We start from the raw sequence: 54105 nt of genomic DNA, 5'->3' as shown, positions 1-54105 counted from the left end.
CTGCATGGTCTGGCGAAGGCGGCGGTCGGCGGGGTCGAGGCCGATTTCCTTCAGCCGCGTTTCGGTCACGGCACCGGGGCCGCCCCAGCCCCAGATCTGGCTGGACATGGCGGCGAGGGTGTCCTCGCTGAGGCCCATGGCGCGGCCGACTTCGCGCACGGCGCGTTTGCCGCGGTAGTGGATCACGGTCGCGCAAAGGCCTGCGCGGTGGCGGCCGTATTTTTCGTAGATGTGCTGGATCACCTCTTCCCGGCGTTCGTGTTCGAAATCGACGTCGATGTCGGGGGGTTCGTTCCGCGCCTCACTGATGAAGCGTTCGAAGACCATGGTGCCGATTTCCGGCGAGACGGAGGTCACGCCCAGCGCATAGCAGACGACGGAATTTGCAGCCGAGCCGCGGCCCTGGCAGAGGATGCCGCGTTTGCGGGCGAAGTCCACGATGTCGTGGACGGTGAGGAAATAGGGTTCGTATTTCAGCTTGGCGATCAGGGCGAGTTCGTGGGCCATCTGGGCGCGGACCCTGTCGGGCGGGCCTTCGGGATAGCGCCAGTTCAGGCCCGCCTCGGCCAGGCGGGCGAGGCGCTGGGCGGCGGTTTCGCCGCCGGTGACTTCGGAGGGGTATTGGTATTGCAGCTCGTCCAGCGAGAAGGCGGCGCGCTGGGCGATCTCTCCGGCGCGGTGGACGGAGGCCTCGTGACCGGCGAAGAGGCGCAGCATTTCGGTGTGTGACCGCAGGCGGCCTTCGTTGTTCGGCAGCGCCCGGCGGCCGAGCCTGTCCACCGGGACGCCCAGGCGGATCGCGGTCAGGACATCGGCGAGGCGGCGGCGTTTGCCGTGGTGCAGGAAGGGCAGGCCGGTGGCCACGGTGGGGATGTTCAGCGTTTCGGCGAGGCGGGTGAGATGCCGGAAGCGGGTCGCGTCCTGGCCGTCGTAGCGCGGGGCCATGGCGAGGGAGACCTGGCCGGGGAAGCGTTGGGCGAGGCTTCGGGCATGGGCCTGCCAGAGTTTCGGGTCGGCGGTGGTGCCGGTTTCGGCCAGCGTCAGGCGCTGGTCGGGGGGGAGGAGGAGCATCTCCATCCCCTCGCCCCAGTCGAGGAGGTCTGTGAGGTGAAGCGTGCAGTCGCCCTTGGCGGCGCGGAGGCGGCCCTGGCTGAGGAGGCGGCAGAGGCGGCCCCAGGCGGCACGGTCGCGGGGAAGGGTCGTGACCTGGACGCCGTCGGTGAGCACGATGCGGGCGGCGGGGATCAGGCGCACCTTGGGACCGCCGTCGCGGGCGAGTTCGCGTGCCCTGGTGTGGGCGCGGACGATGCCTGCGACGGAGTTCACGTCGGCGATGGCGAGGGCGGGCATGTCCATCTCGGCGGCGCGCAGGATCATCTCCTCGGGGTGGGAGGCCCCGGTGAGGAAGGTGAAGTTCGACAGCGCGGAAAGTTCGACGAAGGGCACGGGCGACTCGCATGGCGTGAACAAATGGTGAACATTTTGCCATGGGCGCGCCCGGCTGGCCAGCGGCTTCGCAAGGTGGGGCGGTCTGGAAATTGAGCGCCTTGCGGCGCAAGCCTTTGTCTCGCCTCTGGCGCAGGCGCCAACCGGCTCGGATGGCCTCCGGCGGGGATATTTGGGGACAGATGAAAGCGTAATGGGGTCAGATCAGGCCTTCCTTGCGGAAGAGGGCCTTGAGGTCGGTCTCGGGGCGGGCGCCGAAGTGGCTGATGACCTCGGCGGCGGCGACGCAGCCCATGCGGCCTGCCGTGGCGAGCGACTGGCCGGTGGCGAGGCCGTAGAGGAAACCGGCGGCGAACTGGTCTCCGGCGCCGGTGGCATCCACGGGGACGACGCGGTGGACGGGGACCACGGCCTGTTCCTCGCCGCGCACGACGATCACGTCATGGCCGGAGCGGGTGCAGACCACGAGGCCCGCGTCGGCGGCGGCCTGTTCGAGGGCGGTGGAAAGGTCGGTCTGGTAGAGCGAGCACCATTCGTGTTCGTTGCCGATGACGTAGTCGAGCGACTTGACCAGGCGGCGGAAGTCGCCCCTGTGGCGGTCGACGCAGAAGGGGTCGGAGAGCGCGATGCCGGCCTTGCCTCCGGCCTTGTGGCAAAGCTCCACCGCGCGTTCGAAGGCCTGTTTGCCCTTGGGCTTGTCGTAGAGGTAGCCTTCAAGGAACAGGATCTCGGCATTGCCCGCGACGGAATCGGACACGTCGTCGGGGCCGAGTTCGGAGGAGATGCCGAGGTAGGTGTTCATCGACCGCTCACCGTCCGGCGAGACGAAGATCATCGAGCGCGAGGTGGGGAGTTCGCCGCCGGGGACGGGGGGGTTGACGAAATCGGTGCCTTCCTCGGTCATGCTGCGGGCGTAGAAGCGGCCGAGCGCGTCATCGTGGACGCGGCCGATGAAGGCGGTGGTGAGGCCGAGGTTGCCAAGGCCTGCGAGGGTGTTCGCCACCGACCCGCCGGGGGCCTGCTGGCGGTTCTGCATCGCGCCGTAGAGGAGTTCCCCGCGTTCGCGTTCGACGAGCTGCATGATGCCCTTCTGGATGCCCATCAGGTCCAGGAACGAGTCATCGGCGGTGGAGAAGACATCGACGATGGCATTGCCGATGCCGACGACCTGATAGGATTTCATGCGGTTTTTTCCTCATATAGGCACCAGTCCCGGATCGGGCAGATGCCGCATCTGGGTTTGCGCGCGGTGCAGATATACCGGCCATGCAGGATAAGCCAGTGGTGGGCGTGGGCCTGGTATTCCACCGGCACGTTGTCCTCGATGGCGCGTTCGACGGCGGTCTCGTCGCGGCCGGGGCAGATGCCGGTGCGGTTGCCGACGCGGAAGATGTGGGTGTCGACGGCCTGGGCGGGGTGGTGGAACCACATGTTCAGGACGACATTGGCGGTCTTGCGCCCCACCCCCGGCAGGGTCATCAGCGCCGCGCGGGAGGAGGGGACCTCGCCGCCGAAGGTCTCGATCAGGAGGCGGGAGAGCTTGATGACGTTCCTGGCCTTGTTGCGGTAAAGGCCGATGGTCCTGATGTGTTCGATGAGGCCGTCCTCGCCCAGGGCAAGCATCTTTTCCGGCGTGTCGGCGATCTGGAACAGCCTGCGCGTGGCCTTGTTCACGCCGACATCGGTCGCCTGGGCCGAAAGCGCCACGGCGACGAGAAGGGTGAAGGCGTTGACATGTTCAAGCTCGCTCTTCGGTTCGGGCTCGATCCCGGCGAAGCGGGCGAAGATCTGGCGGAGCGTGGCGTAGGGAAGCTGCGGGGTCATGGGCCCTATGCAGCACGAAAGGCGGGCCACGACAAGCCGCAGGAAACGGGTCGCGGGGCCGGCGGGGTGCGACTAGATTGCCAGGCCAAGGAGAACGCCATGACCGATCAATCCCCGTCCTACCACTATCAGGTGATCGGCCGCGCCTTGCAGGTGATCGACGCGGAAGGCCCCGCGCTGACGCTGGAGGCGCTGGCCCGGCGGATGAACATGAGCCCCGCGCATTTTCAGCGCGTCTTCAGCCAGTGGGTCGGGGTGAGCCCGAAACGGTATCAGCAGTACCTGACTCTGGGCCATGCGCGGCGGCTGCTGGCCGAACGCCACACGCTGCTTGGCACGGCGCTGGAGACGGGGCTGTCGGGCACGGGGCGTTTGCATGACCTGTTCCTGACCTGGGAGGCGATGAGCCCCGGCGACTATGCCAGGGGCGGCGCGGGGCTGACGATCCGCTGGGGCTGGTATGAAAGCCCCTTCGGCCCGGCCCTGGTCATGGCCACCGAGAAGGGCATCTGCGGGATGGGCTTTGCCGATGAGGTGGGAGCCGAGGCGGCGTGGCAGGATCTGGCCCGGCGCTGGCCGAGGGCGGACTACCTGGAGGACCGCGCGGCGATCCTTCCCCTGGTCGAGGCAGCCTTCGGCGGGCGGGCGACGCCCCTGCACCTGATCGGCGCGCCGTTCCAGATCAAGGTGTGGGAGGCGCTGCTGGCGATCCCCACGGGCCATGTCACCACCTATGCCGACATTGCCAGCGCGATCGGCCATCCGCGGGCGCACCGGGCGGTGGGGACGGCGGTGGGGCGGAACCCGATCTCGTTTCTGATCCCGTGCCACAGGGCCTTGCGCCGGGACGGGGGGCTGGGCGGCTATCACTGGGGCCTGCCGCGCAAGCGCGCGATGTTGGCCTGGGAGGCGGCGCGCACAGAGTTGTGAATGCGCGGAACCCTGCCGACGGCGCAGGGAACCGGCAGCCTATCGACGGCGTTGATGTATTGTGGCAGGGGTCTGAGCACAGGCCCACCAATGGGCGCACTTTCGAGGCGAGAGCAAACATGATGATGAAGACCCCCCTGATCCTGGCCGTGGCCGGCGCGTTGACCCTGACCGCCTGCGTCGATCCCAACGCCTATCCCGATGACCCGAACGCCCGCCAGCGCAGCGGCGCGATCATCGGCGGCCTGACCGGCGCCGTGGCGGGTGCGGCGGTGTCCTCGGACAAGGACCGTCTGAAAGGCGCGATCATCGGTGGCGCGCTGGGTGCGGGCACCGGCGCGATCATCGGCGCCGACCTTGACCGGCAGGCGGCCGAACTGCGCGGTTCGCTGAACTCGAACATCTCGGTGACGAACACGGGCGAATACCTGATCGTCAACATGCCGCAGGACCTGCTGTTCGCCGTGGACAGCGCCGCGGTGCGCCCCGACCTGCGCCGCGACCTGAATGCCGTGGCGTCAAGCCTCTTGAAATATCCCAACAGCCGGATCGAGGTGATCGGCCACACCGACAACACCGGCTCGGCCGCCTACAACCAGGACCTGTCGCAGCGTCGCGCGGTCGCCGTGGCCTCGATCCTGCGCGAAAGCGGGGTGCCGGGGAACCGCATCGTGGCCTTCGGCCGGGGCGAGGACCAGCCGATCGCGTCGAACCTGACGCCGCAGGGCCGCGCTCAGAACCGCCGGGTGGAAATCATCATCCGCCCGACGCGCTGATCCGGCGACACCAGTTGCAGCGGGGGCCGGTCAACTCCGGCCCCTTTTTCGTTGTAACGGCGAGAAATCGGTCATATTTCTGGACCAATCATCGGCGTCCGTGATTGGGGCCCCGCCATGCCGTTCCTGAAAGTCGCGCCGGAAAAGCTTTCCAGCGCCGTCGTTCGCCAGATCGAGCAGCTGATCCTGCGCGGGATCCTCCGCCCGGGAGAGCGTCTGCCCTCGGAGCGCGACCTGGCCGAGCGGCTGGGCGTTTCGCGCCCCTCCCTGCGCGATGCCATCGCCGAACTGGCCGAGGCCGGGCTGCTGGTCAGCCGCGCCGGGGCGGGCATCTTCGTCGCCGAAGTGCTGGGCTCGGCCTTTTCGCCGGCGCTGATCCGGCTGTTCTCGACGCATGAGGAGGCGGTGTTCGACTACATCAGCTTCCGGCGGGACATGGAGGGGCTGGCGGCGGAACGCGCGGCGGTCCATGGGTCGGAGACCGACCTGAAGGTCATCGACACGATCTTCGGCAAGATGGAACTGGCGCATCAGAAGCGCGACCCTTCGGACGAGGCGCAGCTGGATGCGGAATTCCACATGGCGATCATCGAGGCCAGCCACAACGTCATCATGCTGCACATGCTGCGGTCGATGTTCGAGCTGTTGCGGCAGGGGGTGTTCTACAACCGGCAGGTCATGTTCAAGAACCGCATGACGCGGGACCAGCTTCTGGACCAGCACCGGGCGATGAACGCGGGCATCCAGGCGCGCGACCCGGTCGCCGCGCGCGCCGCCGTCACGGCGCATCTGGCCTTTGTGGAACAGGCCTTCCACGACCAGATGCGCGCCGAGAAGAACGAAGCCATCGCCCGGCAGCGGCTGGAGCACGAGACCGGGCGCTGAGGTGCCGACGGCTGCCGCATCCGCCAGTGCCGAGTTGCATCGGTACCTGCCCCCGGGCATATAGGGGCCATCCCGAAAAGGAAGCGCCATGCAGTATCTCGACTTCGAAAAGCCGCTTGCCGACATCGAGGGCAAGGCCGAGGAACTTCGCGCCATGGCCCGGACCAACCCCGGCATGGATGTCACGAAAGAGGCCGAGGCGCTGGACCGCAAGGCCGACCAGGCGCTGCGCGATCTCTACAAGACGCTGACGCCCTGGCAGAAATGCCAGGTCGCCCGCCACCCCGAACGGCCGCATTGCCTGGACTATGTCGAGGGGCTGTTCACCGAGTTCACCGCGCTGGCCGGGGACCGGGCCTTTGCCGACGACCATGCCGTGATCGGCGGGCTGGCGCGGTTCAACGACCGGCCGGTCATGGTGATCGGGCACGAGAAGGGCAACGACACCAAGTCGCGCATCCAGCGCAATTTCGGCATGGCACGGCCCGAGGGCTATCGCAAGGCGATCCGGCTGATGGACCTGGCCGACCGTTTCCGCCTGCCCGTCATCACGCTGATCGACACGGCGGGGGCCTATCCCGGCAAGGGCGCCGAAGAGCGCGGTCAGGCCGAGGCCATCGCCCGGTCCACCGAGAAATGCCTGACGATCGGCGTGCCGCTGGTCAGCGTGGTGATCGGCGAAGGCGGATCGGGCGGCGCGGTGGCCTTTGCCACGGCGAACCGGGTCGCGATGCTGGAACATTCGATCTATTCCGTCATCTCGCCCGAGGGCTGCGCCAGCATCCTGTGGAAGGACGCCGAGAAGATGCGCGAGGCGGCCGAGGCGCTGCGGCTGACGGCGCAGGATCTGCAGAAGCTGGGCATCATCGACCGGATCGTGAAAGAGCCCGTCGGCGGGGCGCAGCGCGCGCCGAAAGAGGCGATCGAGGCGGTCGGCAAGGCGATCGAGGCGATGCTGGGCGAGCTGTCCGGCAAGAAGCCCGAGACGCTGGTCCGGGAGCGGCGGCAGAAGTTCCTCGACATGGGGTCGAAGGGTCTGGCGGCGTGAATCCCTGGCTGATTCTGGTCATCGCCGGTGTGCTGGAAATGGGCTGGGCGCTGGGTCTGAAGTTTTCCGACGGGTTCACCCGGCTGGTGCCTTCGGTCGTGACCATCGTGCTGGCCCTGGGGTCGTTCTACCTGCTGTCGGTCGCGATGAAGGCGCTGCCGGTGGGGACGGCCTATGCGGTCTGGGTCGGGATCGGGGCGATCGGGACCGCCGTTGCGGCGGTCTTCCTGTTTCAGGAGCCGGTGAACCTGCTGCGGGTTCTGGGGGTGCTGCTGATCCTCGCCGGCATCGTGGCGCTGAAATTCGCATGATCCGCGGGCTGATTCTCGCGGCGCTTCTGGCGGGGCAGGGCGCGGCGGGGACGCTGGAAGGGCGGCTGGTGACCTTCACGGTCGAGACCTGGGACAACCGCGATACCCCCTATCTGCAAGCGCGCGGGCGGACGGTGATGGTGGGCCAGGGCGTCGAATTCGGGCTGGAGCCCGAGGGGCTGACCGGGGGCCTGGATGTGGTGCCGGTGACGGTCGAGATCCTGCCGGGGCGCATCGAACTGTCCTATCCGCGCGGCAGCGGGCAGTTCTTCGAGGCGGCTTTCAACGGCTATGTGCTGCGCTTCGAGACGGACTGCGCCCTGTTCGAAAGCGTTGCGGTGGATCCCGCAGCAAGCACGATGCCGGTGACGGAGGTCTGGGCCGAGACCGGGGCGCTTTATATCAACGTCTCGGGTCTGGACTTCGGGCCGGACGCGACGCTGGCGCTGGATGTCGAGGTCGCTGACTGTCCGCTGAGCTGAGCCTGTCAGGGCCGGGGCAGGTCTTGCCGCGTTCCGGGCCGGGGGGCCTACGGCGGGTGTCGCGGACCCGGCCGCCTGTGGCGCCTGCCTGTGGCGCCTCCTCGTGCGCCTTCGGCTTCTCGTCGGTTGCCCGCTCTAGCCGCGAAAGCCGGCTTCGGCCATCAGGCGGTTGGACTGCGTTTCGATCTCGGCTTCCAGACGCGCCATGAACTCGGGGATCGGCAGGCCGGGGGCGATGGGGTCGAGGAACTCGACAACCGCCAGCCCGGGTTTGCGGAGGATGCCGCGCCTGGGCCAGAAGATGCCGACGTTGGTTGCCACCGGCACGCAGGGTTGGCCAAGCTGTTGGTAGAGGAGGCCGGTGCCGACCTTGTAGGGTCTGATCGCGCCGGGGGCGACGCGGGTGCCTTGCGGATAGATGATGAGCTGGCCGGGCTCGGCCGCGCCACGCGCGACATCGGCCTTCATCCTGGCGATGGCCGCGCCGCGCTTGCCGCGGTCCACCGGGACGCAGCCGATCCGCAGGGCGTACTGGCCCAGGAAGGGGGCGAACATCAGCTCGCGCTTCATGATGAACTTGGCCGCGGGGACGGCATTGAAGATCAGGATGATGTCGAGAAAGCTCTGATGCTTGGCGGCGATCAGCGCCTCGGTTGTGGGCGGGGTGCCGCGGATCTCGCAGCGCGTGCCGCAGAGGAGGCGGAGCGTGAAGATCACCCAACGGCAGAAGGTCTTGGCCGCGAAGCGCGCGCCCCGGCGCGAGGCGAGCGCGAGGGGGGTGAAGAGCACGCCCATGATCGCCATGGCCAGATACATCTGGACGATGAACACCAGCGACAGAAGCCAGCGGATCGGGGTCATGTCAGCTCTCGCAGTTTCTGGAAGGCGGCGCGGCGGGTGGCGAAGAAGGCCACGATCGCGGCAAGGGGCGGCAGGGCGAGCGGCCAGAGCCAGCCCCAGCCGGTGAAGCCGAGGCCGGTCAGGAAGCCTCCGGCGGCATCGGCGGCGGGCAGGGCCGCGACGCCGATCAGGCCGGCGGCGGCGCCGATGGCCGCCCCGGTCAGGGCGCGCAGGGTGAAGCGGCGGACGAAGGCGCGGGCGATGTAGCTGTCCTTGGCCCCGACCAGGCGGAGGACGTGGATCACCTCGGCATTGGTGGCCAGCGCGGCGCGGGCGGCCAGCGTGATCATCGCGGCCATGGCGCCGCCGATCAGCGCGATCGACAGCACCCCCAGAAGGCGGATGCGTGCCGCGGCTTCGGCCAGCGGGCGGCGCCAGCGGGTGTGGTCGTCCAGAAGCGCGCCCGGGGCCTCGGCGGCAAGGCGTTGTCGCAGGCCTTCGGAATCATAGGGCGGGTCGGCCTCGACCACCTGGATCAGGCGGGGGATCGGCAGCGCCTCGACCGGCAGGCCGGGGCCGAACCAGGGTTCCAGCAGCGCGCGCGTCTCGGCATCGTCCAGCGCGCGGAAGCTGGCGATGCCGGGCGTCGTGGCCAGGGTGGCAAGGATCGCGTCGGTCTGGATCTGGACCTGTTCGGCCGGGGCGGACAGGCGGATGGTGGCGGTCCTGGCCAGCGCCTCGGACCAGCGGTTCGCCAGGCGGCCCGAGGCCAGCGACAGGGCCAGCGCGAAGACGCAGAGGAAGGTCATCGCGCCGGCGGTGAAGGTCGTCAGCCAGGCGGTCGGGCCGGAGGGCGGGACGACCTGAAGCGCGCGGGTGGCGGGCGAGGCGGGCTTGGCGGCGGGCAGTTTCACAGGTCGGCCCCCGCAAGCTGGACCCGATGCGACCGGATGCGCAGCACGCGGGCCGGGATCTGCGCCTTGGCCTGGCGGATCAGGTTCAGGTCGTGGGTGGCGACGAGGATCGTCTTGCCCATCTTGTTCAGTTCCACCAGCAGCGTCAGGATGCGCAGCGACATCTCCCAGTCCACGTTGCCGGTGGGCTCGTCCGCGAGGATCACGTCGGGATCGACGATGACGGCGCGGGCAAGTGCCGCGCGCTGGCGTTCGCCGCCCGACAGCTGCGGGGGAAGGGCGTCGGCGAGGTGCTTCAGACCGACCCAGCCGAGCAGATCTTCCATGTCCTGGGGGCTGCTTTCGCGGTCCGAGACGGTGAAGGGCAGCGCCATGTTGGCGGCCAGCGTCATGTGGTCGAGGAACTTGCAGTCCTGATGCACGATGCCGATGCGGCGGCGGGTGCGCGCCACGTCGTCGCGCGACAGCCTGGTCACGTCATTGTCGAACAGCATGACCCGGCCCGAGGTGGGGCGCAGCTCGGCATAGGCCAGCTTGAGGAAGGTGGATTTGCCCGCGCCGGAGGGCCCGGTCAGAAAGTGGAACGACCCCGGCGCCAGCTTGAGCGAGACATCCGTCAGAAGCTCGCCCCCGCCATAGCTGTAGGCCACGTTCTCGAAGCTGATCACGGTCATCCCCTGGTTTCGGCTTCGGGCCGCCGACCCCTGCGGCGCCGAAGTGACTGCGCTTTCCATCGCACAGGGGGAAACGATTGCACAAGAGCGCGCGACAAAGCCTTGGAACGACAGGAATTAAGGATTACAACTTTTGGTGGCGACCGGAAAAACAGGCGTTGAGGGGACAGGAATGCGGTTGGTTTGCCCGAACTGCGAGGCCAAGTACGAGGTGCCCGAAGACGCGATTCCGGAAACGGGACGCGACGTGCAATGCGCCAACTGCGGGCATGCCTGGTATCAGATGCGGCCGCGCGCGGCAGTGGCCGAGCCGGCTGCGGCACCCCCTGCCGCAGCCCCGGTGCCTGCGGCGCCCGCGCCTGCCGAGCCCGTTGCCGCGCCTGAACCCGAACCCGCGGCCGAGCCGGCGCCCGCCCCGGTGGCCGCTGCATCCGCGGCAGAGGCCCTTGCGCCGGTGGTGTCGGAGCCTGAGCCGGGGCCGGCGGTCCCGGCGGGCCGCGAAGAGGCTGTCCGGCCTGCAAATACCGTCCCTGCGCCCGACTTGCCCGCGCCCGACTTGTCAGAGGCGGTGGCCCCGGCCGCTGCGCCCGTGCCCCATGCCGCGCCTGTCCCGGAGCCTTCGGTCGAGACCATCGAACCGGCGGCAGCGGTCCGGCCCCCCGAGGCCCCTGCGACCGGCGCGGGTGTGGCCGAAGCAGGGGATGACGCGGAAACCCCGGAACCCGAAGTGCCTCAGGCGGCGCCTGCGGCTTATGCGGTGGATGAATCCGTCCTGGCCATCCTGCGAGAAGAGGCCGAGCGCGAAGCCCAGGCCCGTCGCGCTGAAGCCGCCGCTCCGCTGGAAATGCAGCCCGATCTCGGCATCGACGCGGCCGTGCCGGCAGCGCGCGTGGCCGCCGCGCCCCCCGCCGCGCCCCCTGCCGCGCCTTCCGCTGCGCCCGTCCTTCCGCCCGAGACGGCCGATGAGGCCGCCGACCGCGCTGCGGGTCGCCGCACGCGGTTGCCGGATGTCGAGGAGATCAACTCGACCCTGCGGCCCAGCGAGGCGCCGGTCGATGACATCCCGGAGCCCGCCGCCCTTCCCGAAGCCGAAGGCCGCAGCAGTTTCCGCAGCGGTTTCCTGCTGGTGCTGACCGTCGCGATCCTGGCCTCGGCGCTTTACATCAGCGCCGATGCGCTGGCCCGGGCGGTGCCGTCGCTGGCCGGGGTGCTGGAGTCCTATGTCGCGTTCATCAACAGTCTGCGGTTGCAGATGGACGGGCTGATGCAAAGCGCGACGGTCGCCATCAACGGCACGGGCGGCTGAGGTCCAATTCGGCTTGCCCCCGCGCGGGCGGGCCTTTATCCCTTGCGGCCAGCCGAAAGCCCGGAGGAGCCGCCATGACCAAAGCCCGTTTCGACAAGTCGAAGCTTCCCAGCCGCCATGTGACCGAAGGCCCGGCGCGCGCTCCGCACCGCAGCTATTTCTACGCCATGGGGATCACCGAGGAGGAGATCCATCAGCCCTGGGTGGGCGTGGCGACCTGCTGGAACGAGGCGGCGCCTTGCAACATCGCGCTGAACCGTCAGGCACAGGTGGTCAAGCAGGGCGTGAAGAAGGGCGGCGGCACCCCTCGCGAATTCACCACGATCACCGTGACCGACGGCATCGCCATGGGGCATGAGGGGATGCGCTCCTCGCTGGCCAGCCGCGACGCCATCGCCGACACAGTGGAACTGACGATGCGCGGGCATTGCTATGACGCGCTTGTGGGGCTGGCGGGCTGCGACAAGAGCCTGCCGGGGATGATGATGGCGATGGTGCGGCTGAACGTGCCCTCGGTCTTCATCTATGGCGGGTCGATCCTGCCCGGCCGCTATCAGGGCCAGGACATCACCGTGCAGGACATGTTCGAGGCGGTGGGCAAGCACCAAGCCGGGAACCTGTCGGATGCGGAACTGGAGATCATGGAGCGGGTGGCCTGCCCGTCCTCGGGCGCCTGCGGGGCGCAGTATACCGCGAACACGATGGCCTGCGTGTCCGAGGCGATTGGCCTCGCGCTGCTGAATTCGTCCTCCGCCCCGGCGCCCTACGAATCCCGCGACCAGTTCTGCGAGGCCTCGGGCGTGGCGGTGATGAACCTGATCGAGAAGAACATCCGCGCGCGGGACATCGTGACGCGGAAGTCGCTTGAAAACGCCGCCCGGGTCGTCGGCTGCACCGGCGGCTCGACCAATGCCGCGCTGCACCTGCCGGCCATCGCGCATGAGGCGGGAATCGACTTCGACCTCTTCGACGTGGCGGCCTGCATGAAGGACACGCCCTATTTCGTCGATCTGCGGCCGGGCGGGAAATATGTGGCCAAGGACCTGCACGAGGTCGGCGGCGTGGCCGTGGTGATGAAGGAGTTGGCGAAGGCGGGCCTGCTGCATCTGGACTGCATCACCGCCTCGGGCAAGACGCTGGGCGAAAGCCTTGAGGAGATCCGCGGCGAGGCCGACGGGCGGGTGATCTACCACATCGAAAGCCCCATCACGAAAACCGGCGGTGTGGTCAGCCTGAAGGGCAACCTCGCGCCCGACGGGGCCATCGTGAAGGTCGCGGGCATGACCGAGGCCGAGCAGGTCTTCACCGGACCGGCGCGGGTGTTCGAATGCGAAGAGGATGCCTTCGAGGCGGTCAAGAAGCGGGAATACAAGGAAGGCGAGGTCATCGTCATCCGCAACGAGGGCCCGGCGGGCGGTCCGGGGATGCGCGAGATGCTGGCGACCACGGCGGCGCTGTCGGGTCAGGGCATGGGCAAGAAGGTGGCGCTGATCACCGACGGCCGCTTCTCGGGCGCGACGCGGGGCTTCTGCGTGGGCCATGTCGGCCCCGAGGCCGCGCATGGCGGGCCGATCGCGCTTGTGAAGAACGGCGACATCATCACGCTGAACGCGCTGACCGGGGAACTGTCGGTGGCCCTGTCCGACGAGGAACTGGCGAAGCGCCGCGCCGAATGGAAGGGGCCGCGCAAGACGGCCTATACCAGCGGAGCGGTGCACAAGTTCGCCAGGCTCTGCGGTGGCGCGCGCTGGGGGGCGGTCACGCATCCCGGCGCGAAGGGCGAAAGCCACGTCTACATGGACCAGTAGGGCGTCATGGCCGGCTGGATCGCGCGCCGTATCGAGGGCTGGCACCAGCGGCGGACCGAAGCGCGCTGGGCGCGCCTTGCCGAGGCGGCGCCCGACCTGGACAGCGTGGAGCTGCGCGCGCTGCGCAACGAGGCGCGGGCGATGCGGCGGCAGCTGGACCGGGTGATCCAGGTCTCCGAGGCGCGGCTGGCGGTTCCTCCGCTTGGCGCGGGTCTGCCGCAGATGCCGCTTGGCACCGACTGGAGCTGGCGCCCCGATGCCTGGCGCGGGCCCTTGTCTGACAGCGGGGCCGTCGCCGCGGGCGCACGCACGGCGCTGGGCGAGGGCGTCGCGCTGTATCATGACTGCCCGCTGGGCGAAGTGGCCGTCCGGCAGGTCCGCAACCAGGCGCCCGAGGACCGGGCGCCTTTCGGCCTTGTCGTGGATGTGTTCGGGTTTCGCGGCAGTTTCCTGTCGCTGGCGCTGAACCTGCCGGAGGCGGCCATCGCGGGCCTGCGGTCGCGGCATCTGGTGCGGGCCGAGCTGGTCATGGACTGCGACCGGCCGGTCAAGGCCTTCGCGCGGCTGAACGTCAAGCACGGGCCCAACCTGGCCCAGCCGGTCAGCGCCCTGCCCGAGGCAGGCCGCGACAGGCTGGCCGAATTCGATCTGGCCTATGCCGACCTGAACGACCGCCGGATCGAGCGGGCTTGGCTGGACCTGATCTTCAACGATCCGGCGATGACCCGGATCGCGATCCGCGATGTGGTGGTCAGCCGCCGCCCACGGGCGGAGCTGTAGATGGCGATGAAACTGGAACGGGGCCGGATCTCTGGCGGGGTCTGGGAAGCGGTGCTGACCGGGGTCGAGGCCGCCCCTCCGGTCGAGGTGCGGCACGGCGGACAGGTGGTCGAGGGCGTGACGGCAAGCCCCGCTCCGGGGCAGCCGGGGGCCTTCGTGATCCGGGTGCCGATCCCGACCCGGGCGCTGAACGATGGGGTGCAGACCTTCCTGGTGCTGTCGGGCGCGGCGACCCTTGGCAGTTTCACCCTGATTGCCGGTGTGGTGCCGGAAGCGGACATCCGGGCCGAGCTGGACCTGTTGCGCGCCGAACTGGACCTGCTGAAACGCGCCTTCCAGCGCCACGCGCGCGAAACCGGCTGACGCAGCGTCGTTCGGCTTCGTCTCCTCCTCGTAAGGTTGCCCTGCAAGGATCGACGAAGCCGACAACGCGCCGCCGCCTAAAGCTGCGCGAGCAGGTATTCGCCGGCCGAGATCTCGCAACCGGTGCCCGGTTCCGGATTGAACTTCGTCACCACCCCGTCCTCGACCAGGGCCGAATAGCGCCTCGACCGGGCGAAGAACCCCAGCTGCGGCACGTCGAAGGTCATGCCGATGGCGCGGGTGAAGCTGGCATCGGCATCGGCAAGCATGGTGATCCCGGCGGCGGTGGCGCCGGTCGCCTCGCCCCAGGCCTTCATCACGAAGGGATCGTTGACCGCGATGCAGATGATCTCGTCCACGCCCTTCGCGGCAAAGCCGCTGGCGGTGCGGATGAAGCTTGGGACATGCGCGGTGGAGCAGGTGCCGGTATAGGCGCCGGGCAGGCCGAAGATCACCACCTTGCGGCCCCTGAGCCGGTCGGCCAGGCTGACAGTCTCGGCCCCGTTGTCCCCCATCCGCAGCAGCGCGGCATCGGGAAGTCGCATCCCTTCGGCAATCGTCATGTCCGGCAATCCTTTCCGTTCTGGTGCGTTGCACCTGTTGCGGCTTGGGTTATAGGGTCCGGCGTGGAACATGCCAGAGGGAGGCCGGCAGATGCGGGTGGTGATCGTGGGCGCGGGGCAGGCCGGCGCGTCGCTGGCGGCGAAGCTGCGGGCGCTGGGGCATGACGGCGAGATCGTCCTTCTGGGCGATGAACCCGCGCCCCCCTACCAGCGCCCGCCCCTGTCGAAGGCCTATCTTCTGGGCGAGATGGAGGCCGACCGGCTCTGGCTGCGTGCGCCCGAGTTCTGGGCCGAGAACCGGATCGAGCTGCGCCTTGGCCAGCCGGTCACATCCATCGACCGGGCCGCCCGGACGGTGACGGTCGGCGGTGCGGCGCTGGCCTATGACCATCTGGCGCTGACCACCGGATCCAGCCCGCGGCGCCTGCCGGCAGCGATCGGCGGGGCGCTGGACGGGGTCTTCACCGTGCGCACGCTGGCTGATGTCGATGCGATGCGGGCCGAGTTCCGCCCCGGCCGCCGCGTCATCATCGTCGGCGGCGGCTATATCGGGCTGGAAGCGGCCGCGGTGGCGGCGAAGCTGGGCCTTGACGTCACCGTGCTGGAAATGGCGCCGCGCATCCTGCAACGGGTGGCCGCGCCCGAGACCTCGGGTTTCGTGCGGGACATGCATGAGGCGCATGGGGTCAAGGTGCTGGAAGCCACGGCTCTGGACCGGCTGGAGGGCGACCGTCGTGTCAAGGGCGCGGTCCTGAAGGACGGGCGGGTGCTTCCGGCGGATTTCGTGATCGTGGGGGTCGGGATCACGCCGAACAGCCAGCTGGCCGAGGCGGCAGGGCTGGCGATCGACAACGGCATCGCGACGGACGAGATGGGGCGGACCTCGGACCCGTTCATCTGGGCGGCGGGGGATTGCGCGTCCTTCCCCTGGCAGGGCGGGCGGATCCGGCTGGAATCGGTCGGCAATGCCATTGACCAGGCCGAGGCGGTGGCGGCGAACATCCTTGGCGCGGCGGCACCCTATGCGGCGAAGCCGTGGTTCTGGTCGGATCAGTATGATCTGAAGCTTCAGATTGCCGGGCTGAACACGGGCTATGACCGGATCGTCACCCGCAAGGGCGAGGGCGAGGCGGTGAGCTTCTGGTACTACCGGGGTGGCGAGTTGCTTGCGGTGGATGCGATGAACGACAGCCGGGCCTACATGGTCGGCAAGCGGCTGATCGAGACGGGCAAGTCGCCGGCGCCGGAAATCATAGCCGGGACCGGGGACCTGAAGACCTTGCTCAAGGCATGAGGATCATCGGCGGCGCGCGCCGGGGCCTGAAGCTGGCCGATGTGGGCGAGGGCGATGCGGCGGCGCATCTGCGCCCCACCTCGGACCGGGTGCGCGAGGCGATCTTCAACCTGCTCGTCAACGGCGGCCACGGCAATCCGGTGGCGGGGGCGCGGGTGCTGGACCTGTTTGCCGGGACCGGGGCTCTGGGGCTCGAGGCGCTCAGCCGGGGGGCGGTGGCGGTGACCTTTGTGGATGACGGGGCGAAGGCGCTGGCGCTGATCCGGGCCAATGTCGCGAAGATGAAGGCCGAGGGCGAGACGCGGGTGCTGCGGCAGGACGCGCGGCGGCTGGGCGCGAACCCGGGTGCGGCCCATGATCTGGTGTTCCTGGACCCGCCCTATGGCAAGGACCTGGGCGCGGCGGCGCTGGCGGCGGCGCTGGGCGGCGGCTGGCTGGCGCCCGGTGCGATGGTGGTCTGGGAGGAGGGCGCGCCTCCCGCCGTGCCGGAGGGGTTCGCGCTTGCCGACCGGCGCAAGTATGGCGACACGATCGTGACCTTGCTGAGAGCCCCGGGATGACGCGACCGCAAGCCGTGCTGTTCGACTGCGACGGGGTGGTCGTCGACAGCGAGGGGATGACCTTCGACCTGTTCCTGAAGGACCTGGCCGCGCATGGGCTGCCGCTGACGCCCGAGGCCTTCGAGGCGGATTTCGTCGGCGGCACGGTCGAGATGGTGGCCCGGCGCGCGCGGGCGGCCGGGGCCGACCTGCCCGAGGACTGGGTGGCCCGGTTCTACGACCGGATGTATGCGATGATGGCCGCCGGGGTGCCGCTGATCCCCGGCGTGGTGGCGCTGCTGGACCGGCTGGAGGCAGCCGGAGTGCCCTGTGCGGTGGGCTCGAACGGGTCGATGCGCAAGATGCGGATCACGCTGGGCCAGCACGGGCTGACGGGCCGGTTCCGCGCGGTGCTGTCGGGGCAGGAGATCGGGGCGCCGAAACCTGCGCCCGATGTCTATCTGCGCGCGGCGGCGGCCTGCGGGGCGGACCCCAAGGCCTGCGTGGTGATCGAGGACAGCGCCTCGGGCGCGCAGGCCGGGCTGGCGGCGGGGATGCGGGTGCTGGGCTATGCGGGCCATGGGCCGGACACGGTGACGGCACGGCAGCTGACGGCGCTGGGCGTGCCGCTGTTTCACCGGATGGCGGACCTGCCGGACTTGCTGGGCCTTTGAACGACGCCTCCTTGTGCGCCTTCGGCTTCTCGTCGGCAGGCAGCGACGGCAGGCAGCGACGAGGGGGGAAGTCACCGAGGAGCGGTGCGGTCAGAGCCGGCGGCGGGCGCGCAGGGCGGCGCCGATGGTGCCGTCGTCGAGATAGTCCAGTTCCCCGCCGATGGGCACGCCCTGGGCCAGGGTGGTGATCTGCGCCCCGGTCCCGGCCAGGGCGTCGGCGATGTAATGCGCGGTGGTCTGGCCATCGACGGTGGCGTTCAGCGCCAGGATCACCTCGCGGATACCCTCGTCCGCCACCCGGGCGACGAGGCGCGGGATGCCAAGGTCCTCCGGCCCCACCGCGTCCAGCGCCGAAAGCGTGCCGCCCAGAACGTGATAGCGCCCGCGAAAGACCTTGCCGCGTTCCATCGCCCAGAGATCGGCCACATCCTCGACCACGCAGATCTCGCCGGTCGCCCGCGCCGGATCGGCGCAGATCGGGCAGATCTCGGCGGTGGAGATGTTGCCGCAGATCCGGCAGTCCTTGGCCGCCAGCGCCACCTCGGCCAGCGCCTGGGCCAGGGGGGCCATCAGCTGCGCGCGCTTCTTCAGCAGGACCAGCACCGCCCGCCGCGCCGACCGGGGGCCGAGACCCGGCAACCGGGCCATCAGCGCGATCAGCGCCTCGATGCCGGTTTCGTCGGCCATGTCCTAGAAGGGCAGTTTCATGCCCGGCGGCATGCCCATGATCTCGGCCAGCTTGTTCATCTCCTGGTCGTTGCGGGCGCGGGCGCGTTCCTGCACGTCGCGGATCGCGGCGAGGATCAGGTCCTCGACCATCTCCTTCTCCGACGCCACCAGGATCGAGGGGTCGATGTCGAGCCCCGTCACCTCGCCCTTCGCGGTGGCGCGCGCCTTGACCAGCCCGGCCCCGGCCTCGCCGGTGACGATGGTGCGGGAAAGCTCTTCCTGCACCTCGGCCAGCTTCGTCTGCATTTCCTGCGCGGCCTTCATCATCTTGGCCATGTCGCCAAGCCCGCCCAATGCGCCCAGACCCTTCAGCATGTCAGTCTCCTGTTGTTTCCTTCGAGATACGGGTCCGGGTCGTCCAACGCAAGGTCAGGGTATCGCGCGGAACAGCATTCGGCGGGGTCTGAAGCCGTTCGCGCGGAAAAACGCATGCGCATCGGCGTTGGCGTCCCAGGTGTCGAGCAGGATCTCCTCGGCCCTCAGGTCGCGGGCCAGCCGGCGGGCCGCCGCCAGAAGCGCGCGGCCCTGGCCCTGACGCCGCGCCTCGGGTGCGACCGCGATCTGATCGACCATCAGGCGGCGATAGCCGGGCGAAAGGACCGAAGGCTCGCGCGTCTGAAGCGTGCAGAGCGCATAGCCGGTCGCCGGGTCGCCGGCCAGGAAAGCGGTGCAGGCCGGGTCGGTCAGCCGGTCGGCGAACCAGGCGGTAAGGGCGGCAGGATCGGGGTCGGGAAAGAAGGCTTCGGGGTAATGCGCGGCGTGCCAGGCCTGGACATGGACATTCAGCCGCGCGATCAGGGCCGCATCGTCCCGTGTCGCCTGCCGGATCATTCCTCGAACGGATCCCAGTCGTCGTCCGTTTCGGCTTCGGCCAGCGGCAGGGCGGCTTCGGCGGCGGCGGCCGTCAGCGTCTCGGGCGCGCGGACCTCGGCGATCCGCGCGCCGGGGAAGGCCGCGAAGATGGCCTGCACCAGAGGGTTGCCTTCGGCCTCGGCCCGGACCTCGGCCAGTTCCCGGTCGCGCTGTTCGGCGATCGTCGGCGCGCCGCCCGCGGCCACGACCGAGACGCCCCAGCGCGCGCCGGTCCAGGCTTGCAGGCGCTGGCTCAGCCGGGCGGCAAGGTCGGGTTTCGCGCCGGGGGCGGGTTCGAACTCGATCCGTCCGGGGGCATAGTGGACAAGGCGGAGGCCGGTCTCGACCTCGTTCAGCAGCAGGATGTCCCGTTTCTGCCGGATCAGTTCGACGACGGCCTCGAAGCTGGCGTAGACCTGCACCTGGGCTTCGGCCAGCAGCGGAGCGGCGGCGGTCATGGTCGGGCCATGGTAGGGCGCCGCCTGCGCCGGGGTCAGGCGCGGCGCATGGACCGACCCGCCCCCGTTGCCGATCCCCGTGCCGCCGCCCGCCGGTGCGCCTCCGGGCAGGGGCGAGGGACGCGGGCTGTCCTGAAGCTTGCGCACCAGGGTCTCCGGGTCGGGCAGGTCGGCGACATGGGTCAGCCGGATCACCGCCATCTCGGCGGCCATCATCGCATTCGGAGCCAGCGCCACCTCTTCGATCGCCTTCAGCAGCATCTGCCACATCCGCGTCAGCGCCCGCATCGGCAGGCGGCCGGCCATGTCCAGCCCGCGCGCCTGTTCGTCCGGCGGAGTGGTCGGATCCTCGGCCGAGGCCGGGTTGATCTTGATGACGGAAATCCAGTGCGTGATCTCGGCCAGGTCGCGCAAGACGGCCATGGGATCGGCGCCATCGGCATATTGCGCGGACAGTTCGGCCAGCGCGGCGGCCGCGTCGCCCCGCATGATCAGATCGAACAGGTCCAGCGTCCGGCCGCGGTCGGCCAGCCCCAGCATGGCGCGCACCTGTTCGCCGGTGGTTTCCCCCGCACCATGGGCGATGGCCTGATCCATCAGGCTCATCGCGTCGCGGACCGAGCCTTCGGCGGCGCGGGTGATCAGCGCCAGCGCCTCTGGCGCCAGCTTCGCACCTTCAAGTTCGGCCACCTTCGCCAGATGGGCCATCATCACCTCGGGCTCGATGCGTTTCAAGTCGAACCGCTGGCAGCGCGACAGGACGGTGACCGGGACCTTGCGGATCTCGGTGGTGGCGAAGATGAACTTCACATGGGCCGGGGGTTCCTCCAGCGTCTTCAGCAGCGCGTTGAAGGCCGCGGTGGACAGCATGTGGACTTCGTCGATGATATAGACCTTGAACCGCGCCGAAGCGGCCCGGTAATGGACCGAGTCGATGATCTCGCGGATGTCGCCGACCCCGGTGCGGGAGGCCGCGTCCATCTCCAGCACATCGACATGACGGCCCTCGGCGATGGCGCGGCAGGGTTCGCACTGGCCGCAGGGTTCCGTGGTGGGGCCGCCGGTGCCGTCGGGTCCGATGCAGTTCAGCCCCTTGGCGATGATGCGGGCGGTGGTGGTCTTGCCGACCCCCCGCACGCCGGTCATCACGAAGGCATGCGCGATCCGGTCGGCGGCGAAGGCGTTCTTCAGGGTGCGGACCATCGCCTCCTGCCCGATCAGGTCGGCAAAGGTGGCGGGTCGATACTTGCGGGCAAGGACCTGGTAGGACGGCTGATCGGACATGGACCCCTCGTGACGTCAGGGGGCAGATTAGGCGGCGGCGGGCGGAAGGTCCACCTTCAAGGCGGGTTCCCGGCGGGGCCGCAAGGTCGCGCCGACAGTCTGCGCAAAAGATCCGGTGGCGGCGGCCGAAGGACGGGATGCGGCCGATGCCGGCCAGCCCGGAACCAGCACGCCGCAACGCGGTGTTCTGGCCCGCGATGCCGGATCAGCGCATCCGCTCGGCCGGGTCCAGCGCCGCGCAAGCCTGGTGCAGCCGCGCATTGGCCAGAAGATTGGCCGGGGCCAGCTTGCGGAAGGTGCGAAGGGGATCGGTCATGCGCTGCCCGGTCGCGGGCAGGAGGTGAGAGGCTGGACAACGACCCAAGCGGGGCTCGTTACGGCTGCTTCCTTCCGGACCTGACCGGGTTGGCGAGGCGCCTGCCCGCGCCAACCTCTCGAAGGTGGATATAGGCGGGGGCGACGGGATTCGCAAGGAAGTCGCTCGTCGCGCAAGGCTTGCCTCATCGGTCACTTCGTGGCCTCCTCGGGGGGCGGTCGCGTGAAGCCACACATTGCGCGACGAGCGCGGCGCAGCGGAGGGAATGACATGACCAGACTGCAACGCCTGGACTGGCCGGACAACGGAACGCCCGACCTGCCGCCCGCCTTTGCGCCAGAGGAGGCCGAGGCGCGGCTGGCGGTCGTCCGGGAGGCGATGCGGCTGGCGGGATATGCGGCGCTGGTGATCTATGGCGACCGGGAACATGCGGCCAACCTGCACTGGCTGACCGGCTTCGATCCGCGCTTCGAAGAGGCGGTGCTGGTCGTGACGGCGGGCGATGCGCTCTTGCTCGCGGGGAACGAGTGCCTGGCCTATGCCGCCGTCTCGCCGCTGGTCGCGGCGGGGCGGGTGCGGACGGGGCTTTGCGCGTCCCTCTCGCTGCCCAGCCAGCCGCGCGGGTCAAGGCGGCTGTGGGACTGGCTGGACGAGGTCATTCCGCCCGGCGCGACCGTGGGCGCGGTGGGGTGGAAGTGGTACGGGGCCGACGAACTGCCGCCGGGTGCCGACCCTGCCCTGGCGCTGGACGTCCCGGCATTTCTGGCCGACCCGCTGCGCGACCGGGCGGGGCGGGTGGAAAACGCGACCGCACTTTTCATGCATCCCGCCCATGGCCTGCGCGCCCGGGTCGGGGCCGACGACATCGCCCGGCTGGAGTTTTCGAACCACATGGCCGCCTCGGCGCTGAAGCGGATGGTGTTTGCCCTGCAGGAGGGCATGACCGATTTCGCCGCGGTCGAGGCCGCGCGGATCGGCGGGCTGCCCCTGGGCTGCCATGTCACCTTTGCGATGGGCGACACGCCGGGGCTGTCGGGGCCGGTGGGGGACCGGATCCGGCGCGGAGTGCCCGCCAGTTTCAACATCGCGCATTGGGGGTCGAACATCTGCCGGGCGGGCTGGATGGCGCGGGGGCCGGACGACCTGCCCCCCGGCGCGGCGGGCTATCTGGAAGAGTTCGTCTTCCCCTATGCGCAGGCCATGTCGGACTGGTGCGCGATGATGCGGCCCGGCGTGGCGGGGGGCGCGGTCTGGTCGATGATCCACGACCGCCTGCCGGCCCATTTCGGCATCACGCTGAACCCCGGCCATCTGATCGGGCTGGACGAATGGATGTCCTCGCCGATCATGCCGGGGTCGGGGATCCCGCTTGCCTCGGGCATGGCGATGCAGATGGACGTGATCCCGGCGCATCCCGCCTGGGGCTCGACCCGGATGGAGGACGGCTATGTCATCGCCGACGACGCCCTGCGCGAGGATCTGGCGCGGCGGCATCCCAATCTCGTCCGCCGTTGCGCGGCGCGGGCTGCCTTCATGACCCGGGTGATCGGCATGGACGTGCCGGAAAGCCTGCTGCCGCTGGCCGACACCTGCGGGATCATCGCGCCCTGGCTGCTGGACCCGGCGCAGGTCGTGGTGCTTTAGACCAGCCCATCCGCCCCACCGGGGAGGGGGGAAGCCCCCGATGTTACGTCGCGTTCCGGGTGACGCCGCGCCCGCGCTTCGCCATTCTGCGCCCCGCAAGGGAGGCCCGCATGACCCACTATCCGCATCTGCTGTCGCCGATCACGCTGTCGGGGGTGACGCTGCGAAACCGCAGCCTGATGGGCTCGATGCACACGGGGCTGGAGGAGACGGGCGACTGGGGCCGCGTCGCGGCCTTCTATGCGGCGCGGGCGCGCGGCGGGGCGGGGCTGATCGTCACCGGCGGCATGGCGCCCAACCGCGAGGGCGGGGTGTTCCCCGGCGCGGCGGGGCTGTTTTCCGCCACCGACATCGCCAACCACCGGCGCGTGACCGATGCCGTCCATGCCGAGGGCGGGCGGATCGCCATGCAGATCCTGCATGCCGGGCGCTATGCCTACGGCAAGGACTGCGTGGCGCCCTCGGCCATCAAGTCGCCGATTTCCCCCTTCCCGCCGCGCGAACTGGACGAGGAGGGGATCGGGAAGCAGATCAGCGACATCGCCACAGCCGCCGCGCGGGCCATCGAGGCAGGCTATGACGGCGTCGAGGTGATGGGGTCCGAGGGGTATTTCCTGAACCAGTTCCTGGTCACCCACACCAACCGCCGGACCGACGGCTGGGGCGGGTCCTACGAGAACCGGATGCGCCTGCCGGTAGAGGTCGTGCGCCGGGTGCGCGCGGCGATGGGGCCGGGGGCGGTGCTGGTCTACCGCATCTCGCTGATCGACCTGGTGCCGGACGGCTCGACCTGGGACGAGGTCGTGCAACTGGCCCGGGCGGTGGAGGCGGCGGGGGCGTCCTGCCTCAACACCGGGATCGGCTGGCACGAGGCGCGGGTGCCGACGATTGCCACCTCGGTTCCCCGGGCGGCTTTTGCCGATCTGACCGCGCGGCTGCGGCCCGAGGTTGGGATTCCGGTCATCACCTCGAACCGGATCAACGCGCCCGAGGTGGCGGAAAGGCTGCTGGCCGAGGGGGCCGCGGACATGGTGTCGATGGCGCGGCCCTGGCTGGCGGATGCCGATTTCATCGCGAAGGCGGCCAACGGGCGCGCGCGCGAGATCGCGCCCTGCATCGCCTGCAACCAGGCCTGTCTTGACCATACGTTCAGCGGCAAGCTGACCTCCTGCCTCGTCAACCCGCGCGCCTGCCATGAGACCGAGCTGGTCTATGCGCCCGCCGAGACGCCGAAGCGCGTGGCGGTCGTGGGGGCGGGGCCGGCGGGCATGATGGCGGCCATCGTGACGGCGGGGCGGGGTCACGAGGTGACGCTGTTCGACAAGGCGGATCGGGTGGGCGGTCAGTTGAACCTGGCGAAACAGGTGCCGGGGAAAGAGGAATTCCACGGGCTTGTGGACTGGTTCGCGACCATGCTGACCGCGCCGCGGATCACCTTGCGGCTGGGGCACGAGGCCACGGCCGACGACGTGGCGGGCTTTGACGAGGTGGTCATCGCCACGGGCGTCACCCCGCGCGATCCGGGGATTCCGGTCGAGCCGGGGGCGAAGGTCCTGTCCTATATCGACGTGCTGACCGGCGCGCCGGTGGGGCAGCGGGTCGCGATCATCGGCGCGGGCGGGATCGGCTTCGACGTGGCCGAGACCTTGGTGTACGAAGGCGTCAGCCCGACGCTGGACCCCGGTCTCTGGCGCGCGGAATGGGGCGTGTCGGCGCCATGGCAGGATCGCGGCGGACTGGCCCCCGAGGGGCCGAAACCGCATCCACCCGCGCGCGAGGTGTATCTGTTGCAGCGCAAGGCGGAAAAGCCGGGGCGGGGCCTTGGCAAGACGACGGGCTGGATTCACCGGGCGAGCCTTGCCATGAAACGGGTCCGGATGCAGGGCGGGGTGAACTATGAACGCATCACGCCCGAAGGGCTGTGGATCAGCCACGGGCCGGACCGCACGCAGCCGGAGCTTCTTGCGGTCGATGCCGTGGTGCTGTGCGCGGGGCAAGAGCCGGAACGCCGGCTCAGCACGGAACTGGACCGGCGCGGCATCCCCCACCATCGGATCGGCGGGGCCGATGTGGCGGCGGAACTGGATGCCAAGCGCGCGATCGATCAGGCCGCGCGCCTGGCGGCCAGGCTGTAGGCGGGGCTCGTCGGTGCCTTCGCCCCTCCTCGCAGGGGGGGCGGGGCGGAGACGAAGGCGAACGACGAGGCTTCGCGTCAGCCGCCCGACGATGCCCCGGGCAGGGCGATCACGCCCGCGTCGAGCGCGGCCTGAAGCTCTGTCGCATCGACCTCGCCATCGGCGTTGGTGTCGATTCCCTTGAAGCCCTCCTCGGTGAGATCCGTCCAGACCGCCTGAAGCTCGGCCAGCGACCAGGTGCCGTTGCCGTCGGCATCCGTGCCCTCGGGAAGGGTGGTCTGGGCCAGGGCGACCGAGGCGAAAGCGACCGGCGCAAGCAGGATTGCAAGGCGTTTCATGGAAGTCTCCTTTTCTACCCATGATTGTGCGACGCAGGATTTCCTGCGCCGAGGGTTAGCTAAGGGGTTCCGGGAGCGTGTTCCATATCCGCGGGAAAATCCCGCGCCATGGCAACGCTTTGCCGCTGAAATCTCCCTCATGAGGGAACATTTTTCCGCCCATGGCCGGTGTCAGGCCCTTTCCTTGCCTGCCCGGATTCACCCTTCCGGCGAAACTTGGCCGAAGGCGAGGCGATCCCCGCCGTTTCCCTGTCCCGAACGATCCCCCACAATACCCCGGATCGGTCGCGCGATTGCCGCCTTCCTGCCCGATTTCCTTGTGAAACCTGTCTGTCACAAACGGCGTGATTGTTCCCAAGAGGACACTATGGATCGACTGACAGAGATGGAGGCCTTTGCCACGGTGGTGGATCAGGGCGGCTTCACCGATGCAGCCAAGAAGATGGGGATTTCCAAGTCTGCCGTCTCGAAACATGTCTCGGCGCTTGAGGCCCGGCTGGGCGCGCGCCTGTTGAACCGCACCACCCGCCGTGTCAGCCCGACCGAGATCGGCCTGGCCTACTACGACCGGGCCCGCCGCGTGCTGAACGACGCGGGCGAGGCCGACGCGCTGGTGACGTCGATGCAATCCGCGCCGTCGGGCCTGTTGCGGGTGTCGGTGGCCACCGATTTCGGGGTGAATCTGCTCTCGCCGATTCTCGGGGATTTCCTGCTGGAATATCCCGACATCACGGTGAACATGGTCCTGAACAACCGCTATGTCGAACTGATCTCCGAAGGCTTCGACATGGCGATTCGCGTCGGCGAGCTGGAGGATTCGTCGCTGCGCGCCCGCAAGCTGACCGAGACGACCAAGCGGATGATCGGCGCGCCGTCTTACTTCCAGCGATTCGGGCGGCCGCAGAAGATCGACGATCTGAACGATCACAAGCTGCTGCACTACTCGAATCAGGCCAACGGCAATGTCTGGAAGATCACCGCGCCCTCGGGTGAAAAGCGGCAGGTGCGCTCGGTCGGCTGGCTGACGGTGAACGACGGGCAAAGCCTGCTGAACGCCGCGATCTCGGGCCTTGGCATCGCCTACCTGCCCTCTTTCCTCTATGCCGACGCGATGCGTCAGGGCCTGGTCGAGGAAGCGATCCCGGGGCTGCCGACCGAAGTGCTGGGGATCTATGCCGTCTATCCGCCGGGCCGGTTCACCCAGCCGAAGGTCCGCGCCTTCATCGACTTCCTCGCGCGGCGCTACGCCGACAAGGGGCCCGACAACTGGTAGGCCTCGGCCGGAAAAGGCGAATCTGCCTCTGGTCCGCCCCCTCTGGACCGGGCATCAACGGGTCGAGGTGACGATCACCTCGACCCGTCTGTTCTTCTGGCGCCCCTCTTCGGTCTGGTTGGTGGCGCGCGGGGCCAGGTAGCCGACGCCCTTTGCCGTCACCCGGGTGCGGTCCGTGCCATGGGTCCGGGTCAGCGCATCGACCACCGACTGTGCCCGCCGTTCCGACAGGGCGATGTTGGCGGCCAGACTGCCCGAAGCATCGGTATGGCCGACAAGCGCGATGGTCGCGCCGGGATTGGCTTGCAGCCAGGCCGCCACTGCGGCAAGCGAGGCATAATCGCCCTCGGCCAGGGCCGCCGCGCCGCTGGCGAAGACCAGATCGTCCAGCACGGCGAAACCGGCCTGATCCAGAGCCGCCCTGATGGCGGCGGCGGCAGGGTCCAGGGGTTCGGAAACGGTTGGTGCGGTCGGGTCCGGCAAGGCCACCACGGCCGGTGCCGGCGCCGTGGTCAGGGGGGCCTCGGTCACGCGGGTGATCTGCACATAGGCGGCGCCTGCGCTGCGGCTGACCAGGATCGACACCGCCTCGTCACCCGAAACCGCCGAAAGAAAGCGGAAATCGGCAAGGTCCACATGCATGTCCGGCTCGGGCATCACGTCGGTGCCGAAGCGGAAGTCGAAACCGCCGCAGCGGCGCGCGTCGCATTCGAAGATCACCTCATAGCCCGCGGCGACGACCTGCTCGCGCAGCGGGGCCAGGATCGCCAGCGTGGTCTGCCCGGGCGCGGCAAGCCGCAGGGCGCGCTGGTCCAGCGCCCCCTCGACCACGCGTGAGGGCACGCCGGTTCCGTCGAAGGGGCCCGTGGGCAGGGCATAGCTGCCGGGACTTTCGCTGCGGACCTCCTGGTCCAGCACCTCGGCCGGAAGCTTCAGCGTCAGGGCTGCCGCCGGGCTCGCCAGCGCAAGGAGGATGAGGGGAAGGATCGCCTTCGGCACTGCCCGGGTCGCTTTCCGCGATCATTTCGTCCGGTAATGATACTGCCCCGCGACCGTCATGCCAAGGCGGGCGTACAGCGCGCAGGCGGCGGAGTTCTGCCGGGTGACCACCAGCGACAGCCGGGTCGCGCCATGGGTCTGCGCCCAGTTCGCTGCGGCCCGCATGAGCGTTGCCCCCACGCCCTGCCGGCGCAGGGCGGGGCGGACCTCCAGCGCGTGCAGCATCGCCTCGGGCCCGTGGCAGGCGACGAAGGCCACCCCGGCCGGACGGTCGCCGCTGCGGGCAAGGATCGCTGCTTTCGGGCCGGCGGCCCGTTCCATCACCGCGACGCGGGCCGGGCCGATGCCCCCCTCGGCCCAGATCGCGCAGGCGATCTCCAGCGGTGGCCAGTGCGGGAAGGCGGCCAGCGGCGGCAAGACGGCGGTCAGTCCGGCGACCGGGGCGGCATAGGCGACCACGGGATCGACCAGACGCCAGCCCCGCGCATCCAGTGCCGCGTCCAGCGTGGCATCGCCCGCGCGGACCAGCATCAGGGGTTGGGCCATCGCCGCCTCGGCCGCGGTCAGATCAGCCTCGGTGAAGGGCCCCTCGCAACTTGCGGCCGAGACGCGCTTGCCCCCGCCCGCCCCGTCGCGCAGCGTGAAGGGTCCGACCTGCCAGCGCCGAAGCGGCGGCCAAGTGGCCTCGAGGACCTCTGCCAGCCGGTCCGGCGTCATCCGAACAGCTGCGTCAGGCGGACCATGGCGGCGTCGATCCGGGCGGGATCGGTGCCCCGGACCACCAGGTTCGTGCCATGTGCTCCGTTCTGGATGAACGGGTAGGAGCCCATGGACAGGTCGGGGAACTCGGCCGCCAGCGCGCCGAAGGCTTCGGCGATCTCGCCCTCGCCCCGGTTGACGCGCAGGGATTGCGACAGAAGCGGCGGGCCGCCGGTCAGCCCGGGCAGGACCGAGGCGACCATGGCCTGAAAGATGTTCGGCACCCCCGCCATCACATGCACGTTGCCCAGCGTGAAGCCCGGCGCGGCGGAGACCGGGTTTTCGATCAGCGTGGCACCGTCCGGGATGCGCGCCATCCGCTGCCGCGCCTCGTTGAAGGGCAGCCCGGCGCGGTCGTAATGCGCCTGAAGCAGCGCCATGGCATCGGCGCGGGGGCCGATCCTGGCGCCCATCGCCTCGGCAACCGCGTCGGCGGTGATGTCGTCATGCGTCGGGCCGATGCCGCCGCTGGTGAACAGATGCGCATAGCGCGCCGACAGCTCGCGCACGGCGGCCACGATGTCGGCATGCACATCGGCAACGACGCGCACCTCGCGCAGGGCGATGCCGATCCGGGTCAGCTCTCCCGCCAGGTAATGCATGTTGGACTCGCGCGTTCGGCCGGACAGGATCTCGTCGCCGATCACCAGCATGGCTGCGGTCGGATTGGTCATCGCGCTTCCTCTCGTTCTCCGGTGCAGAAGGTATAGCCGGGCGAGGCGGGCTTTCAAACCCCGGCCTCTGGCCAATTCCGCCACGGGGCCTTATGTAGGGGCCAGGAAGACGATAGTGGACGACGCGCGCGCCAGGATCACCAAGGATGGTATCCGCATCTACGAGGATGCGGACTTCGTCGGCATGCGCGCCGCGGGTCGGGTCGCGGCCGAGATCCTGGACGCGGTGGCGCCCCTGGTGGTGCCCGGGACGACGACCGGCGCCATCGACGACTTCATCACCCAGGAAATCCGCCGCCGTGGCGTGACCTCGGCCACCATCGGCTACAAGGGCTACAAGCACGCCTCCTGCATCAGCGTGAACCATGTCGTCTGCCACGGGATTCCGGGGCCGAAGGTGCTGATGGACGGCGATATCCTGAACGTCGATGTCACGGTGATCGTGGACGGCTGGTATGGCGACACGAGCCGGATGTATGTGGCGGGTCAGCTGGCGCGCAAGGCCGAGCGGCTGATCGAGGTCACGCATGAGGGCCTTATGCGCGGGATTGCGGCGGTAAAGCCGGGCAATACCTTCGGCGACATCGGTCACGCGATCCAGTCCTATGTCGAGGCGCAGCGGATGAGCGTGGTGCGCGACTTCTGCGGCCACGGCCTCGGCCGGGTGTTCCATGCGCCGCCGAACGTGCTGCACTATGGCCGCCCCGGGTCCGGTCCTGTGCTGGAGGAAGGCATGTTCTTCACCATCGAGCCGATGGTGAACCTGGGCCGCCCCGAGACGAAGGTTCTGGCCGACGACTGGACGGCGGTCACCCGCGACAAGTCGCTTTCGGCGCAGTTCGAACATTCGGTGGGGGTCACGGCCACGGGCTGCGAGATATTCACCCTCTCTCCGGCGGGCAAGTTCCACCCGACCTGGGGGTAAGGGGCCAAAATCCTTCGAAGGATTTTGCAAATTTCTTCGAAGAAATTTGGGCCCTCATATCCCCGCGTACCACTCATACCCCCGGTCGGCCCAGTAGCTGCCCTTGCCGAAGCCCAGGCTGGCCAGACTGTCCACCAGCTCGATCGTATGGACATATTTGGCCATCTTGTAGCCCAGCTGGCGTTCCACCCGCAGCCGCAAGGGCGCGCCATTCGCCACCGGCAGGGGTGCGCCGTTCATGGCATAGGCCAGGATCGTCTGCGGATGGAAGGCGTCGATCAGGTCGATGCTTTCGTAATAGAACACCTCGCCCGACAGGCTGCGTTCGATGGCATCGAAGCACTGGAACACGGCATAACGTGCGGTGAGCTTCGGCTGTGCCAGCTTCAGCACCGTGCCCAGCGGAACGCCCTGCCATTTGGCGATGCAACTCCAGCCCTCGACGCAATCGTGCCGGGTGATCTGCGTGCGCGAGGGCAGCGCGGTCAGGTCCGCCAGCGACAGGCTTTGCGGGCTGTCGACCAGTCCGGTCACGGTCAGCCGGTAGTCCCGGAATCCCGTGCCCGCCATGCGCCGATACTCCGCCCCGTCCGGGTTCACCGACCCGTTCGGGCGCTGCCCCTGGCGGATGTCGGCCTCCGAGAACTCGGGCGCAAGCCGGTCGCCGATCACCGCGCGCTGGGCGGCGCGGGTCAGGCCCTCGTGGCTGGCGAACAGATTGCGCAAGGCGCTGTCGCGGTCGGTCGCGCTGTCGAAGACCTTGCAGCCGGACAGGGCAAGGGCGGCAGAGCCGAGGAGCAGTTTGCGACGGTCAAGCATCCTTGCCTCCATCCGTGCGATACCAGCCGGTCAGGATCGACCGCATCTCGTTCAAGGGGCCCGCCAGCAGGATCATCGCCATGTGGACGGCGAAGAAGCCCACCAGCGCGACCATGGTCAGGAAATGGATCGTCCGCGCGGTCTGGCGGCCACCGAAGACCTCCAGCAGCCAGGGCGCGGCGGCATTGAAGCCCGGGGACATGGAAAGCCCGGTCAGGATCATCAGCGGCAGCGCCACGAACAGGACCGAGGCATAGGCCAGCTTTTGCAGCACCGAATATTCTCCGGTGTGGTGAAAGCGCAGCCGGGCATGGTCGGCAATGTCCCGGGGCAGGGCGCGCAGGTCGGCCCGGCTCGGGATCAGCTGGCGCAGGTGCCCGTTCAGGGCCGAAGCCACCAGCCAGACGGCCAGGGTCCCCACCAGCACCCAGGCGAAGAAGAAGTGGATGATCCGGCCCGTCGCCAGGCTTGTCTTCGACGGGATCGTCAGCGCCGCCGGGAAGGCCCGCGCCTCGCCGTCGGACAGGCCCAGGACACCGGTCGTGTCGAACTCGGCGCCCAGGATGCGGGTGACGCCCTGCACCTCGCCCCCCACCTCGCGCGCGCCGATTTCGAGGATGGCATTGTCATAGTCGAATCCCGCCTCCTTGCCGATGTGCAGGCTTGGAAAGGCGTTGAAGATCTGCAAGCCGGTCAGCATCAGGAAGAACAGGCTGACGGCCCAGAGCCAGTGGGTGATCCGGGTGGTCAGGCGTTGGCGGTAGATCAGCGGTCCCTCGGGCATGGCGTCCTCCCTCTCGCCCGAAGCAACGGGCCGCCGACGCAGAAGTTTCACCTGCCTGTGCCAGCCTGGGCTGATTGCAATTCCGCACGTCGGGGCTTATCTCGGAAGGCCAAAGCGAAGGGGCAGCAGGCGCGGCATGAACTGGATCACCAACTACGTCCGTCCGAAGATCAACTCGCTGTTCTCGCGCCGCGAGGTGCCCGAGAACCTGTGGACCAAATGCCCGGAATGCGGGACGATGCTGTTCCACCGCGAGCTTGCGGCGAACCTGAACGTCTGCGGCACCTGCGATCACCACATGACGATCAGCCCGCGCCAGCGTTTTGCCGCGCTGTTCGACGGCGGCATCTTCACCGAGATCAAGGTGCCCGAGCCGCTGGTCGATCCGTTGCAGTTCCGCGACCAGAAGAAATACACCGACCGTCTGAAGGCCGCCCAGAAGGCCAGCGGCGAGAAGGACGCGATGCTGTTGGCCGAGGGCGAGATCGGCCGCACCCCCATTGTCGCCGCCGCGCAGGATTTCAGCTTCATGGCCGGGTCGATGGGCATGTATGTCGGCAACGCGATCATCGCCGCGGCCGAGCGGGCGGTAAAGCTGAAGCGGCCCTTGGTGCTGTTTTCCGCCAGTGGCGGGGCGCGGATGCAGGAGGGGATGCTCAGCCTGATGCAGATGCCGCGCACCACGGTCGCGGTGCAGCTGCTGAAAGAGGCGCGGCTGCCCTATATCGTCGTCCTGACCCATCCGACCACGGGCGGGGTGACGGCCAGCTATGCGATGCTGGGCGATGTGCAGATCGCCGAACCCAACGCCCAGATCGGCTTTGCCGGTGCCCGGGTGATCGAACAGACCATCCGCGAAAAGCTGCCCGAGGGCTTCCAGCGCGCGGAATATCTGCTGGATCACGGGATGCTGGACCGGGTGGTGCACCGGAAGGCGCTGAAAGAGGAACTGGTCACGCTGATCCGCATGCTGACCGGCCAGCCGCCGGCCATCAGGGGCGACCTCGCGGCTCCGGCCGAGAAGCCTGCCGACGCGCCGGCCGAAAAGGCGGAAGCCAAGGCGTGACGCTGACTTCGGATGTCATCCTCGACCGGATGATGACGCTGCATCCCAAGGTCATCGACCTGACCCTGGGCCGCGTCGAACGGCTGCTGGCCGCGCTGGGCAACCCCGAACGCCGGATCCCGCCGGTGATCCATCTGGCCGGGACGAACGGCAAGGGCTCGACCCAGGCGATGATCCGGGCGGGGCTGGAGGCGGGCGGCGACCGCGTGCATGCCTATACCTCGCCTCACCTTGCGCGGTTCCATGAACGGATCCGGCTGGCCGGAGAGCTGATCTCGGAACCCGCGCTGACCGCGCTTCTGGACGAATGCGTCCGGGCGAACGGCCCCGAGGAAATCACCTTCTTCGAGATCACCACCTGCGCGGCCTTCCTGGCCTTCGCCCGCACTCCGGCGGACTGGACGCTGCTCGAGGTCGGTCTGGGTGGGCGGCTGGACGCAACGAATGTGGTGGACCATCCGCGGCTGACGATCATCACCCCCGTCTCGATGGATCACGAGGCCTTCCTTGGCGACACGATCGCAAAGATCGCCGGCGAAAAGGCCGGGATCATCAAGCGCGGCGTGCCGGTGATCGTCGGGCCGCAGACCGAGGAGGGGCTTGCCGTGATCGAGGCCCGGGCCGCGCGGATGGGGGCGCCGGTCCTGGCGCATGGCCAGCACTGGCACGTCTCCGAGGATCGCGGCCGTCTGGTCTATCAGGACGAGACCGGGCTTCTGGACCTGCCGCTGCCGAACCTGCCCGGCCCGCACCAGGTGCAGAACGCGGGCGCGGCGCTTGCCGCCCTGCGGCTTCTGGGCCGGGACGAGGCCGCCTGCGAGGCTGCGGTCACGCGCGCCGTCTGGCCCGCCCGGATGCAGCGCCTGCGCCGGGGGCCGCTGGTGGACCTGGCGCCGAAGGTCGAGCTCTGGCTCGACGGTGGTCACAACCCGGCGGGGGGCGAGGCGGTGGCGGCGACCCTGGCGCGGATGCCCGCGCGCGAGACGCATCTGATCTGCGGCATGCTGAACACCAAGGACGTGACCGGCTACATGCGGCCGCTTGCGCCGCAGGTGACGCGATTGCATGCGGTGTCGATCCCGGGCGAAAAGAACACCCTGCCCGCCGAGGCCACCCGCGACGCGGCCCGCGCGGTCGGGATCAGCGCGGTCACGGCCGGGTCCGTTGCCGAGGCGCTGGCCGAAATCAGCGCGACCACGCCAGAGGCGCGCGTGCTGATCTGCGGCTCGCTTTACCTTGCGGGGACGGTGCTGCGCGAGAACGGTTAGGGCAAAATCCTTCGAAGGATTTTGCAAATCTTTTCGAAAAGATTTGCGCCCGGCGTCAGGCGCCAGTCCCGTAGCGCGCCAGAAACATCTCGACCGCGCCGTGCACCGTCCGGTGGACGAGATCGGGCGTGATCGTCTCGGCCAGCCCGAACATCAGCCGCTCGTGGATCGACGCCTTGCACAGCTGCGCGAACTGGTCGGCCGCCAGATCGACATCGTCGATCTCAAGCGCGCCTCCCGCGACATAGCTTTGCATGTGATGCACCAGCCGCGCATGGATCAGGCCGGGGCCGAAGTCGTGGAACTGCCGGCCAAGCCCCGGAAATCGTTCGCCTTCCCCCACCACGATGCGGTACATGCGCTGACCGAAATCCGACAGCTGGAAGGCGACGATCCGTTCGGCCGCGATGGTCAGGGCCACCCGCACCGGCACGTCGCCCTCGACCATGGCCTCGGCTTCCTCGGTCTGGCGGTGACATTCGCAGCGCGCGACTTCCAGGAACAGTAGCTGCTTGTCGGGGAAGTAGGCGTAGATCGTCGCCTTCGACACGCCCGCCTCGCGCGCGATGTCGTCAACCGAGGCGCGCTCGAACCCGTCGCGCAGAAACACCTTCCGCGCGCCGTCCAGCACCTGGTCGAACTTCCGGCCGCGCCGGACCCCGTGATCGGACACAACGTTCATCGGCCCCCCTGACAGGGACCATAGATCATCGCGGTCCGGCGCGGCAAGCGAGGCGAGGGTCACTCGGGCAGCTGGCAGGTCGTACCGGCGGCGGGCGCCTCGCAGCCCTTGGTCGAAGGCGTGACCGGTTCGGTCGGGAAGCTGAGCGAGGGCAGAAGCACGGTCAGCGACTGCGCAGCGGCAGGAAGCGCCAGCGACAGGGTGACGGCAAGGGCAAGGGCGATGCGGTTCATCTCGATCTCCATTCTGAACTCTACGGTTCAGATTTGCTTCTAAACTCATCAGTTCATTCTGGCAAGCCGATTCTGAACTTGAAAGTTCAGAATTTCGCGTTGCATGTGCTGGCCAGCGGCATAGATTAGAATCATTCCAGATCAAGGTGCCCCCGTGCTGTCCTCCCTGACCTTCCGCCGCCGATTTTCCGACCTCAGCGAACAGGAGATCCTGGCGCTGGCGATCTCGTCCGAAGAGGACGACGCCCGCATCTACCGCAGCTTTGCCGAACGGCTGCGCGCCGATTACCCGGCCACGGCGGCGGTCTTCGACGGCATGACGGCGGAAGAGGACGGCCACCGCAGGCGCCTGATCGACCTGCACCGCGCGCGTTTCGGCGAGGTGATCCCCCTGATCCGGCGCGAGCATGTCGCCGGCTTCTACGCCCGCCGCCCGGTATGGCTGTCGCAGTCGCTCTCGCTGGAAACCATGCGCGGCGAGGCGGCGGCGATGGAGAAGGTGGCGCATGACTTCTACCTGCGCGCCGCCGCCCGCACCCAGGATGCGGCCACCCGCAAGCTTCTGGGCGATCTGGCCGCCGCAGAGGCCAGCCACAAAAACCATGCCCACCGGCTGGAGGACAGCCACCTGCCCGAAGACACCCGGACCGAGGAGGACCGCACCGCCCGGCGCCAGTTCATCCTGACCTGGGTGCAGCCGGGGCTGGCCGGGCTGATGGACGGCTCGGTCTCGACGCTGGCGCCGATCTTCGCCACCGCCTTTGCCACGCAGGACACCTGGACGACCTTCCTGGTCGGTTCGGCCGCCGCGGTCGGCGCCGGGATTTCCATGGGCTTCACCGAGGCCGCGCATGACGATGGCGTCCTGTCCGGGCGCGGTTCCCCCCTGAAACGCGGCATCGCCTCGGGGGTGATGACCACCATCGGCGGCATGGGCCATGCGCTGCCCTATCTGATCCCCGACTTCTGGACCGCGACGACCATCGCGATCATCGTCGTCTTCGTCGAGCTCTGGGCCATCGCCTGGATTCAGAACAGGTTCATGGAAACCCCGTTCTTGCGCGCGGCCTTGCAGGTCGTGCTCGGCGGTGCTCTGGTCTTTGCCGCCGGGGTGCTGATCGGGGGCGGGTGATGTATCGCAAGGGCGAAGTGACCTACCGCGCGCTGCCGCTGCCCGACCGGGTGCAGCGAGAGCCCGATGACGCGCTGGCCGAGGCAGAGCGCTTCCTGGCCTACATGCGCAAGCGCCATTCGGTGCGCGACTTTTCCACCCGGCCCGTGCCCGAGGCCGTCATCGCCGCCTGCATCGCGGCGGCGGGGACGGCGCCGTCGGGGGCGAACCACCAGCCCTGGCATTTCGTGGCCATCGGCGATCCGGCGATGAAGGCGCGAATCCGCGAGGGCGCCGAGGAAGAGGAACGCGCCTTCTATTCCGGCGGGGCCGGGGACGAGTGGCTGGCGGCGCTGGAGCCGATCGGGACGGGCGTCGCCAAGCCCCATCTGACGGATGCGCCCTGGCTGATCGTGGTCTTCGCCCAGCGCTACGGGATGACCGAGGACGGGATGCGCTACAAGAACTATTACGTGCCCGAAAGCGTCGGCATCGCCACGGGCATCCTGATCACCGCGATCCATCATGCGGGCCTGGTCTGCCTGGAGCACACGCCCAACCCGATGAAGTTCCTCGGGCCGCTCTGCGGGCGACCCGAGCACGAAAAGCCGGTGATGATCCTGCCGGTCGGCTATCCCGCCGAGACCGCCACCGTCCCGGAAGTGGCCAAGCGGAAGAAACCGCTGGACCGGATCATGAGCGTCTTCCGCCCCTGACCCTTCCGCCCCTGACCCTTCCGCCCTTGACCCTTCCGTCCTTGACCCTTCCGTCCCTTGCCGGATCAGGCAAGCGCTGCGAACCGGCGCGGCACGACGACGACAGCGGGTGCTTCCGGCGCCTCGATCCCGTCATCGGCGGCATCTTCGATGCCCACGGGCTCGGCCAGGGCCGTGCCGACCAAGGCGGCGGCCTCCTTCGGCTCGAAGGTCGGAGGCGCGTCCTGCGGGGGAACCGGCAGCAGGTCGGGGTCCGTGACCGCCTTCGTCAAGCCGCGCGGTCGGGCGATGGCGACCGAGTCCTGCGATGCGCGGGCCGGCTTCGGGCGCACCGAGGCGTCGTTGACCTTGATGACGGTGAAACTGATGTTGTCCTGATCGGGATCGGCAAGGCGATGAATCTCGTCCAGAAGCCGCTCGGCAATCTCGGTCGAACGCGACTTGCGATACCGGGTCAGCACCTTCTCGATCTGCGCATTGCTCAGGAACTGCAAGCCATCCGAGGCGCAGATCACGATGTCCCCGGCGTTCAGTTCCAGCGGCTGCGACGGACAGTCCACCTTCGCGATCGCCGATCCCATCAGCACCGACATCAGGCAGTTCCGGTCGGGATGGTTTGCCGCGACCTCGGCGTCCAGAAGTCCCGCCTCGACCATGTAGTCGATCTGCGGACCCATCGAGTGGTCCTCGTTCAGCTGCCTCAGCTGCCCGCCCCGGAACAGGAACAGGGGCGAATCGCCGATCGAGATCCACCACAGCCGGTTCTCGACCAGGGCCGGTACGACCAGCGTCGCGCCCATGCCCGCGGTTTCCGGATGGTGCATGGCATGGTCGCGCAGGGTCTGGTTGGCCAGGTCGGCCACGTTGCGCAGGATTTCGGGCGCACGACGCTCGAAGGCCTGGACATCGGCATAATGGAACTTCAGCTCCGAGAAGACCTCGGTCAGCACGATCTTCGAGGCGACATCGCCCGCCGCATGGCCGCCCATGCCGTCGGCCAGCACCACGAAGCCGGCCTCGGCCCCGACCGGGAAATCGGCCGTGATGGCGTCTTCCTGATAGTCCCGCGCGCCCTGGCTGATGCCCGAGGCGACGTCGTAACGGGGTTCACGCGATCGCCATATCATGCTCGTCCCCCTCTTCCTCGCAGCGCGACCAGTTGAATTCGGGCGTGCAGAGAACCTTGAGGACCAGCGTCGTCTCGCCGATCTGGATCTCGTCCCCGTCCCGTGCCGGTTCGGTTGACAGAAGCGGGCGACCGTTCAGCCGCACCAGGTTGGACTTGCCGCCATGGCCGATGTGGAATTCGTGCGTCCTGCCGTCATAGGCAATGGCGGCGTGGTTCTGCCGCGAGATCGCCATGTCGCCATAGTCCAGCGACACGGTCTGATCGGCGCCGCGGCCGATCTGCGACACGCCTTCGGACAAGGCGAAGGAGGCCCCCTTGCCCGGGCCGTCCTTGATGACCAGCCATCCGACCGGGAACATCACATAGCCCTTGCCGGGGGCGGGCGTCGCCTCGGCGATCGGCAGGCCTCCGGCGCCTTCGAACAGCGGCACGACGGCGGCTGGCTGGGCCTCGAAGCCAAGCACGCGGGTCTTTGTCCGGGTCGGCCGCCGCGCCGGCGATGCGGATGCTGCCTCGGGGGCCTTCGCGGCTTCGTCCTCGAGGTCCCAGATGCTGCGGGCGGGGGCGGCGACGCCCTCGGGCAGCGGTGCCTTTGCCTTCACCACGCGCACCGGCCGCGCCACCGTCACCTCGCCTGCGGCTGCCGGCGCGGGCTCGGCCGCCTGCGCAGGGGCGGGCGCGGCGGCGGCCAGCGCCTCGCGCAGCCGCTTCACCTCCAGCTCTGCCAGGGCAGCCAGTACTGGATCCGGACCAGCCTCGACCGTGGCGGGTGCGGGCTCCGTCTCATCCGTTTCACCGAAGATCGAGCGCAGGAACTTCACGTTGGTTTCTCCCCGTCCAGAGTGTCTGCTATCGCAGGGTCAGCCGGCCACCCCCAGCCGGAATCCTGCATCCACTGTACGCGTACCGCGCCGCACCACAAAACTGTAAGTTGTCACCCCTTGACCGAACTCGCGCTGAAGTATGTCCCGCAGGGCGGTGCCGGTGCCCAGCATTTCACCCGATGCGGAATAGATGAGCAGCACGTCGCCCGGCTTGAGATCGGTCTCGACCCCGGGCGGGATCTCGGCCACCACCGTCTGCGTTCCGGTCGTGGTTTCGTTGATCTCGAAGGTCATCCCGTTCGGCAGCCGCAGCGCGTTGACCACCGTCAGGTTCCGGACCGGCGCGGCATCGGCCTCGGCGGCTTGCGCGATCGCAGGGGCCGCCTCGGGTGCGGGCCCACGGTCCGCAGGCAAAAGCTTCGGCAGGGCCAGCAGGCCGACCAGAGCCAGCAGGACCACGGCCCCCCCGCCCAGCAGGGCCGGCGAGCGCCGCCACGCCGCAATGACCTCGCGCCACAGCGGCGGGCTGACCGGGGCCGGCTCCGGCGCAGTCCCGGCACTCGGGGCGCTGCCGTCCGCGAGGACCGGCTGCGGTTCGGGTGCGGCCGGGGGCTTTGCGATTTCGGCGAAGCGAGCCGCCAGCCCTGCGGGCGCAACCCCGGGCCCGGGAACGACCACGGCCCTGGGCGCCATCGCCGCAGGGGCAGGGGCTGCCGGGTTCGGCGCCGCAACGGGCGTTGCCACGGCCGCCTGCGCCGGCAGACCCAGCATCGCGCGCCATTCGTCAACCGATTGCAGCCGGTCGCGCGGAAAGATCGCCATGGCCTTGTCGATGGCGCGCAGGAATTCCGGCGGATAGCCGCGGAAGCGCCCGGCCAGCGGACGCAGCGGATCGCCCTCGCGCCCGGCCAACGCCGCCAGCCGCTCTTGCGAGGTCCTGGGCGTCTCGCCCGAGATCAGGTGGTAGAAACTGGCCGCCAGCGCGTACAGATCGCTGCACGGGGCCTGCGTGCTGCCGGTGACGTAGAATTCCTGCGGCGAATAGCCGTCCTTGACCACGCGCAGGCCGGATACCACCCGGCTTTTCCGGGTCACTTCCTTGCGTGAGGCGCCGAAGTCGATCAGCACCGGCTGACCCTTCGCGGGGTCCACGATCATGTTGTCGGGCGAGATGTCGCGATGCAGCAGGCCCTGGGCATGCACATAGCCCACGGCGTCAAGCATCGCCATCAGATGCGACATGATCTCCTTCGGGCGCAGCGGCGGCGCGCTGCCTTCGACCGTCTGCAACAGGTCGTAGCCGTCGATATGGTCCATCGCCATGTAGGCGGTGTCATTGCATTCGAAGACCTGGTGGACCTTGACGATGTTGGGGTGGTGCAGCTGCGACAGCGTGACGGCTTCCTGAACGAACTGCCGGACGGCAGAGCGGAAATCCTCCTGCTGCGCCCGCGACCGCGCGCCGACCCTCAGCCCGACGCGGCGGCAGAAACTGGACGGGAAACATTCCTTGATGACCACGGTGCGGTTGAGCGAATCGATGGCAAGATAGACGATCCCGAAGCCGCCGCTGTTGACGAAGGACTTGATGGTATACTGGCCGAACATCAGCTTCGTGCCGGCGGGCAGCTCCTCGGAGCCTGGGCCTGCATCGTCACGGTCGATCTTCAGTGCGGCAGCTTTCATTGCAATTCCCGGTTGCCCGCACCTTGCCCTTCCCCCGAAAGGCACGCGCGGCATCTCATGTGGATAGCCAATGACTTGGGCCAAAACGTGAAGCCATTTCGTTCCTTTTTCGCCACAATCGCACAACCCTGGGAAGACCCGGTGGGATGCTCGATGTCTGGTGTGACCGGCGGCACAGCCAAGAGTAGTAGGGTTTTCCCGCCCCACCCCCATTAGGGCCTTTGCGGCAGAAACAATCCGCGCGATCCCCTTGCCCCGCTTTTGCCACATCGGGCCGGGTCCGGCCCCGGTCCGCCGCCTTCTGGCGGGGCCGGTCGCCGGCCGACCGATTCCCGGCCGGAAGCCTTGCCCTTTCCGCGCTTGCGTGACACCTCTGCGGCCATGCTTGCGATCCTCCTGAAGACCCTGCCCTTCTTCGCCGTGATCGGCCTCGGCTACGCCGCCGGGCGCACCCGCTTTTTCTCTCAGGAAGCGACGGCCTACCTGACTCGCTTCGTGTTCTACTTCGCCCTCTCGGCGATGCTGTTCGGCTTTTCCGCCAATCTGGATGTGGCGGCGATCCTCTCCTGGCCCTTCGTCTTTGCCTACCTGCTGGCCACCTCGACCGTCTGGCTGGTTGTCGCGGGCGTCGCGCTTGCCCGCCGCACCAGCGCCGAGGAAGCGGTGTTCGAGGCCCATACCGGCGTGATCGGCAATGTGGGCTTCCTGGGCATCCCGATGCTGGCCCTGCTGCTTGGCCCGCAGGCGGTCGGGCCGGTGCTGCTGGTTCTGGCCGTGGATCTGATCGTGTTCTCCTCGATCCTGACGATGATCATCACGGGCCTGCGGGCCGGGCGGGTCAGCGCGCAGACCTTCGGCATCCTGGCCACCGGACTGGCGAAGAACCCGATGATCGTCTCGGTCGTCCTGGGCATCGCCTGGGGCGCGACCGGCCTTGCACTGCCTACCCCGGCGAACGAGTTCCTGACCCTCCTCGGCGCCGCCGCCACGCCTTGCGCCCTCTTTGCCATCGGCGCCTCGCTGGCGGGCCGCTCGGCCGAACGGATCGAGGTCGCGGCCTGGCTGTCCTTGGCCAAGCTGGTCCTGCACCCCGCCGCCGTGGCCGGGGCCTGCTGGCTGCTGGGCGTCACCGGCTATCCGGCGGGGGTGATGATCGCCGCCGCCGCCTTGCCCGTCGCGGGCAACGTCTTCATCCTGGCGCAGCACTACGGCGTTGCGCCGCAACGGGTTTCCACCGCGATCCTGCTGTCCACGGCCGCCTCGGTCCTGACGGTGACAGCCGTGATTGCGCTGCTCAGCCAGGGGGGCTACATATGAAAACCGTGTCCGAGAACCGGGCCTTCGGCGGCGTCCAGGGCGTCTATACCCATGCCTCGATCGCCTGCGCCTGCGACATGACCTTCGGCCTCTTCCTGCCCGCCCAGGCCGAGGACGGGCCGGTGCCGCTCCTGTGGTTCCTCTCGGGCCTGACCTGCACGCATGAAAACGCGATGGTGAAGGCCGGCGCACAGCGCTGGGCGGCCGAGGCAGGCATCGCGCTGGTCTTCCCCGACACCTCCCCGCGCGGCGAGGGCGTCGCCAACGACCCCGACTTCGCGCTGGGGCAGGGCGCGGGCTTCTACGTCAACGCCACCCGGAAACCCTGGGCTCCGCATTTCCGCATGTGGGACTATGTGACCGACGAACTGCCGCGCCTTCTGTTCAACGCCTTCCCGCTGGCCGAAGAGGTGCAGGGGATCACCGGCCATTCCATGGGCGGCCACGGTGCGCTGACCATCGCCATGAGCTTTCCGGGCCGTTTCAGATCCGCCTCGGCCTTCGCGCCGATCTGCCACCCGACGTCCAGCGACTGGGGCCGTCCGCAGTTTTCTGCCTATCTCGGGACGGACGAGTCGTCCTGGGCGGCGCATGATGCCACCCTCCTGATGCGGCGCCGGGGATTCGACGGGCCGCTGCTGGTCGATCAGGGGACGTCCGACCAGTTCCTCGACAAGCTCCGCCCCGAAGCACTGGCCGAAGCGATGGCCTCGGCGCGGCAGGGGGGGACGTTCCGGATGCAGAAGGGCTATGACCACAGCTATTTCTTCGTCTCGACCTTCATGGAGGACCATGTGTCCTTCCATGCCCAGGCCTTCCTGGGCTAGCGCCGCTCTCATCGCACTGTCGGTCGCGCTGGCACCGCCGCTTGCGGCCGGGCCGGCCGAGTCGGTCCTGTCGGCGGTCAACGCGGCCCGGGCCAAGGCGGGCTGCGGGCCGCTGAGGCCCAATCCGAAGCTGATGGCGGCGGCGCGGTCCCATGCAAGGGCGATGGCCGAGCAGGACTTCTTCGCCCATGCCGGCAAGGATGGCAGCCGCTTCTCCAGCCGGATCAGGCGGCAGGGCTACGACTACCGCGCGGCGGCGGAAAACATCGCGGCGGGGCAGAGATCGGCGGGCGAGGTGGTGCGAAGCTGGCTGAAAAGCCCCGGCCACCGCCGCAACATGCTGGACTGCACGATGCAGGAGACCGGGATCGCCCTTGTCTATCAGGCCGACGACCGCCCGATCCGGGGCAACCGGGCGGCGCTGCGCTACTACTGGGTCCAGGTCTTCGCCGACCCGGCCTGACCGGCCCCCGGAGTCTCGCACCATCCCGCTTGTGCGACCGCGGCGCTTGTGGTCAGGTGCCGCCACCACAGGCGCAGTCGGAGAGTTGCGGATGAAGAATCTGGTCCTTGCCATTCTGTTGGCCTCGCTCGCCATCCTCGGCTTCTACGCCTACCAGTCGAGCCAGAGCGTGACCGCCCTTCAGGCCGGGCTTCAGGTGAAGGAAGCCGCGCTGGACAAGATGGAGGCCGAAAAGGCCGCGCTGGAAAAGCAGGTGGCCGAGCTTCAGGCCCAGATCGACAAGCTGGGCGAGAAGCTGGAAGCCGCAACTGAAGCCGCTGCGGCAACCGCCGCCGCCGCTGCGCAGGCCGAGGTCCCCGCAGCCCCCCCGGCCCCCGAAGTCCCGGCGGCCGAAGCACCCGCCCCCGAAGTTCCGGCGACCGAAGCCCCGGCGACCAACCCCTGATCCCCGGCCTGCCTGCGTCACCTGATGTCGCGGGCGGAACAGACGGAACCCGGCCCCCCGGCTTCTGTGGCCGCATGGCCCGTTCCCCCGCCCTGACCGGCATCCTCTTCGCCATCGGCGGCACGCTGATCTTTTCGGTCAACGATGTCTCGATCAAGTTCCTGTCGGGCGGCTATGCGCTGCATCAGGTCATCCTGATCCGCGCCATCGTCGCCATGGCCTTCATCCTGGGCGTGATCCACTGGTCCGACCGGGGCTGGTCGCAGCTGGTCACGCATCGCCCCGCAACGCACCTTGTGCGCGTGGCCATCGTCATGCTGTCGAACGTCACCTACTTCACCGGGCTTGCGGTGATGGACCTCGCCGATGCGGTGGCGGTGGCCTATGTCAGCCCCATCGTCATCACGCTGCTGTCGATCCTGTTCCTGGGCGAAAAGGTCGGCCCCCGGCGCTGGGCCGCCGTCATCATCGGCATGGTCGGCGTCATCGTCATGCTGCGTCCCGGCGCCGGAGTCATCCAGCCCGCAGCCCTTCTGGTCCTGTTCTCGGCCGTCCTTTACGCCGCCGGAAACCTGCTGGCCCGCCACATGGGCGGCACCGAAAGCGCGATGACGCTGTCCTTCTATGTCCAGCTTGGCTTTGTCCTCGTCAGCCTTGCGATGGGGGCCTGGGCCGGAGACGGCCATCTGGCCACCGAAGACGGGATCCGGGCCTTCCTCTTCCGTCCCTGGATCTGGCCGCCGCTGCACGACTGGCCGATCTTCCTGGCCACCGGCCTGTCGGTGGGGATCGGCGGGATGATGGTGACGCAGGCCTACCGCACCTCCGAGGCCGGGCTGATCGCGCCCTTCGAATATGTCGGGATGCCGCTGGCGATCTTCTGGGGGCTGGTCGTCTTCGGCACCTTCCCCGACGCGGTGTCCTGGGTCGGGATTGCGCTGATCTGCGGCTCGGGCCTTTATGTGATCTGGCGGGAAACGGTGTTGAGACGGAAAAGCGATGCAGCCTGAGGCAGTGATCTTCGACATCGGCAATGTGCTGACCCGCTGGCAGCCCGAGGCCTTCTACGACCGGGTTCTGGGCGAGGGCCGCCGCCGCCAACTGTTTGCCGAGGTCGATCTGTTCCGCATGAACGCGCTGATCGACGACGGCGCGCTCTTCCGCGAGACGATCTACGACTGGGCCGACCGCCACCCCGACTGGGCCGCCGAAATCCGCATGTGGTATGACCGCTGGATCGAGCTGGCAAGCCCCCGCATCGAAGGCTCCATCGCCCTTCTCCGCGCGCTGCGGGGCAAGGGCGTGCCGGTCTTCTGCCTGACCAATTTCGGCAGCTACTCCTACGAGGAGGCGCGGACCAAGCTGGATTTCCTCGGCGAGTTCGACCGCGAATATGTCTCGGGCCGGCTGCGGGTCTCGAAACCCGATCCCCGCATCTATCAGGCGGTGGAAGAGGATTGCGGCATCGCTCCGGACCGGCTGCTGTTCACCGACGACAAGGCCGAGAACATCACCGCCGCCGCCCGCCGGGGCTGGCGCACGCATCAGTTCGAAAGCTGGCAAGGCTGGGCCGCGCGACTGGTGGCCGAGGGACTATTGACCAACGAAGAGGCAGGGCTATGACCCAGATCGTTCCGAAAGAGGCCGAGGCGCTTCTGTCCTGGCAGGGCCTGCTTGACGCCTTCGAGGCCGGGCACCGCCTGCCCCGGGCCGAGATCAGGGACATGTTCCTCTATCGCGGTCAGGATACGCTGCTGGACCGCGCAGCCTGGATCGACGGGCTGGGCGCGCTGGTCAAGGTGGCGACGATCTTCCCCGGCAATGCCGCCCGCGGCGTGCCGACGATCTTCGGCGCCGTGACCCTGTTCGACGACGCGACCGGAGAGCTGACGGCCATCGTCGATTTCCACCTGGTCACCAAATGGAAGACGGCGGGCGACAGCCTCTTGTCCGCCTCACGCCTCGCGCGGAAGGATGCGCGCAATTTCCTCCTCGTCGGCGCCGGGGCGGTGGCGCGCAGCATGGTCGAAGCCTATTCCGCCCTGTTCCCCGAGGCGCGCTTCACCGTCTGGAGCCGCTCGCGCGCCTCGGCCGAAGCGATGGGCCTGCCGGTGGCCGAGGATCTGGAAACGGCGGTCCGGGCGGCCGATGTGATCTGCACCGCCACCATGGCGACCGAACCGCTGATCCGGGGCGACTGGTTGCAACCGGGCCAGCACCTGGACCTGATCGGCGCCTACAAGCCCGGGATGCGCGAGGTGGACGACGCCGCCATGGCTCGCGCGCGGGTCTTCGTGGACAGCCGCGCCACCACCCTTCACCACATCGGCGAACTGATGGACCCGATTGCTTCGGGCGCGATCACCGAAGCCGACGTGATCGCCGATTTCTACGACGACCCCGCGCTTTACGCCCGCCGGTCGGATGACGAGATCACCATCGCCAAGAACGGCGGCGGCGCGCATCTGGACCTGATGACGGCGACCTACATCGCCCGGGCCTGGGCCAATCGTTCCGCATAGGGACTGTCGGGAATTTGGTCGGAGCGAGAGGATTCGAACCTCCGACCCCCTGCTCCCGAAGCAGGTGCGCTACCAGACTGCGCTACGCTCCGACCGTGGGCTGCGGGTTAAACCCTAAGCCCGGCTTTGGCAAGGGGGCTCACGCCTGATCGCCGCCCCTTTCGAACCGCTTCAGCCAGGTCGAGATGCGGGGAAAGGTGCCGATCTCCCAGCGCGAGCGGTTCTCCAGCACGGGGCGGTTCTGGCTGACCTCTGGCGTGCCCTCGCGCAGGACGATGTAGATGCCCGAGGCGATGATGACGGCCGAACCGATGCCGGTGTACAGATCGATGGATTCGTCGAAGAACAGCCAGCCGTAAAGCGCGGCCCAGATGATCTGGGAATACTGCATGGGTGCCACGACGATGGCCGCGGCGATGCGGTAGGCCGCGATCGAGGCCAGGGCGCCCAGGGTGCCCAGAAGCGCCATCACCGCGGTCAGGGCCAGGTCGATCACCGGCATCGGCTGATAGACCAGCGGCATCAGCGCTCCGGTGGCGATGAAGGTCAGGACCATCGGATACAGCATCAGCACGACCGACCGCTCCTCCCGCCCGATCTTGCGCACGATGACCGAGGACAGCGACCCGGTCGTCGCCGCCCCCAGCGCGGCCAGATGCCCCAGCGAGAAGCCCTCGCCGCTGCCGGGGCGCAGGACGATGATGACCCCCAGAAGCCCGACGACGACCGCGATGCCCCGGCGCAGGCCGACCCTTTCCCCCAGCATCGGGATCGCCATCAGCGTGATCAGCAGCGGCATGGCGAAGAAGATCGCATAGCAGGTCGCCATGGGCAGGACGGAAAAGGCGTAGAACCCCATCGCCCCCGTCACCACGGCGCTGACGGTGCGGATCACGGTCCACCAGGGATGGCGCGGGATCAGCGTGCCGTCGCGCCGGTCGCTGAGCAGCAGGATGGTGATCAGCGGAAAGCTCATCAGCCCGGCGAAGAACATGGTCTGGAAGGCCGAGTAATGCCCGCCCAGATACTTCACCACGACATCATGGGTGGCATAGAAGGCGAAGGCGGCCAGCGACAGAAGCGCACCGCGAAGCGTAGGGGACATTCCAAAAGGTTCCGGGTCAGGAGTTCCGGGGCCGGGCGCCGGTCGGGCCCTGTGTTAGCGGCAACAGTCTCACCCGAAACGCGGGCGGGTGCAAGGCCTTGGCCGGCTCTATCCGCGCTGCGGATCGGCCAGCGCGGCGGGGTGCGGCCGGTCCTGCCGGGCGATGACCAGAAGGCCCGCCACGGCGATGATCGCCATGCCGATGGCGATTGCCGGCGACATCGGCTCGTCGAAGAACAGCGCGCCGAACAGGGCGGCGAAGGCGATCTGGGAGTATTGCGTCGGGGCCACCACCACCGGCGGCGCGGCGCGGTAGGCCGCGAACATCAGAAGCGTCCCCACCATCGCGGTGACCGAGACGCCGGCCACGGTCGCAAGATCGGCCAGCGGCATCGGCTGATAGCGGCCGGGCAACAGCAGGAAGGCCGAGACGGTCTGCGCCAGAACGGGATACAGCAGCATCGCGACCGGAGCCTCGACCCCGCCCACCTTGCGCACGATCAGGTAATGCACCGCCGCCAGCACCATCCCGGCGACGGCCGCCAGATGCCCGATCCCGAAGGCAACCCGCCCCGGGTTCAGCGCCACCATGACCCCGATAAGCCCCACGACCACCGCCAGCGCGCCCACCGCATCGACGCGGTCGCCCAGCAGCGGCCAGGCCATCAGCGTCAGGACCAGCGGCAGGGTGAAGAAGATCGCGTAGGCCTCGGCCAGCGGGATCGCGGTGAAGACATAGGTCACCAGAAGCCCGTTGCCGACCAGCGCCAGCGACCGGACCGCCATCAGCCAGGGATGCGCCGGGCGCAGCGGCGCGCGGGTCCGCAGCCAGATCAGACCGATCAGCGGCAGGGTGAAAAGCCCGGCGAAGGCCACGATCTGCACCGCGTGATAGGCGCCGCCCAGATGCTTGATCGTGGCATCCGCGACCGAGAACAGCCCAAAGCCGCCCAGGCCCAGAAGAAGGCCCTTTCCTGTGGGCGACATGGATGCTTCCTTTCAGGATCCGGGGCCGGTGGGGCCCGGCGTCACAAAGTCAGAGGCTCGCGTCCAGCGCGGCGACGATCGCATCGCCCATCTGCGCCGTCGAGACCGGAGTGCCCCCTTCCGGCCCCATCAGGTCGGCGGTGCGGACGCCATCGGCCAGCACCTTCTCTACCGCCTTCTCGACCCGGGTCGCTTCCGCGCCCAGGTCGAAGCTGTAGCGCAGCGCCATGGCGAAGGACAGGATGCAGGCGATCGGGTTGGCCTTGCCCTGGCCCGCGATATCCGGCGCAGACCCGTGCACGGGCTCATACAACGCCTTGGGGCGGCCATTGGCCATCGGCGCGCCCAGGCTGGCCGAGGGCAGCATGCCAAGGCTGCCGGTCAGCATCGCGGCGGCGTCCGACAGAAGGTCGCCGAACAGGTTGTCGGTCACGATCACGTCGAACTGCTTGGGCCAGCGGCACAGCTGCATCGCCCCCGCATCCGCGTACATATGGCTCAGCTCCACATCCGGATAGTCGCGGTCGTGCACTTCCTGCACCACCTCGCGCCAGAGGATGCCGGATTCCATCACATTGGCCTTCTCCATCGAGCAGACCTTGTTCGACCGCTTGCGCGCCAGCTCGAAGGCCGATTTCGCCACGCGGGCAATTTCGGATTCCGTATAGCGCTGGGTGTTGATGCCGACCCGTTCGTTGCCTTCCCTGAAGATGCCGCGCGGCTCGCCGAAATAGACGCCCGAGGTCAGCTCACGCACGATGACGATGTCCAGCCCCGCCACGACCTCGCGCTTCAGGCTGGAGAAATCGGCCAGCGCGTCAAAGCACTGCGCGGGGCGCAGGTTGGAGTAGAGGTCCATCTCCTTGCGCAAGCGCAGAAGGCCGCGCTCGGGTTTGACGGAAAAGTCCAGCTTGTCGTATTTCGGCCCGCCGACGGCCCCCAGCAACACCGCGTCCACCTCCTGCGCCCTGGCCATGGTCGCATCGGTCAGGGGGGTGCCATGCGCGTCATAGGCCGCGCCGCCGACCAGGTCCTCGGACACGTCGAACTGCACGCCGCGCCTGGCCCCCATCCAGCCGATGATCTTCTTCACTTCGGCCATGACTTCGGGGCCGATGCCGTCGCCGGCCAGGATCAGAAGGGACGGGTTCGCCATGACGTGCTCCGCAAGGTGGTGGGTCGCCGTGGCCCTAGCCCTTCGGCCCGGAAGTTTCAAGCGGCGAAGGCGGCGGTCCTGCCGCGCGCTGGCTCAGGGCAGCGCAAGATCGACCCAGACCGGAAAGTGGCGCGAGGCGGTCCCGAGGTCGGGCCAGAGCGGATCATCGGACGCCGGCCAGAGCACGCCCGCGCCGGTCACCTCCAGCCCCGCCGCGGGCAGCACATAATCCAGCCGCAGGCCGCCGAGACCGGCGTAAAGCACCGTGTCCAGCGCGGGGTCCCCGGCATGGTCGGGCTCGGTCCGGCCGTGGCTGCCGCGCGGGGCGGGATCCTGAAGGGCGGGATGGGCCAGCAGGCTGCCGATCCCCTCGCGCAGCCCGTCGCCATCGGCGGGGTCCAGGTTGCCATCGCCCAGCAGGACGAAGGGCGCATCGGGCGGGGGCATCGGCAGCTTTCCCTCCAGGAACAGCCGCCAGAACGCCGCCTCGTCATGGTTGCGGCGGCCGTTGCGGTCCTCGGGCCCGTCGAAGACCGGGGGGGTGGCGTGCCAGGCCAGAAGGTGCAGCGGGCCGTCCGGGGTCAGGACCGGCACGTCCCAGAAGCCGGTCGTCGCCAGGCGCTGAACCGCGGCCAGATCGGGCGGATCGTCGCCCAGCCCGCCGGGCAGGTCGCGCCAGAGAAAGGCCGAAAAGTCCCGCGCTGCGGCCGCGTCCAGGGGCAGCCGCGACAGGACGGCCATTCCGCCCTGACCCGAGAACAGCCCGAAGCCCTGCGCATCGCGCGCATCGCCCGGGCGCCCGTTGCCGTCGATGTCGAAACCGGTCTGCATCCCCGTGTTCGGGCGGAAGGCAAGGCGGTGGGGGTAGGGCGCGCCTGCCGCCTCCAGCCGGTCGGCCAGCAGGCGAAGGGCCACGCCGCCCCGGTCGTAATCCACCACGGTCAGCAGGACCACATCGGCATCCAGCGCGGCCAGCACCCGGACCACGGCAGCGACCTGCGGGTCCTTGCCCTCGGCCAGGTCCTGCACCAGAAGCCCGGGACCCCTGCGGTCCAGACCGACGTTCCAGGTCGCGATGCGCAGGGGATCGGCGGCGGCAGGTCCCGCCAGCAGGGCCAGCGCGACCGAAAGGGCGCAGCACAGGCCGACCGCCCTAGAGATCGTCCTCGTCCTCATCCCGGTTCAGCGCCGAGGGTTCGATCGCGCCCAGGACGGCCAGCTTGGCCGCGCGCTTGATGCGGATCATGTCGGCGATGCGCGCCATCGCGACCGCCCGCATGATCAGGGCCGCCGGCATGTAGGCCCAAAGCGCCATCGTCCAGATCAGCGTCTGCGGCGAGGTCAGCGTCTCGGCCGGGATGCCGCGGGTCAGCACGGCGATCATGGCCGGGATCACGAAGGGCAACAGGAAGCCCACCGCCAGATTGACATGCGAATCGCGCACCAGCCGGTCCACCACATCGCCGCCCGCCGTCGGCTCGAAGGTGGGCAGGTTGACCCAGACGTTGAACGCGCTCTTGGTCGAGGGCCAGCCGGCCAGCTTCAGGACGATGACGAACAGCGCCAGCGAGAAGAGCGACACGATATAGGCCGTGCCTGCCGCCACCTTGACCATCGCCACCTGCGCGGGCGTCGCGTCATCGGCCAGCATGTAGCTGGCCAGCCGCACCGGCGAGTAGGGGAAATCCAGCGCCGAACCGATGACCAGGCCGAGGGCGTGGAACAGCCGGGTGACCGTGGTCGAGGCCTCGAGATCGGCGACGATGGCCGACAGGAAGACGACGACCGTCAGCATCATCAGATAGCGGATGCGGTTGTAGGGCGCGCCGTCGCGGAACTCGATCAGGCTGGGATAGACGGCATTGTATTCGAAGAACACCAGCGCGCCCGCGAACAGCGCGACAAGCGCCACGCTCTGCTTGGTGTCGGTGCCGATGCCGGGCAGGATCATCGAGGGCATCACCACCAGGATCATCACCAGGAAGGCGCGGACCCCGGCGGCCGTGACCCGCGACAGATAGGCCCGCGCCCGGCTGTCGGCGCCGATCACGACGCCCAGCCGCAGCCGGTTGCGCAATCCCTCGATCATCGCCGTCCCGCTTGCCACAATTCGGTCCAATTCTGCCCCGGTCTCTGCCGACTCGCCCTGGTTGAATCGCATCTAGCCCAAGCTTTGTGGCCATTTAAGGGTCAGTCGGTGCCATGAGGTCCGAGTATGGCAGATTTTCCGCACAATCCGGCAGGGTCAGCTTTCGCGGAAGGCGCGGACGAAATAGTCGGTGAAGGGCTTGACCAGATAGGCCAGCGGCGTCCGGCGCCCGGTCTGAAGGAAGACCTCGACCGGCATGCCGGGCAAGAGCACCCGGTCGCCCAGCCGCGCCTGCTCGCCCTCGTCCAGTTGCAGCTCGGCCCGGTAATAGGTGACGCCGGTCTGCGGATCGGTCAGCGCATCGGCCGAGACCAGCGTGACCCGGCCCTTCAGATGCGGCGTGTCGCGGGCCGAGAAGGCGGGAAAGACCAGCTCGGCCGTCTGCCCGACCGCGACCTCGTCGATGTGGATCGGCGCGATGCGGGCGGTGATGACCAGCGGGCGGTCCTGCGGGATCACGAACAGCACCGGATCGGCCGGGCGCAGCACCGCGCGCGGTGTCGTCACCTGAAGGCCCAGCACCACCCCCGACACCGGCGCCCGGATCTCCAGCCGGTCGATGCGTTCGGCCAGCGCCCGCCGGCGCTCGGCCAGTTCCAGGATCATCGGGCCGATCTGGCGCAGCTCGGCCGTGGCCTCCTCGCGGCGGCGCGTGGCGAGGCTGGAGATCTCGATCTCGATCTCGGTCACCTGATCCTCGGTGCGCGCCAGATCGGCCGCCAGTTCTCCCAGTTGCCCTTGCAGCCGCGCCTGTTCGCGTTGCAGCGCCAGCACGGTGCCGGCCTGCGCCAGACCCTTCTCGAACAGGCCCTGCTGCGAGGCCAGCTCGCGTTCGATAAGGTCAAGCTGGGTGGCCAGCGCCGCCTGCTGCGCGGCGATCCCGTTCGATTGTGCCCGGATCTGGTCGATCCGCCGGGTCAGAAGCGCGCGCTGTTCGGCCAGCGTCGCCGCGCGGGCCTCGAACAGGCGCAGCTGCCCGTCGATCTGGGCCGCCACATCGGGCGAGGTTTCGGCCCGGGCCAGCATCTCGGCGGGAAAGTCCGGCGCGGCGGCCCCGTCCCGTTCCGCGATCAGCCGGGCGGAACGGCTGGAAAGCTCGGTCAGCTGGCCCTCGACGATGGCCAGTTCCGACCGCAGCGCCGCCCCGTCCAGCAGCAACAGCGGATCGCCCGCCGCCACGCGCGCACCTTCCGCCACCAGGATCGCCTCGACCACGCCGCCGTCCGGGTGCTGGACGACCTGGCGGTCCTTTTCGACCTCGATCTGCCCCGGGGCGACGATGGCCCCCGCGATGCGGGTCGTCGTGGCCCAGACCCCGAAGCCTGCAACCAGAACCAGGGTCGCAGCCAGGCCTAGAAGCATCGGGCGGCGCATCGAGATCCGCGAGCCGGTCATGCCACACCCCCCGGCGCAGCCGATCGCGCGATGTCGCCGGCGTTCTTCACCGCCTCGCGCAGCACCGCGTCGCGCGGACCGAAGGCGGCGGCGGCCCCTTCGTGCATGACCAGCAAGAGGTCGCATTCCTGGATCGCTGCCGGCCGATGCGCCATGATGAAGACCGAGGCCCCGCGCGCCTTGGCGGTGCGGATCGCCGTGTTCAGCGCGATCGACCCATCGTTGTCAAGGTTCGAATTCGGCTCGTCCAGGATCAACAGGACCGGATCGCCATACAGCGCCCGCGCCAGCCCGATGCGCTGGATCTGGCCGCCGGACAGCTGGCTGCCCATCGTGGCCACCTGGGTGTCATAGCCGTTCGGCAGCTTCAGGATCATCTCATGCGCCGCCGCGGCCCGGGCGGCGGCGACGATCGCGCCGGCCTCGGCCCCCGGTTGCAGGCGGGCGATGTTCTCGGCGATGGTGCCGTCGAACAGCGTCACCCGCTGCGGCAGATAGCCGATATAGCTGCCCAGCCGGTCCGGGTCGTACTGGTCCAGCGTCGCTCCGTCCAGCCGGATGCGCCCGGCCGCGGGCGGCCAGACCCCGGTCAGCGCGCGCGCCAGCGAGGACTTGCCCGACCCCGACGGCCCGATCACCCCCAGCGCCTTGCCGGGCGGCAGGGTGAAGCTGAGATTGCGCAGCACCGGCGCGGTCCCGCCCGGCGGGACGACGGTCAGCGCCTGCACCTCGACCAGGGCCTGCGGGCGCGGCAGTTCGGTCCGCGGCGGCACCGGCGGTGCCTTGGCCAGAAGCTCGGACAGCCGGGTCCGCGCCTGGCCCGCTCGGGTGACGACCGCCCATTGTCCGACCGCCTGCTCCAGCGGTTGCAGCGCCCGGCCCATCAGGATCGAGGTGGCGATCATTGCGCCGGCCGACAGTTCCTCTTGCAGGACCAGCCAGGCGGCAAGCCCCAGCATGGCCGATTGCAGGAACAGCCGGAAGGTCTTGATCAGCACCGAATAGCGCCCCGAGGCATCGGACGCGCGCAGCCCTTCGTCCAGCGCCAGGTCGCGCCGGGCCTTCAGCCGGGCAAAGCCCGCCCCGGCCATCCCCAGCGCCTGCACCAGTTCGGATTCCTGCTTCAGGTTCTCGGCCTGGCGTTCGGCGGCAAGGCCGGCATGGCTGGCCGCGTGCAGCGGGCCCGCCGTCGCCCGCTGGTTCAGCCAGCTGAGCGCGACGATCACCACGGCGCCGGCAAGGGCCAGCCAGCCGAGCCAGGGGTGAAAGACGAAGATCACCGCCACGAACAGCGGCGCCCAGGGGGCGTCGAACAGGGCAAGGATCACGGGCGAGGCCCAGAACCGGGCCAGCGCATCCAGGTCGCGCTGCGCGGCCTGGGCAGGCAGGTCCTGCGGCGCGACCGTCAGGCGGCGGAAGGCCGCCGCCAGCACGCGCTTGTCCAGCCTTTCCTGCAACCGCGCGCCGACCCGGGCCATGATCCGCCCGCGCGCATAGTCCAGAATGCCCATGATGAGGAACAGGAAGGCCATCAGGATCGACAGGGCCAGCAGCGTCTCTTCCGAGCGCGAGACCAGC

At 68.9% G+C, this 54105-nt stretch carries 57 protein-coding genes, 1 tRNA gene and 1 other RNA gene (2 of these 59 running past the window's edge); 28 read left to right on the top strand and 31 right to left on the bottom strand.

Annotation, left to right across the window (positions count from 1 at the left end; all coding sequences use genetic code 11):
• From G8O29_RS06495 to nth, 3 genes are all read right to left on the bottom strand, one after another.
• Positions 1 to 1446 carry the 5' portion of an error-prone DNA polymerase gene (locus G8O29_RS06495; RefSeq protein WP_166402415.1) on the bottom strand. 1395 nt of this gene lie to the left of the window's left edge, so 1446 of the gene's 2841 nt are visible here — the first part of the coding sequence; it begins with the start codon at positions 1444 to 1446; its stop codon lies off the left edge, out of view.
• A 199-nt stretch (positions 1447 to 1645) separates the two neighbouring features.
• Positions 1646 to 2629 carry an adenosine kinase gene (locus G8O29_RS06490; RefSeq protein ID WP_166402414.1) on the bottom strand — a complete coding sequence of 328 codons (984 nt, stop codon included), beginning with the start codon at positions 2627 to 2629 and terminating at the stop codon, positions 1646 to 1648.
• Positions 2626 to 3270, bottom strand: coding sequence for an endonuclease III (nth, locus tag G8O29_RS06485; protein ID WP_166402413.1), 645 nt, complete (start codon positions 3268 to 3270; stop codon positions 2626 to 2628). The genes G8O29_RS06490 and nth overlap by 4 nt, the downstream gene beginning before the upstream one ends.
• A gap of 99 nt (positions 3271 to 3369) precedes the next feature.
• Here nth and G8O29_RS06480 point away from each other — a divergent pair, with 99 nt between their 5' ends.
• The 6 genes from G8O29_RS06480 (at position 3370) to G8O29_RS06455 (ending at position 7702) form a co-directional block, all read left to right on the top strand.
• A complete protein-coding gene (locus G8O29_RS06480) occupies positions 3370 to 4200 on the top strand; it encodes a methylated-DNA--[protein]-cysteine S-methyltransferase (protein ID WP_166402412.1) in 831 nt (276 codons plus the stop codon).
• Between the two features lie 119 nt (positions 4201 to 4319).
• Positions 4320 to 4976, top strand: a complete 657-nt coding sequence (locus tag G8O29_RS06475) for a YiaD family glycine zipper/OmpA-like lipoprotein (protein ID WP_166402411.1) — start codon at positions 4320 to 4322, stop codon at positions 4974 to 4976.
• A gap of 117 nt (positions 4977 to 5093) precedes the next feature.
• The gene (locus G8O29_RS06470) at positions 5094 to 5861 is read left to right on the top strand and encodes an FCD domain-containing protein (protein WP_166402410.1); all 768 of its coding nucleotides are present in this window, start codon (positions 5094 to 5096) and stop codon (positions 5859 to 5861) included.
• Between the two features lie 88 nt (positions 5862 to 5949).
• The gene (locus G8O29_RS06465) at positions 5950 to 6909 is read left to right on the top strand and encodes an acetyl-CoA carboxylase carboxyltransferase subunit alpha (RefSeq protein ID WP_166402409.1); all 960 of its coding nucleotides are present in this window, start codon (positions 5950 to 5952) and stop codon (positions 6907 to 6909) included.
• Positions 6906 to 7220 carry a DMT family transporter gene (locus tag G8O29_RS06460; protein ID WP_166402408.1) on the top strand — a complete coding sequence of 105 codons (315 nt, stop codon included), beginning with the start codon at positions 6906 to 6908 and terminating at the stop codon, positions 7218 to 7220. The genes G8O29_RS06465 and G8O29_RS06460 overlap by 4 nt, the downstream gene beginning before the upstream one ends.
• Positions 7217 to 7702, top strand: a complete 486-nt coding sequence (locus G8O29_RS06455) for a hypothetical protein (RefSeq protein ID WP_166402407.1) — start codon at positions 7217 to 7219, stop codon at positions 7700 to 7702. The genes G8O29_RS06460 and G8O29_RS06455 overlap by 4 nt, the downstream gene beginning before the upstream one ends.
• A 135-nt stretch (positions 7703 to 7837) precedes the next feature.
• On the opposite strand, the gene G8O29_RS06450 is transcribed toward G8O29_RS06455, so the two are convergent.
• From G8O29_RS06450 to G8O29_RS06440, 3 genes are read right to left on the bottom strand one after another with little or no spacing between them, the layout of a single operon-like run.
• Complete coding sequence (locus G8O29_RS06450) at positions 7838 to 8563, bottom strand: lysophospholipid acyltransferase family protein (protein ID WP_166402406.1); 726 nt, start codon at positions 8561 to 8563, stop codon at positions 7838 to 7840.
• Entirely contained in the window at positions 8560 to 9456 is an 897-nt protein-coding gene (locus G8O29_RS06445; RefSeq protein WP_166402405.1) for a cell division protein FtsX, read from the bottom strand. The genes G8O29_RS06450 and G8O29_RS06445 overlap by 4 nt, the downstream gene beginning before the upstream one ends.
• Positions 9453 to 10124 (bottom strand): cell division ATP-binding protein FtsE, encoded by a 672-nt coding sequence (locus G8O29_RS06440; RefSeq protein ID WP_166402458.1) that lies wholly within the window; start codon positions 10122 to 10124, stop codon positions 9453 to 9455. The genes G8O29_RS06445 and G8O29_RS06440 overlap by 4 nt, the downstream gene beginning before the upstream one ends.
• Before the next feature lie 178 nt (positions 10125 to 10302).
• Here G8O29_RS06440 and G8O29_RS06435 point away from each other — a divergent pair, with 178 nt between their 5' ends.
• From G8O29_RS06435 to G8O29_RS06420, 4 genes are all read left to right on the top strand, one after another.
• Positions 10303 to 11436, top strand: coding sequence for a zinc-ribbon domain-containing protein (locus G8O29_RS06435; protein WP_166402404.1), 1134 nt, complete (start codon positions 10303 to 10305; stop codon positions 11434 to 11436).
• 74 nt (positions 11437 to 11510) lie between these two features.
• Positions 11511 to 13244, top strand: coding sequence for a dihydroxy-acid dehydratase (ilvD, locus tag G8O29_RS06430; protein WP_166402403.1), 1734 nt, complete (start codon positions 11511 to 11513; stop codon positions 13242 to 13244).
• A gap of 6 nt (positions 13245 to 13250) precedes the next feature.
• The gene (locus tag G8O29_RS06425; protein WP_166402402.1) at positions 13251 to 14024 is read left to right on the top strand and encodes a DUF6478 family protein; all 774 of its coding nucleotides are present in this window, start codon (positions 13251 to 13253) and stop codon (positions 14022 to 14024) included.
• On the top strand, positions 14025 to 14387 hold the full coding sequence (locus G8O29_RS06420) for a hypothetical protein (RefSeq protein ID WP_166402401.1): 363 nt from the start codon (positions 14025 to 14027) through the stop codon (positions 14385 to 14387).
• A gap of 77 nt (positions 14388 to 14464) precedes the next feature.
• Here the strand turns inward: G8O29_RS06420 and G8O29_RS06415 are convergent, their stop codons facing one another.
• The gene (locus G8O29_RS06415) at positions 14465 to 14950 is read right to left on the bottom strand and encodes a peroxiredoxin (protein WP_166402400.1); all 486 of its coding nucleotides are present in this window, start codon (positions 14948 to 14950) and stop codon (positions 14465 to 14467) included.
• A gap of 91 nt (positions 14951 to 15041) precedes the next feature.
• On the opposite strand from G8O29_RS06415, the gene G8O29_RS06410 reads away from it, so the two are divergent.
• The 3 genes from G8O29_RS06410 to G8O29_RS06400 are packed head-to-tail and all read left to right on the top strand — an operon-like array spanning position 15042 to position 17457.
• Complete coding sequence (locus G8O29_RS06410) at positions 15042 to 16244, top strand: NAD(P)/FAD-dependent oxidoreductase (protein ID WP_166402399.1); 1203 nt, start codon at positions 15042 to 15044, stop codon at positions 16242 to 16244.
• Positions 16241 to 16804 carry a 16S rRNA (guanine(966)-N(2))-methyltransferase RsmD gene (gene rsmD, locus G8O29_RS06405; RefSeq protein ID WP_166402398.1) on the top strand — a complete coding sequence of 188 codons (564 nt, stop codon included), beginning with the start codon at positions 16241 to 16243 and terminating at the stop codon, positions 16802 to 16804. Before G8O29_RS06410 ends, rsmD begins: the two co-directional genes overlap by 4 nt.
• Positions 16801 to 17457 carry an HAD family hydrolase gene (locus tag G8O29_RS06400; RefSeq protein ID WP_166402397.1) on the top strand — a complete coding sequence of 219 codons (657 nt, stop codon included), beginning with the start codon at positions 16801 to 16803 and terminating at the stop codon, positions 17455 to 17457. Before rsmD ends, G8O29_RS06400 begins: the two co-directional genes overlap by 4 nt.
• Positions 17458 to 17547: 90 nt before the next feature.
• Here the strand turns inward: G8O29_RS06400 and recR are convergent, their stop codons facing one another.
• From recR to ffs, 5 genes are all read right to left on the bottom strand, one after another.
• Positions 17548 to 18144: a recombination mediator RecR gene (gene recR, locus G8O29_RS06395; protein ID WP_166402396.1), complete on the bottom strand. Its 597-nt coding sequence runs from the start codon at positions 18142 to 18144 to the stop codon at positions 17548 to 17550.
• A 3-nt stretch (positions 18145 to 18147) separates the two neighbouring features.
• Positions 18148 to 18501, bottom strand: coding sequence for a YbaB/EbfC family nucleoid-associated protein (locus G8O29_RS06390; protein WP_166402395.1), 354 nt, complete (start codon positions 18499 to 18501; stop codon positions 18148 to 18150).
• Positions 18502 to 18555: 54 nt separating this feature from the next.
• Positions 18556 to 19017 (bottom strand): GNAT family N-acetyltransferase, encoded by a 462-nt coding sequence (locus G8O29_RS06385; protein WP_166402394.1) that lies wholly within the window; start codon positions 19015 to 19017, stop codon positions 18556 to 18558.
• Entirely contained in the window at positions 19014 to 20780 is a 1767-nt protein-coding gene (locus G8O29_RS06380; protein WP_166402393.1) for a DNA polymerase III subunit gamma/tau, read from the bottom strand. Before G8O29_RS06380 ends, G8O29_RS06385 begins: the two co-directional genes overlap by 4 nt.
• A gap of 339 nt (positions 20781 to 21119) precedes the next feature.
• Positions 21120 to 21216: signal recognition particle sRNA small type (ffs, locus tag G8O29_RS06370), an RNA gene on the bottom strand.
• A gap of 150 nt (positions 21217 to 21366) precedes the next feature.
• On the opposite strand from ffs, the gene G8O29_RS06365 reads away from it, so the two are divergent.
• Together G8O29_RS06365 and G8O29_RS06360 are read left to right on the top strand one after the other, a co-directional pair.
• Positions 21367 to 22740 carry a M24 family metallopeptidase gene (locus G8O29_RS06365; protein ID WP_166402392.1) on the top strand — a complete coding sequence of 458 codons (1374 nt, stop codon included), beginning with the start codon at positions 21367 to 21369 and terminating at the stop codon, positions 22738 to 22740.
• A gap of 110 nt (positions 22741 to 22850) precedes the next feature.
• Complete coding sequence (locus tag G8O29_RS06360; RefSeq protein ID WP_166402391.1) at positions 22851 to 24875, top strand: NADPH-dependent 2,4-dienoyl-CoA reductase; 2025 nt, start codon at positions 22851 to 22853, stop codon at positions 24873 to 24875.
• Positions 24876 to 24952: 77 nt separating this feature from the next.
• Here G8O29_RS06360 and G8O29_RS06355 read toward each other — a convergent pair whose 3' ends face one another.
• Positions 24953 to 25213 (bottom strand): EF-hand domain-containing protein, encoded by a 261-nt coding sequence (locus tag G8O29_RS06355; RefSeq protein WP_166402390.1) that lies wholly within the window; start codon positions 25211 to 25213, stop codon positions 24953 to 24955.
• A 367-nt stretch (positions 25214 to 25580) separates the two neighbouring features.
• Here G8O29_RS06355 and G8O29_RS06350 point away from each other — a divergent pair, with 367 nt between their 5' ends.
• Complete coding sequence (locus tag G8O29_RS06350; protein WP_166402389.1) at positions 25581 to 26486, top strand: LysR family transcriptional regulator; 906 nt, start codon at positions 25581 to 25583, stop codon at positions 26484 to 26486.
• Positions 26487 to 26540: 54 nt separating this feature from the next.
• On the opposite strand, the gene G8O29_RS06345 is transcribed toward G8O29_RS06350, so the two are convergent.
• Genes G8O29_RS06345 through G8O29_RS06335 form a run of 3 tightly spaced genes read right to left on the bottom strand, consistent with a single transcriptional unit; the run spans position 26541 to position 28918 of the window.
• On the bottom strand, positions 26541 to 27485 hold the full coding sequence (locus G8O29_RS06345) for an OmpA family protein (protein ID WP_367890133.1): 945 nt from the start codon (positions 27483 to 27485) through the stop codon (positions 26541 to 26543).
• Positions 27486 to 27506: 21 nt separating this feature from the next.
• On the bottom strand, positions 27507 to 28202 hold the full coding sequence (locus G8O29_RS06340; protein WP_166402388.1) for a GNAT family N-acetyltransferase: 696 nt from the start codon (positions 28200 to 28202) through the stop codon (positions 27507 to 27509).
• The gene (locus G8O29_RS06335) at positions 28199 to 28918 is read right to left on the bottom strand and encodes a competence/damage-inducible protein A (protein ID WP_166402387.1); all 720 of its coding nucleotides are present in this window, start codon (positions 28916 to 28918) and stop codon (positions 28199 to 28201) included. Before G8O29_RS06335 ends, G8O29_RS06340 begins: the two co-directional genes overlap by 4 nt.
• Before the next feature lie 115 nt (positions 28919 to 29033).
• On the opposite strand from G8O29_RS06335, the gene map reads away from it, so the two are divergent.
• The gene (gene map / locus G8O29_RS06330; RefSeq protein ID WP_166402386.1) at positions 29034 to 29843 is read left to right on the top strand and encodes a type I methionyl aminopeptidase; all 810 of its coding nucleotides are present in this window, start codon (positions 29034 to 29036) and stop codon (positions 29841 to 29843) included.
• A gap of 54 nt (positions 29844 to 29897) precedes the next feature.
• On the opposite strand, the gene G8O29_RS06325 is transcribed toward map, so the two are convergent.
• Positions 29898 to 30662, bottom strand: coding sequence for a molybdopterin-binding protein (locus tag G8O29_RS06325; protein WP_207623683.1), 765 nt, complete (start codon positions 30660 to 30662; stop codon positions 29898 to 29900).
• Positions 30655 to 31446, bottom strand: a complete 792-nt coding sequence (locus G8O29_RS06320) for a cytochrome b/b6 domain-containing protein (RefSeq protein ID WP_166402385.1) — start codon at positions 31444 to 31446, stop codon at positions 30655 to 30657. Before G8O29_RS06320 ends, G8O29_RS06325 begins: the two co-directional genes overlap by 8 nt.
• A 136-nt stretch (positions 31447 to 31582) precedes the next feature.
• Here G8O29_RS06320 and accD point away from each other — a divergent pair, with 136 nt between their 5' ends.
• The gene (gene accD / locus G8O29_RS06315; RefSeq protein ID WP_166402384.1) at positions 31583 to 32512 is read left to right on the top strand and encodes an acetyl-CoA carboxylase, carboxyltransferase subunit beta; all 930 of its coding nucleotides are present in this window, start codon (positions 31583 to 31585) and stop codon (positions 32510 to 32512) included.
• A gap of 29 nt (positions 32513 to 32541) precedes the next feature.
• A complete protein-coding gene (locus G8O29_RS06310; RefSeq protein WP_207623703.1) occupies positions 32542 to 33780 on the top strand; it encodes a bifunctional folylpolyglutamate synthase/dihydrofolate synthase in 1239 nt (412 codons plus the stop codon).
• Positions 33781 to 33835: 55 nt separating this feature from the next.
• On the opposite strand, the gene G8O29_RS06305 is transcribed toward G8O29_RS06310, so the two are convergent.
• Together G8O29_RS06305 and G8O29_RS06300 are read right to left on the bottom strand one after the other, a co-directional pair.
• Positions 33836 to 34462, bottom strand: coding sequence for a TetR/AcrR family transcriptional regulator (locus tag G8O29_RS06305; RefSeq protein WP_166402382.1), 627 nt, complete (start codon positions 34460 to 34462; stop codon positions 33836 to 33838).
• Positions 34463 to 34521: 59 nt separating this feature from the next.
• Positions 34522 to 34695, bottom strand: coding sequence for a hypothetical protein (locus G8O29_RS06300; RefSeq protein ID WP_207623682.1), 174 nt, complete (start codon positions 34693 to 34695; stop codon positions 34522 to 34524).
• Between the two features lie 154 nt (positions 34696 to 34849).
• Between G8O29_RS06300 and mbfA the strand changes: the two genes are divergently transcribed.
• Together mbfA and G8O29_RS06290 are read left to right on the top strand one after the other, a co-directional pair.
• A complete protein-coding gene (gene mbfA, locus G8O29_RS06295) occupies positions 34850 to 35827 on the top strand; it encodes an iron exporter MbfA (protein ID WP_166402380.1) in 978 nt (325 codons plus the stop codon).
• Positions 35827 to 36522, top strand: coding sequence for a nitroreductase family protein (locus tag G8O29_RS06290; RefSeq protein ID WP_166402379.1), 696 nt, complete (start codon positions 35827 to 35829; stop codon positions 36520 to 36522). Before mbfA ends, G8O29_RS06290 begins: the two co-directional genes overlap by 1 nt.
• 65 nt (positions 36523 to 36587) lie before the next feature.
• Here G8O29_RS06290 and G8O29_RS06285 read toward each other — a convergent pair whose 3' ends face one another.
• Genes G8O29_RS06285 through G8O29_RS06275 form a run of 3 tightly spaced genes read right to left on the bottom strand, consistent with a single transcriptional unit; the run spans position 36588 to position 40161 of the window.
• Positions 36588 to 37649, bottom strand: coding sequence for a PP2C family protein-serine/threonine phosphatase (locus G8O29_RS06285; RefSeq protein WP_207623681.1), 1062 nt, complete (start codon positions 37647 to 37649; stop codon positions 36588 to 36590).
• On the bottom strand, positions 37630 to 38472 hold the full coding sequence (locus tag G8O29_RS18425) for an FHA domain-containing protein (RefSeq protein ID WP_367890132.1): 843 nt from the start codon (positions 38470 to 38472) through the stop codon (positions 37630 to 37632). The genes G8O29_RS06285 and G8O29_RS18425 overlap by 20 nt, the downstream gene beginning before the upstream one ends.
• 39 nt (positions 38473 to 38511) lie before the next feature.
• Positions 38512 to 40161 (bottom strand): serine/threonine protein kinase, encoded by a 1650-nt coding sequence (locus G8O29_RS06275; RefSeq protein WP_166402378.1) that lies wholly within the window; start codon positions 40159 to 40161, stop codon positions 38512 to 38514.
• A 381-nt stretch (positions 40162 to 40542) separates the two neighbouring features.
• Here G8O29_RS06275 and G8O29_RS06270 point away from each other — a divergent pair, with 381 nt between their 5' ends.
• From G8O29_RS06270 to G8O29_RS06240, 7 genes are all read left to right on the top strand, one after another.
• Positions 40543 to 41478 carry an AEC family transporter gene (locus G8O29_RS06270; RefSeq protein ID WP_166402377.1) on the top strand — a complete coding sequence of 312 codons (936 nt, stop codon included), beginning with the start codon at positions 40543 to 40545 and terminating at the stop codon, positions 41476 to 41478.
• On the top strand, positions 41475 to 42305 hold the full coding sequence (gene fghA, locus G8O29_RS06265) for an S-formylglutathione hydrolase (RefSeq protein WP_166402376.1): 831 nt from the start codon (positions 41475 to 41477) through the stop codon (positions 42303 to 42305). The genes G8O29_RS06270 and fghA overlap by 4 nt, the downstream gene beginning before the upstream one ends.
• Positions 42283 to 42768: a CAP domain-containing protein gene (locus G8O29_RS06260; RefSeq protein WP_166402375.1), complete on the top strand. Its 486-nt coding sequence runs from the start codon at positions 42283 to 42285 to the stop codon at positions 42766 to 42768. The genes fghA and G8O29_RS06260 overlap by 23 nt, the downstream gene beginning before the upstream one ends.
• A 91-nt stretch (positions 42769 to 42859) precedes the next feature.
• Positions 42860 to 43213, top strand: coding sequence for a hypothetical protein (locus G8O29_RS06255; protein WP_166402099.1), 354 nt, complete (start codon positions 42860 to 42862; stop codon positions 43211 to 43213).
• Positions 43214 to 43287: 74 nt separating this feature from the next.
• Positions 43288 to 44223, top strand: a complete 936-nt coding sequence (locus G8O29_RS06250; RefSeq protein ID WP_166402374.1) for a DMT family transporter — start codon at positions 43288 to 43290, stop codon at positions 44221 to 44223.
• The gene (locus G8O29_RS06245; RefSeq protein WP_166402373.1) at positions 44213 to 44836 is read left to right on the top strand and encodes an HAD family hydrolase; all 624 of its coding nucleotides are present in this window, start codon (positions 44213 to 44215) and stop codon (positions 44834 to 44836) included. The genes G8O29_RS06250 and G8O29_RS06245 overlap by 11 nt, the downstream gene beginning before the upstream one ends.
• Complete coding sequence (locus G8O29_RS06240) at positions 44833 to 45735, top strand: ornithine cyclodeaminase family protein (protein WP_166402372.1); 903 nt, start codon at positions 44833 to 44835, stop codon at positions 45733 to 45735. Before G8O29_RS06245 ends, G8O29_RS06240 begins: the two co-directional genes overlap by 4 nt.
• A 15-nt stretch (positions 45736 to 45750) precedes the next feature.
• Here G8O29_RS06240 and G8O29_RS06235 read toward each other — a convergent pair.
• The 8 genes from G8O29_RS06235 to G8O29_RS06200 form a co-directional block, all read right to left on the bottom strand.
• A tRNA-Pro gene (locus G8O29_RS06235) sits at positions 45751 to 45827 on the bottom strand.
• Between the two features lie 47 nt (positions 45828 to 45874).
• Positions 45875 to 46840, bottom strand: a complete 966-nt coding sequence (locus tag G8O29_RS06230; RefSeq protein WP_166402371.1) for a DMT family transporter — start codon at positions 46838 to 46840, stop codon at positions 45875 to 45877.
• 108 nt (positions 46841 to 46948) lie between these two features.
• The gene (locus tag G8O29_RS06225; protein WP_166402370.1) at positions 46949 to 47827 is read right to left on the bottom strand and encodes a DMT family transporter; all 879 of its coding nucleotides are present in this window, start codon (positions 47825 to 47827) and stop codon (positions 46949 to 46951) included.
• A 49-nt stretch (positions 47828 to 47876) separates the two neighbouring features.
• Entirely contained in the window at positions 47877 to 48983 is a 1107-nt protein-coding gene (gene leuB / locus G8O29_RS06220) for a 3-isopropylmalate dehydrogenase (RefSeq protein ID WP_166402369.1), read from the bottom strand.
• Positions 48984 to 49076: 93 nt separating this feature from the next.
• On the bottom strand, positions 49077 to 50159 hold the full coding sequence (locus tag G8O29_RS06215) for an endonuclease/exonuclease/phosphatase family protein (protein WP_166402368.1): 1083 nt from the start codon (positions 50157 to 50159) through the stop codon (positions 49077 to 49079).
• Positions 50137 to 51072 carry a hypothetical protein gene (locus G8O29_RS06210; RefSeq protein WP_242678923.1) on the bottom strand — a complete coding sequence of 312 codons (936 nt, stop codon included), beginning with the start codon at positions 51070 to 51072 and terminating at the stop codon, positions 50137 to 50139. Before G8O29_RS06210 ends, G8O29_RS06215 begins: the two co-directional genes overlap by 23 nt.
• A gap of 156 nt (positions 51073 to 51228) precedes the next feature.
• Positions 51229 to 52527, bottom strand: coding sequence for an HlyD family type I secretion periplasmic adaptor subunit (locus tag G8O29_RS06205; RefSeq protein ID WP_166402367.1), 1299 nt, complete (start codon positions 52525 to 52527; stop codon positions 51229 to 51231).
• Positions 52524 to 54105, bottom strand: partial view of a type I secretion system permease/ATPase gene (locus G8O29_RS06200; RefSeq protein WP_166402366.1) — the 3' portion only. The gene runs 170 nt beyond the window's last position; 1582 of the gene's 1752 nt are visible here — the last part of the coding sequence; its start codon lies beyond the right edge, outside the window; it ends in the stop codon at positions 52524 to 52526. Before G8O29_RS06200 ends, G8O29_RS06205 begins: the two co-directional genes overlap by 4 nt.

Source organism: Rhodobacter calidifons (assembly GCF_011174775.1).
Lineage (GTDB): Bacteria > Pseudomonadota > Alphaproteobacteria > Rhodobacterales > Rhodobacteraceae > Tabrizicola > Tabrizicola calidifons.
The sequence above is the reverse complement of the archived record's forward strand: the minus strand, read 5'-3'. Positions and strand labels throughout refer to the sequence as shown.

Excerpts from the sequence above, each read along its gene's own strand:
- G8O29_RS06490 (WP_166402414.1), bottom strand. The coding sequence starts at position 2,629 with ATGAAATCCTATCAGGTCGTCGGCATCGGCAATGCCATCGTCGATGTC.
- nth (WP_166402413.1), bottom strand. The coding sequence starts at position 3,270 with ATGACCCCGCAGCTTCCCTACGCCACGCTCCGCCAGATCTTCGCCCGC.
- G8O29_RS06480 (WP_166402412.1), top strand. The coding sequence starts at position 3,370 with ATGACCGATCAATCCCCGTCCTACCACTATCAGGTGATCGGCCGCGCC.
- G8O29_RS06475 (WP_166402411.1), top strand. The coding sequence starts at position 4,320 with ATGATGATGAAGACCCCCCTGATCCTGGCCGTGGCCGGCGCGTTGACC.
- G8O29_RS06470 (WP_166402410.1), top strand. The coding sequence starts at position 5,094 with ATGCCGTTCCTGAAAGTCGCGCCGGAAAAGCTTTCCAGCGCCGTCGTT.
- G8O29_RS06465 (WP_166402409.1), top strand. The coding sequence starts at position 5,950 with ATGCAGTATCTCGACTTCGAAAAGCCGCTTGCCGACATCGAGGGCAAG.
- G8O29_RS06455 (WP_166402407.1), top strand. The coding sequence starts at position 7,217 with ATGATCCGCGGGCTGATTCTCGCGGCGCTTCTGGCGGGGCAGGGCGCG.
- G8O29_RS06450 (WP_166402406.1), bottom strand. The coding sequence starts at position 8,563 with ATGACCCCGATCCGCTGGCTTCTGTCGCTGGTGTTCATCGTCCAGATG.
- G8O29_RS06435 (WP_166402404.1), top strand. The coding sequence starts at position 10,303 with ATGCGGTTGGTTTGCCCGAACTGCGAGGCCAAGTACGAGGTGCCCGAA.
- ilvD (WP_166402403.1), top strand. The coding sequence starts at position 11,511 with ATGACCAAAGCCCGTTTCGACAAGTCGAAGCTTCCCAGCCGCCATGTG.
- G8O29_RS06425 (WP_166402402.1), top strand. The coding sequence starts at position 13,251 with ATGGCCGGCTGGATCGCGCGCCGTATCGAGGGCTGGCACCAGCGGCGG.
- G8O29_RS06420 (WP_166402401.1), top strand. The coding sequence starts at position 14,025 with ATGGCGATGAAACTGGAACGGGGCCGGATCTCTGGCGGGGTCTGGGAA.
- G8O29_RS06415 (WP_166402400.1), bottom strand. The coding sequence starts at position 14,950 with ATGACGATTGCCGAAGGGATGCGACTTCCCGATGCCGCGCTGCTGCGG.
- G8O29_RS06410 (WP_166402399.1), top strand. The coding sequence starts at position 15,042 with ATGCGGGTGGTGATCGTGGGCGCGGGGCAGGCCGGCGCGTCGCTGGCG.
- rsmD (WP_166402398.1), top strand. The coding sequence starts at position 16,241 with ATGAGGATCATCGGCGGCGCGCGCCGGGGCCTGAAGCTGGCCGATGTG.
- G8O29_RS06400 (WP_166402397.1), top strand. The coding sequence starts at position 16,801 with ATGACGCGACCGCAAGCCGTGCTGTTCGACTGCGACGGGGTGGTCGTC.
- recR (WP_166402396.1), bottom strand. The coding sequence starts at position 18,144 with ATGGCCGACGAAACCGGCATCGAGGCGCTGATCGCGCTGATGGCCCGG.
- G8O29_RS06390 (WP_166402395.1), bottom strand. The coding sequence starts at position 18,501 with ATGCTGAAGGGTCTGGGCGCATTGGGCGGGCTTGGCGACATGGCCAAG.
- G8O29_RS06385 (WP_166402394.1), bottom strand. The coding sequence starts at position 19,017 with ATGATCCGGCAGGCGACACGGGACGATGCGGCCCTGATCGCGCGGCTG.
- G8O29_RS06380 (WP_166402393.1), bottom strand. The coding sequence starts at position 20,780 with ATGTCCGATCAGCCGTCCTACCAGGTCCTTGCCCGCAAGTATCGACCC.
- G8O29_RS06365 (WP_166402392.1), top strand. The coding sequence starts at position 21,367 with ATGACCAGACTGCAACGCCTGGACTGGCCGGACAACGGAACGCCCGAC.
- G8O29_RS06360 (WP_166402391.1), top strand. The coding sequence starts at position 22,851 with ATGACCCACTATCCGCATCTGCTGTCGCCGATCACGCTGTCGGGGGTG.
- G8O29_RS06355 (WP_166402390.1), bottom strand. The coding sequence starts at position 25,213 with ATGAAACGCCTTGCAATCCTGCTTGCGCCGGTCGCTTTCGCCTCGGTC.
- G8O29_RS06350 (WP_166402389.1), top strand. The coding sequence starts at position 25,581 with ATGGATCGACTGACAGAGATGGAGGCCTTTGCCACGGTGGTGGATCAG.
- G8O29_RS06340 (WP_166402388.1), bottom strand. The coding sequence starts at position 28,202 with ATGACGCCGGACCGGCTGGCAGAGGTCCTCGAGGCCACTTGGCCGCCG.
- G8O29_RS06335 (WP_166402387.1), bottom strand. The coding sequence starts at position 28,918 with ATGACCAATCCGACCGCAGCCATGCTGGTGATCGGCGACGAGATCCTG.
- G8O29_RS06325 (WP_207623683.1), bottom strand. The coding sequence starts at position 30,662 with ATGCTTGACCGTCGCAAACTGCTCCTCGGCTCTGCCGCCCTTGCCCTG.
- G8O29_RS06320 (WP_166402385.1), bottom strand. The coding sequence starts at position 31,446 with ATGCCCGAGGGACCGCTGATCTACCGCCAACGCCTGACCACCCGGATC.
- accD (WP_166402384.1), top strand. The coding sequence starts at position 31,583 with ATGAACTGGATCACCAACTACGTCCGTCCGAAGATCAACTCGCTGTTC.
- G8O29_RS06310 (WP_207623703.1), top strand. The coding sequence starts at position 32,542 with ATGATGACGCTGCATCCCAAGGTCATCGACCTGACCCTGGGCCGCGTC.
- G8O29_RS06305 (WP_166402382.1), bottom strand. The coding sequence starts at position 34,462 with ATGAACGTTGTGTCCGATCACGGGGTCCGGCGCGGCCGGAAGTTCGAC.
- G8O29_RS06300 (WP_207623682.1), bottom strand. The coding sequence starts at position 34,695 with ATGAACCGCATCGCCCTTGCCCTTGCCGTCACCCTGTCGCTGGCGCTT.
- G8O29_RS06290 (WP_166402379.1), top strand. The coding sequence starts at position 35,827 with ATGTATCGCAAGGGCGAAGTGACCTACCGCGCGCTGCCGCTGCCCGAC.
- G8O29_RS06285 (WP_207623681.1), bottom strand. The coding sequence starts at position 37,649 with ATGATATGGCGATCGCGTGAACCCCGTTACGACGTCGCCTCGGGCATC.
- G8O29_RS06275 (WP_166402378.1), bottom strand. The coding sequence starts at position 40,161 with ATGAAAGCTGCCGCACTGAAGATCGACCGTGACGATGCAGGCCCAGGC.
- G8O29_RS06270 (WP_166402377.1), top strand. The coding sequence starts at position 40,543 with ATGCTTGCGATCCTCCTGAAGACCCTGCCCTTCTTCGCCGTGATCGGC.
- fghA (WP_166402376.1), top strand. The coding sequence starts at position 41,475 with ATGAAAACCGTGTCCGAGAACCGGGCCTTCGGCGGCGTCCAGGGCGTC.
- G8O29_RS06260 (WP_166402375.1), top strand. The coding sequence starts at position 42,283 with ATGCCCAGGCCTTCCTGGGCTAGCGCCGCTCTCATCGCACTGTCGGTC.
- G8O29_RS06255 (WP_166402099.1), top strand. The coding sequence starts at position 42,860 with ATGAAGAATCTGGTCCTTGCCATTCTGTTGGCCTCGCTCGCCATCCTC.
- G8O29_RS06250 (WP_166402374.1), top strand. The coding sequence starts at position 43,288 with ATGGCCCGTTCCCCCGCCCTGACCGGCATCCTCTTCGCCATCGGCGGC.
- G8O29_RS06245 (WP_166402373.1), top strand. The coding sequence starts at position 44,213 with ATGCAGCCTGAGGCAGTGATCTTCGACATCGGCAATGTGCTGACCCGC.
- G8O29_RS06240 (WP_166402372.1), top strand. The coding sequence starts at position 44,833 with ATGACCCAGATCGTTCCGAAAGAGGCCGAGGCGCTTCTGTCCTGGCAG.
- G8O29_RS06230 (WP_166402371.1), bottom strand. The coding sequence starts at position 46,840 with ATGTCCCCTACGCTTCGCGGTGCGCTTCTGTCGCTGGCCGCCTTCGCC.
- G8O29_RS06225 (WP_166402370.1), bottom strand. The coding sequence starts at position 47,827 with ATGTCGCCCACAGGAAAGGGCCTTCTTCTGGGCCTGGGCGGCTTTGGG.
- leuB (WP_166402369.1), bottom strand. The coding sequence starts at position 48,983 with ATGGCGAACCCGTCCCTTCTGATCCTGGCCGGCGACGGCATCGGCCCC.
- G8O29_RS06215 (WP_166402368.1), bottom strand. The coding sequence starts at position 50,159 with ATGAGGACGAGGACGATCTCTAGGGCGGTCGGCCTGTGCTGCGCCCTT.
- G8O29_RS06210 (WP_242678923.1), bottom strand. The coding sequence starts at position 51,072 with ATGATCGAGGGATTGCGCAACCGGCTGCGGCTGGGCGTCGTGATCGGC.
- G8O29_RS06205 (WP_166402367.1), bottom strand. The coding sequence starts at position 52,527 with ATGACCGGCTCGCGGATCTCGATGCGCCGCCCGATGCTTCTAGGCCTG.